We start from the raw sequence: 57671 nt of genomic DNA, 5'->3' as shown, positions 1-57671 counted from the left end.
GGTGTTACCTTTAATGGGAGCACAGAACTATGAGTAGATTAGCAGTTTTCGCTTCTGGAAGCGGATCTAACTTTCAATCTCTCATTAATGCGGTAGAAGAAAAAAAATTGGAAGCAGATATTAGTTTATTAGTATGTGATAAACCAGAGGCTCGAGCTATTGGGCGTGCACATTATCATGACATTCCATGCTTCGCATTTTCAGCAAAAATGTACGAATCAAAAGAAGTATTTGAAAAAGAGATATTAAAGAAACTAAAAGAATATGAGATTGATTATGTTATTTTAGCTGGATATATGCGTTTAATCGGGCCGACTTTATTAGAAGCGTACGGCGGGAAGATTATTAATATTCATCCATCATTACTACCGAGTTTTCCAGGTAAAGACGCTGTTGGTCAAGCGTTAGAAGCGGGTGTGAAAGTAACTGGAGTAACGATTCATTATGTAGATGCAGGTATGGATACAGGTCCAATTATTGCGCAAGAAGCAGTAGTTGTTTCTGAAGGGGATACGAGAGAAAGCTTACAAAAGAAAATTCAACAAGTTGAACATAAATTATACGTGAATACAGTGAATCAAATTGTTCAGTCTGTGAAAAAACCAACTGTTAACTAACATACAACCAGGGGTGAAGGATAAATGAAAAAGCGTGCATTAGTAAGTGTTTCAGATAAAACAGGAGTAGTAGAATTTGTTAAGGGTTTACTTGAACAAGGGATTGAAGTTATTTCAACAGGTGGTACGAAAAAATTATTAGAAGAAAACGGCTTACAAGTAATTGGTATTTCTGAAGTAACTGGTTTCCCAGAAATTATGGATGGCCGTGTAAAAACATTACATCCAAATATTCATGGTGGTCTATTAGCGGTTCGTGATAATGAAACGCATGTAGCGCAAATGAATGAATTAGGTATTCAACCAATTGACTTTGTTGTTGTTAACTTATACCCATTTAAAGAAACAATCGCTAAGCCTGATGTAACATTTGCTGATGCAATTGAAAATATTGATATCGGTGGCCCAACAATGATTCGCTCTGCTGCGAAAAATCATAAATTTGTATCGGTAATTGTAGATCCAGTAGATTATGATGTTGTATTAGCAGAACTGAAAGAGAACGGTGAAGTAACAGAGGAAACGAAACGTAAATTAGCAGCGAAAGTATTCCGTCATACAGCGGCATATGATGCGTTAATTTCTAACTACTTAACAGAACAAATGGGCGAAGAAAGCCCAGAAACAGTAACGGTGACATTTGAGAAAAAACAAGATTTACGCTATGGCGAAAATCCACATCAAAAAGCAACGTTCTATAAAGCGCCATTCGCTGCAACTTCTTCTGTTGCATACGCAGAACAATTACACGGTAAAGAATTATCTTATAACAATATCAACGATGCGGATGCAGCACTGAGCATCGTGAAAGAATTTACAGAACCGGCAGTAGTAGCGGTAAAACATATGAACCCATGTGGTGTTGGAGTAGGAACTGATATTCATGAAGCATACACACGCGCTTATGAGGCAGATCCAGTATCAATTTTTGGCGGCATTATTGCAGCGAATCGTGAAATTGATAAAGCTACAGCTGAAAAGTTACATGAAATTTTCTTAGAAATTGTTATCGCTCCTTCGTTCTCGCAAGAAGCTTTAGAAGTGTTGCAAAGTAAGAAAAACTTACGCTTACTAACTGTAAATATTGAAAAGGCAACAAGTGCAAGTAAAAAACTAACTTCTGTACAAGGTGGACTTCTTGTTCAAGAGGAAGATACGTTATCATTAGATGAAAGTGCAATTTCAATTCCAACGAAACGTGAACCGTCAGAACAAGAGTGGAAAGATTTAAAACTAGCTTGGAAAGTTGTAAAACATGTGAAATCAAATGCAATTGTTTTAGCGAATGATAACATGACAGTTGGTGTAGGTGCAGGACAAATGAACCGTGTAGGTTCTGCGAAGATTGCAATTACACAAGCTGGCGAAAAAGCACAAGGTAGCGCACTTGCATCTGATGCTTTCTTCCCAATGCCAGATACAGTAGAAGAAGCAGCAAAAGCTGGTATTACAGCAATTATCCAACCAGGCGGATCAATTCGTGATGAGGATTCTATTAAAGTGGCAGATAAGTATGGGGTTACGATGGTGTTTACTGGCGTACGTCATTTCAAACATTAATAGAGGATGTTTAAAAGGTCCGGTCGAGATAACCTTCGCATGTCGTCGTTACATTGCCAGTGCGGTACTCATGTAGGAAAGCTACACTCCGTGTCCTCCTGGCGAATGCGCCTCGACCTGCTCGGTTCTCTCGATCCTCCCTTTTAAACTTATATTGATACGGATGTTTAAAAGGTCCGGCCGAGATAACCTTCGCATGTTGTCGTTGCATTGCCAGTGCGGTACTCATGTAGGAAAGCTACACTCCGTGTCCTCCTGGCGAATACGCCTCGACCTGCTCGGTTCTCTCGATCCTCCCTTTTAAACTTTTATTGATATGAAAACAAACTAGGAGCATAGCTTCTAGTTTGTACTTATTTAATTATTGGGGGATGAAATATGAATGTTTTAGTAATTGGTCGCGGTGGGCGTGAGCATGCTTTAGCTTGGAAGTTTGCACGATCTGAAAAGGTAGAAAAAGTATATGTAGCACCAGGGAATGAAGGTATGCGAGATGTTGCAACACCAGTTGATATTGATGAGAATGATTTTGATGCATTAGTCTTATTTGCAAAAGAAAACAATGTAGGCTTAACTTTCGTTGGACCAGAAATTCCACTTATGAACGGAATCGTTGATCGCTTTAAGGAAGAGGGACTTCGTGTATTTGGGCCTAATAAAGCGGCTGCTGTTATTGAAGGTAGTAAAGCTTTTACAAAAGAATTGATGGAAAATTATGATATTCCAACTGCGGCATATGAAACTTTTACAGACTATGAAGAGGCAGTAAAGTACATTCAAAAAGTTGGTGCACCGATCGTAATTAAGGCAGATGGGTTAGCTGCTGGTAAAGGTGTAACGGTAGCAATGACGCTTGAAGAGGCATTGCAAGCTGTGAAAGAAATGCTACAAGATGTGAAGTTTGGCGCAGCAAGCAAGAAGGTCGTTATTGAAGAGTTTTTAGATGGACAAGAATTTTCATTAATGGCATTTGTAAATGGAACAACTGTATATCCAATGGTAATTGCTCAAGATCATAAACGAGCTTTTGATGGTGATAAAGGTCCGAATACAGGGGGAATGGGTGCATATTCACCTGTACCACAAATTCCGGAGTCAGCGGTTCAAGAAGCGATTGAAACAGTATTACATCCAACTGCTAAAGCGATGATTCAAGAAGGTCGTTCATTTACAGGGATTTTATATGCGGGGCTTATTTTAACAAATGATGGTCCAAAGGTAATTGAATTTAATGCACGCTTTGGCGATCCTGAAACGGAAGTTGTATTACCACGCTTAGAAAATGATTTAGTTGATGTATGTAACGCTGTATTAGATGAAAGTGAGCTAACGTTAGAATGGTCAGAGGAAGCGGTAATTGGTGTTGTACTTGCTTCTAAAGGATATCCAGAAGCGTATAAAAAAGGTGAAATTATTAACGGATTAGACGCACTGCAGGATGTAATTGTTTTTCACGCAGGGACAGTGATGAAACATGGTGACTTTGTAACAAACGGTGGTCGTGTATTATTTGTTGCTTGTAAGGCAAATAGTTTACAAGAAGCGAAGGATAAAGTGTATAAAGAAATCGGTAAAATTGAGAGTGATGGTCTATTTTACCGAAGTGATATAGGATACCGTGCAATTGGGCATGAGATGACGAGAAGTTAATGTATAAAAAATCCCGCTGATTTCTCAGCGGGATTTTTATGCATCTTTATCTTTTTTTAATTTCCCTTTTTGCTTTGCTATTTCTCGAAGTAAATACTCGATGTGTGCGTTGACGCTACGGAATTCATCGTTCGCCCATTTTTCGATGACTGCGTGTAATTCAGGATCAATACGTAATGGAAAGCTTTTCTTTTTGGCCATAATCACTTACAACCTTTAGTATAAGCTTCCTGTATTAATAACTGGTTGCGCACCTTTATCTGAAACGATGGCAACTAATAAATTGTTCACCATATTTGCTTTACGCTCGTCATCGAGTTCCAGTACGCCTTCTTCATCTAACATATGGATTGAATCTTTCGCCATTTTTACAGCACCTTCAACAATCTCTTTTCTAGCAGCTAATACTGCTTTTGCTTGTTGACGTTGGAGCATTGCATGGGCGATTTCTGTTGCGTAAGCTAAGTGTGTTAAACGAGTTTCTAATACTTCTACGCCAGCGATTTCAAGTCGTGCTTCTAACTCACGCTTTAATTCTTCAGAGATTTCTTCAGTATTTCCTCGTAACGTGATGCAAGTTTCATCTTGGAAATTATCATAAGGATATTTTGTAGCAACGTGGCGGATTGCTGTTTCACTTTGAATTTCTACGAATCGATCGTAATGCTCAACACCAAACATTGCTTTTGCGGAATCAACCACTTTATATACGATAACGGCTGCAATTTCAATTGGATTGCCCTCAACATCGTTTACTTTTAATTTCTTACTGTTAAAGTTTTCAACACGTAAAGATACAGTTTGACGAAACGCGAATGGAATTGTTAAAAATAAACCATTTTGACGGATTGTTCCTAAATAACTACCGAAAAACGTAATTACTTTTGCTTGGTTTGGTTGAACAATACCAATACCTGTAGTGAGAACTGCGGCTAAAATAATAGTTAATGCTGCTACTATGAAAATTTCTTGTACAAGGCAAAATACACCGATAGCGGCTAAAATCAAAATTCCGATAATACCGAGAAATCCATTAACATAAAATACTTGTTTTTCTTTCATATGATCGCCTCCTGATATAAAAATGATATCACTTTTATATCATTACATGCAAGGGCTTTATACCTAATTTTCCGAATTTTATCAATTGATATCTTTTATGTACGTTTTAGGGATAAAACTCCAAAAGGATAAGAATGTACGTTCTGTTTTGTGGTAAAATAAAGAAGACTTAGCCGCCCACTGCAGCAGCTAAGTCTCTTTGAGAGCATCTTGCATCGTGACAAATGATTCAAAGCGGTTTTGCCAGGATTAATTCTTCAATCGCTGACTCAATCTCTTTGTCAGAAGTATCATAACTTCCATTTGACTTTGGCTTGTCATGACTGGAAGCTGGATTAACTTCTTCTTTATTATGTCCTTTTTCAGTGAAATTCATGCTAGGCATTTTAAATGCGCTCATATTCATATATTTTCCAAACTTACAGGCTTCAACAATAGGGCAGAAACGAACGATTCCCTCCGCAATTTTCATGGCACCAATCCAGAGCAAAACTTTAGACCAAGTGCACCAAGGTTTACGTACGAGTTTAGCTGTACTACAACCGAAGAGGATGAGTCCGAGTGTGATTCGAATTAGAGCACTAATTGTGCCGATGTTTTGCTTCATTAGAAAAACACTCCTTTTTAATTAACTTCGAAATAGAAATGCTATTTCATTTGTTAGTATTCCTTATAAGTTTTTTGATATGTAATCCAACATTTGACGTTGAAAAAGATGTTGGATTGGGCGTGTGTGTAGGTAGCTTTTTTTGTTATAATGAAAGAATGCGTAAAAGGAAGTTCAAAAAGTCCGGTAAAGATAGCTGTCGCATTTCATCGTTGCATACGCCAGTCCGGTAAAGATATAGCAAGGAAGTTAAAAACTCCTGATAAAAATCAACTGTTATTTTGAACAGAAATATATATAACTAGAGAAAAGAAAGGGTGTTTTCATGTACGATATTTCCGGATGGAAACATGTATTTAAGCTTGATCCAAATAAGGAGTTAAGTGACGAACATTTAGAAATGATTTGTGAATCTGGAACGGATGCTGTTATTGTAGGCGGAAGTGATGGAGTTACAATTGATAATGTATTACACATGCTAGTTAGCATTCGTAGATATGCAGTTCCTTGTGTGTTAGAGGTTTCTGATTTGGAAGCAATTACACCGGGATTTGATTTTTATTACATCCCAAGTGTTTTAAATAGCCGAAAAGTAGAATGGGTAACAGGTGTTCATCATGAGGCATTGAAAGAATTTGGGGATATTATGGACTGGGACGAAATTTTCATGGAAGGGTATTGTGTTTTAAATCCAGAAGCGAAAGTAGCCCAGCTTACAGATGCAAAATGTGATTTAACAGAAGATGATGTTATTGCATATGCACGTTTAGCAGACAAGCTATTACATTTACCGATATTCTATTTAGAATATAGCGGGACGTATGGAGATATTGAACTTGTTAAAAATGTAAAAGCAGAATTGAAGCAAGCTAAGCTATATTATGGCGGTGGTATTTCTAATGCAGAACAAGCGAAAGAAATGGCACAGTATGCTGATACAGTAGTTGTTGGAAATGTTATTTATGATGATATAAAAGCTGCGTTAAAAACAGTTAAAGCAGTAAAAGGAGAGTAGGTGCAGGCGCATATGAGTACGACAGATAGGTTATTAAATGGTTTAAATCCGCAGCAACAAAAAGCAGTACAAACAACAAATGGAGCACTTCTATTAATGGCAGGCGCAGGTAGTGGGAAAACACGTGTGTTAACACACCGTATTGCGTATTTACTTGGTGAAAAAGGTGTGGCGCCATGGAATGTACTAGCAATTACCTTTACAAATAAAGCTGCTCGTGAAATGCGTGAGCGTATTGATAAACTTGTTGGACCAGAAGCAGAAGATATTTGGATTTCTACGTTCCACTCTATGTGCGTACGTATTTTACGACGTGATATTGACCGCATTGGGATTAATCGTAACTTTACGATTTTAGATGCAGGTGATCAGTTAACTGTAGTAAAGAAAATTATGAAGGAGCGCAATATTGACCCGAAGAAGTTTGAACCACGTTCCATTTTAGCGGGTATTAGTAATGCGAAAAATGAACTGTTATCTGCAGATAAATATGCAAAAAAAATTACAACCGCTGATCCATATGAAAAATTAACGAGCGATGTATATACAGAATATCAAAAACGCCTTCTAAAAAATAACTCATTAGACTTTGATGATTTAATTATGACGACGATTCAGCTATTTGAACGCGTTCCAGAAGTGCTAGAGTTCTATCAGCGTAAGTTCCAATATATTCACGTTGATGAGTATCAAGATACGAACAAAGCCCAGTACCTTCTTGTTAAACATTTGGCATCACGTTTTAAAAACCTTTGTGTTGTTGGTGATTCGGATCAGTCTATTTACCGCTGGCGCGGGGCTGACATTTCTAACATTTTGTCATTCGAAAAAGACTATGAGAATGCGCAAGTTATTCTGTTAGAACAAAACTATCGTTCATCACAAAATATTTTAAATGCAGCTAATGCTGTAATTGAAAAAAACTCAAACCGTAAACCGAAGAAATTATGGACAGACAATCAAATTGGGAGCAAAATCTCGTATTATCGTGCTGCAACCGAAAAGGACGAAGCGTATTTTGTTGCGAAAAAAATTCGTGATGATATTCAAATGGGGAACCGAAAATATACTGATTTTGCAGTGTTATATCGTACGAATGCCCAGTCTCGTATGATCGAGGAGATTTTCCTGAAATCTAATATCCCTTACAAAATTGTCGGCGGTACTAAGTTCTACGACCGCAAAGAGATTAAAGACATTTTGGCGTACTTACGTTTAATTGGGAATCCAGATGATGAGATTAGTTTTGCGCGTATTATTAACATGCCAAAGCGCGGGGTTGGTGCGACTTCTATTGATAAAATTATTAATTACGGTGTACAAAATGGAATTTCATTAACTGCTGTATTAGATGAGATTGAGCATGTTGGAGTAAGTGCAAAAATTACAAAGGCAGTAAAAGAATTCGCAGGTTTATTACACAACTGGGTAAATATGCAAGAGTATTTATCTGTTACAGAATTAGTAGAAGAAGTTATTGAAAAAACAGGCTATCGCGATATGCTGAAAAATGAGCGTTCTTTAGAAGCAGAAGGTCGTTTAGAAAACTTAGACGAGTTTTTATCTGTTACGCAAACATTCGAATCTCAAAGTGAAGATAAGAGCCTTGTTGCATTCTTAACAGACTTAGCTCTTGTTGCTGATATTGATCGTGTAGATGAAGATCCAACTGCTGGTGAGGAAGTTATTTTAATGACGATGCACTCAGCAAAAGGATTAGAGTTCCCAGTTGTCTTTATTGTTGGCTTAGAGGAAGGGATATTCCCACATACTCGTTCTCTTATGGAAGAAGATGAAATGCAAGAAGAGCGTCGTCTTGCTTATGTAGGTATTACTCGTGCAGAAGAAGAGTTATATTTATCGAATGCGCAAATGCGTACTTTATTTGGTAGAACAAGTATGAATGCAGCATCTCGATTTATTACAGAAATCCCGGCAGAACTAGTAGAACCATTAAATGAAACAGCACCGAAGCGTGAAACTTCGTTTGGTGCAAAAGGAAGAACGACAAGCGCAACTACAACACGTTCTCGTTCAGCTTTCGCGCGTCCGGCTGTTAAGACGACAGGTGGCGAGCAAATTGGCTGGGCAATAGGCGATAAAGCTGCTCACCAGAAGTGGGGAGTCGGTACAGTTGTAAGTGTAAAGGGTGAAGGTGATTCAAAAGAATTAGATATTGCGTTCCCAAGCCCAATTGGTATTAAACGTTTATTAGCAAAATTTGCACCTGTGACGAAACAATAGGAAAGGACTGAGGATATGTCAAAAGAGATAGCCAAAAAGCGTATAGAAGAACTGCGTGATTTGTTAAATACATTTAACTATCAATATCACGTATTAGACAATCCTTCTGTTTCTGATGCGGAATATGACCGTGATATGCAGGAGCTTATGAAATTAGAAGCAGAGAACCCTGAATTTGTAACGGAAGACTCCCCCTCTATTCGAGTTGGGGGAGCTGTACTTGATATATTTGAAAAGGTAACGCATAAATCACCGATGTTAAGTTTAGGTAACGCATTTAATGAAGGAGATTTGCGTGATTTTGACCGAAGAGTACGTCAAGGAATTGATGATACGAATGTAAGATATATATGCGAATTAAAAATTGACGGACTTGCTGTTTCACTTCATTATGAAAAAGGACGCTTTATTCAAGGTGCAACACGTGGTGATGGTGTAACGGGTGAAGATATTACCCAAAACTTGAAAACGATTAAAGCAATTCCACTTCGATTAAATGAAGAAGTAACGTTAGAAGCGCGAGGCGAGGCTTACATGCCGAAGCGTTCATTCGTTAAATTAAATGAGGAAAAAGAGCAAAATGGTGAAGATGTATTTGCGAATCCACGTAATGCGGCAGCAGGATCGATACGCCAACTTGATCCGAAAATTGCAGCGAAGCGTAACTTATCTATGTTTGTGTATGGTCTTGCTAATGTAGAAGAAAAAACAATTCCATCCCACAGTGAATCACTGGATTTCTTAGGTGAGCTTGGATTTAAGACGAATCCAAATCGTCGTACATGTGAAACAATTGAAGACGTAATAGCCTATGTAGAAGAGTGGCAAGAAAAACGCCCGCATCTTGATTATGAGATTGACGGAATCGTTATAAAAGTAGACGATGTTACTATTCAAGAAAGCTTAGGAACTACAGCAAAGAGTCCAAGATGGGCAATAGCTTATAAATTCCCGGCTGAAGAAGTTGTGACGAGATTAACAGGGATTGAATTAAGTGTCGGCCGCACAGGGGTTGTAACACCAACTGCGGAGCTCGAGCCAGTTAGAGTGGCTGGAACTATCGTTCGTCGTGCTTCTTTACATAACGAAGATTTAATTCGTGAAAAGGATATTCGAATTGGTGACTACGTTGTTGTGAAAAAGGCTGGAGATATCATTCCTGAAGTTGTGAACGTTATTTTTGATAAGCGTACTGGTGAGGAAGAAGAATATCATATGCCAACGCATTGTCCAGCATGTGAGAGTGAACTTGTTCGTTTAGAAGAAGAAGTAGCACTTCGATGTATAAATCCGACTTGTCCAGCTCAAATTCGTGAAGGGTTAATCCATTTCGTTTCAAGAAATGCAATGAATATTGATGGACTTGGAGAACGTGTAATTACACAACTCTTTGATGCGGATTATATTCGTACGTTTGCTGATTTATATTCATTGACGAAAGAGCAATTATTACAGCTAGAACGTTTCGGTGAAAAATCAGCAACAAATTTAGTACAAGCAATTGAGAATTCTAAGGAAAACTCATTAGAGCGATTATTATTCGGTCTTGGTATTCGTCATGTCGGTGCGAAAGCGGCACGTACATTTGCTGAGCATTTCGAAACGATGGATGAGCTTGTGAAAGCAAAGGAAGAAGAACTAAAAACAATTAACGAGATTGGTGAAAAAATGGCTCAATCCGTTGTAACGTATTTCGATAATGAAGACGTATTAGAGCTATTACAACAATTTAAAGAGTATGGCGTGAACATGGCATACAAAGGTATAAAAATTGCTGATTTACAAAATGTTGAATCGTACTTCGCAGGAAAAACTGTCGTCTTAACAGGGAAATTAGAAGTTATGGGCCGCAGTGAAGCGAAGAAGAAGATTGAGGCATTAGGTGGAAAAGTAACAGGAAGTGTTAGTAAAAGTACGGATTTAGTTGTTGCTGGTGAAGCTGCTGGTTCGAAATTAGCGCAAGCAGAGAAGCACAATGTTGAAGTTTGGAATGAAGAGAGGTTCTTACAAGAGCTGAATAAGTAAGAGGTGCAAACTTACGATGAAAAAAATAGCGTTAGCGGTATTAAGTCTTGGCCTACTTGTAAGTGGGTGTAGTATGGGTTCTAACAAAGATGAAAAAACAGTTGAGAAATCGGGGAAAGCGAAAGAGCAAGCTGTTATCCCGAAGTACTCGATTTCGGATGAATATTATAAGACAACGGTTCCATTTAATCCAGGTGAGGCACGTGGATTAGTTGTACAAGGTTTAAATAGTCGTCTAGATATAGAGGAGTTTGAAACGGGGCTAATGCGGATTGCCAAAGAATCATTTAGCACGAAAGATTATGTCTTTAAAGGTGGAGACGTTTTAAACGCTCAATATATACAAATGCTTGTAAAAAGAAAGCGTACAGATGCTGAACAAAAAGAGCTAGAGGACAAGTTGAAAAAAGATGCAGTTAATTTTCCGAATATAGGGTTGAATCCAGCCTTAAGTGAAGGATCAGAATCGCTAGAAGTAAAGAATAAAAAAAATCCAATGTATATCTCAAATATTTTAGAGCATGATTACTACGTACAAAAAGGTGAGAACGATGTTGAACGTGGTGGCATTGTAGTTGGATTAGCGATGAATTCTGTTCAATATTATGAGGAAGAGCATGGTTATCCGCGTGAGGCTGCAATCCCAGATGAAAAAATGTTAGCTGAAGGGAAAAGGATGGCACAAGAAATTTTGAAAGTCATGCATCAAAAAGACGCTGCCACAAAAAATGTTCCGATAACATTTGCAATTTATCGTCAAGGTCCAAAGTCTTCACTTGTGCCAGGGAATTTTGTTTCTTATGCCAAGGTAGAAAAGGGTAGTGAAACGGTTGAGGATTGGAAAGCAATCAATGAGAAATATTATTTGTTCCCGTCTGAACAAGCAAAAGCGGATAATAAACGTGAAGATCTTGCAAGGGTGTCAAACTTTAAAGCGAAGTTAAGTGAGTATTTCCAAGGCGATTATACAGCTGTTATTGGTACTGGAATGTATAGAGATGATGAATTAAAAGAAATGAAGCTCGATATTCCTGTCCAATTCAATGGAAAAGCTGAAGTAATTGGATTTACACAATATGTAGCTGGACTTGTTATGGAATACTTCCCGAATTATATGAAAGTACAAGTAACAATTAAATCTGTAGAACGTCCAGAAGCAATTATTATACGTGAAGCGAAGCAAGATGAACCGTTTGTGAAAATTTTAGATTAAAAGATGAGAGCTGTTCCATAAAGGAACAGCTTTTTTTCTTGAAAAATTTTGTTATAATTTTAAATGTTATAAATAAAGGGGTAAGGGGCAAAGTCATGGAAGAACTAAGCTTGCAAGTCATTATTTTATTAATTGCATTCGGGTTTTTAGCTGCTTTTATTGATTCGGTTGTTGGAGGAGGAGGGTTAATTTCGCTTCCTGCACTTATGTTTGTTGGTTTATCACCAGCCTCGGCAATCGCAACGAATAAATTAGCTGCAACGATGGGGACGCTTACGAGTACAATTTATTTTATTCGATCAGGCAAGGTGGATTTTCGGATTGTAGGAAAGTTAATCCCGTTAACTATTATTGGAGCGGTAGCAGGCGCTTTAGTAGTAAAGTTTATTCCACCTGATATTTTGCGTCCACTAGTGCTCGTAATGTTGGTTTTTATTGCCATTTATATTATTGCGAAAAAAGATTGGGGAAGTGCATCCACCTATAAAAAGATGACAAAAGGGAAAACATTAATGTTTTTCTTTGTTATTTTAATGATAGGATTTTATGATGGTTTTTTTGGACCGGGGACAGGATCCTTTTTAATTTTTGCATTTTTATTAATTGGTTTGGATTTTATCCAAGCGGCAGCATCTGGAAAACTTTTGAACTTCGTTAGTAATATCGTATCTTTAATTACTTTTTTATTTTTAGACGTAATTCATTTTGAATACGGTATTATTATGGGATTATCAATGATTTTAGGTGCTTATTTTGGATCGAAGTTTGCGGTTCAAAAAGGTGTTGGATATGTAAGGACTTTATTTTTATTAGTTACTATATTATTAATCGGGAAAAATGTTTTGGAATATACTCATATTTTGTAGATTCATACGTATGTATGAATCTCTTTTTTTTTATTATATTTTAAAAATTTATTAATTTTTAAAATATAAGTCTAGGAATATTTGAATAAATCTAAATTATCGTGTAGAATAATGTTGTAAAATGTAAACGTTTTTCTAAGGGGAGGCTAAAAAAATGGTAGTAGCATACAAACATGAGCCATTTACAGATTTTTCAGTAGAGGCTAACAAATTAGCGTTTGAAGAGGGTTTAAAGAAAGTAGAATCTTATCTTGGACAAGACTATCCATTAATTATCGGGGGAGAAAAAATCACTACAGAAGACAAAATTGTTTCTGTAAACCCTGCAAATAAAGAGGAACTTGTTGGTCGCGTTTCAAAAGCAAGCCGTGAGTTAGCTGAAAAAGCAATGCAAGTAGCGGATGCAACATTCCAAACTTGGAGAAAGTCAAAACCAGAAATGCGTGCAGACATTCTATTCCGTGCTGCAGCAATCGTTCGTCGTAGAAAACATGAGTTCTCTGCTATTCTTGTAAAAGAAGCAGGAAAACCTTGGAATGAAGCAGACGCTGATACAGCAGAAGCAATCGACTTTATGGAATATTATGGTCGTCAAATGTTAAAATTAAAAGACGGTATGCCAGTAGAAAGCCGTCCAATTGAATATAATCGTTTCTCTTACATTCCATTAGGAGTAGGTGTTATCATTTCTCCTTGGAACTTCCCATTCGCAATTATGGCAGGTATGACAACAGCTGCTTTAGTTTCTGGTAACACAGTATTACTAAAACCAGCTAGTACAACTCCTGTAGTAGCAGCGAAATTTATGGAAGTATTAGAAGAAGCAGGTTTACCAGCTGGCGTAGTAAACTTCGTTCCAGGTAACGGTTCTGAAGTTGGTGACTACTTAGTAGATCACCCTCGTACACGTTTCGTTAGCTTCACTGGATCACGCGATGTAGGTATCCGTATTTATGAGCGTGCAGCAAAAGTAAATCCAGGACAAATTTGGTTAAAACGTGTTATCGCTGAAATGGGCGGTAAAGATACAATGGTTGTTGATAAAGAAGCAGATCTTGAATTAGCAGCTAAATCTATCGTTGCATCAGCATTCGGATTCTCAGGACAAAAATGTTCTGCATGTTCTCGTGCAGTAATCCATGAAGATGTATACGATCACGTATTAAATCGTGCTGTTGAATTAACAAAAGAATTAACAGTAGGTAACCCAGATGCAAAAGATATCAACATGGGACCTGTTAATGACCAAGCTGCATTCGATAAAGTAATGAGCTATGTTGCAATTGGTAAAGAAGAAGGTAAAATCGTATCAGGTGGCGAAGGAGACGATTCTAAAGGCTGGTTCATCCAACCAACAATCGTTGCTGACGTTGCAGAAGATGCTCGTTTAATGAAAGAAGAAATCTTCGGACCAGTAGTAGCATTCTGTAAAGCAAAAGACTTTGATCATGCACTTGCAATTGCAAATAATACAGAATACGGTTTAACAGGAGCAGTTGTTTCTAACAACCGTGACCATATTGAAAAAGCACGCGAAGACTTCCACGTTGGTAACTTATACTTCAACCGTGGATGTACTGGTGCAATCGTAGGTTACCAACCATTCGGTGGCTTTAACATGTCTGGTACAGACTCTAAAGCAGGTGGACCTGACTACTTAGCACTACACATGCAAGCAAAAACTACTTCTGAAACTTTATAAGAAATAGTAGAAGAGATCTTCACAGTATGTGAAGATCTCTTCTTTTTGAGAAACTCTCTATAATAGAAGCTAGTTAATTTGAATCGAGAAATAGTTACCAAATATTACTACGAATTCTTTAGAATTAGCTAAACCCTATTAATATCGGGATAAACATGAAAATAGAAACAAAACAACGAGAAAAATCGACTTGTTAGTCATATTTTTTAGTATTTATTTTGAGGATTTCCTGTATAATACAATTTGAAAGAAAATCTATGGTTCGACAAGAGAACACTCCTTTCGGTTTTGCTAACTGAAAGGAGTGTTTTTTTAGGTCGCTAAAAACTCTTCTGTACTCATTATATTTGCGTATACTCCATTTAAACTCGCCAAAATTGTATTATGAATATAAACAGCTGGTATAGTAGCGTTCTTAAATGAAAGATTTTTTGTAGCACAAGCATCGTGTATTACAGTACAGTGAAGGCCAAAATCAAAAGCAGCCCTTACTGTAGCATCAATACACATATGGGTCATCATCCCGCATATTAAGACGTGCTCAATTCCTGAACGTTGTAATCGCTCTAGAAGGTCAGTTTCTCGGAAGCTATTTGGATAATGTTTAAGTATAACGGTTTCCTCTCTAAGTGGACGGACATTTTCGTGAATATGGACACCTTCTGTATTGGGTAGGAAAAAAGTAGCGTCATTTTTGATAGCTACATGTTGGATATGAAAAATAGGTTCGTTTCTAATTCTAAAATGTTGTAGTAGCTGACTAGCATATTCACTTGCTTCTACTGGATTACGTAATTCCATCTTTCCATTTGGAAAATAATCATTTTGAATATCGACGAGCAAAAGGGCTGTTTTCATATATGTATCTTCCTCCGATTTCATATTCAAATACTGTTATTCAATTAGTAGAGAAGATTCTCCTTTTTAAAAGTATGAGTGAGGATGATTTTACATAACTATAAAAATCACTATTGTATTGTGATTTTTCATTTGAAAATTTTAATAGAGAGATAATTAATGTTTTTCTGAAAAATGTATTGACTCTTATTATTCTGAGTTCTATAATAAGAATTAATTAAATGACAATTAAATCGATACACTCTTATCCAGAGAGGTGGAGGGACTGGCCCTACGATACCTCAGCAACGGGTTTTTTAATACCGTGCTAATTCCAGCAAGCTTAAAGTAGGCTTGGAAGATGAGAAGATGTGAACGAGTACATATAAGTGCTCTCCTTCTTATCTTTTACAAGTGATAAGAAGGAGAGCACTTTTTATTTTACCTCGAAAGCTCTACTTCAAGTTTTACAGCATATAGGGAGGGAAGAAAATGATTTCTTTTAACAATGTAAGTAAAGTATATGAATCAGGTGGGCAATCTGTTCATGCGGTAGAGGATGTAACGCTGTCAGTTGAAAAGGGCGAAATTTTTGGCATTATCGGATTTAGTGGTGCTGGAAAGAGTACGTTATTACGTTTAGTAAATATGTTAGAAAGACCAACTGCGGGAACGATTTCAATAGATGATAAAGATATTACATCGTTATCGACGAAAGAGTTACGGAAACTAAGACAAAGAATTGGAATGATTTTTCAAAGCTTTAATCTATTTAATTCAAGAACAGTGTTTGGGAACATTGCTTATCCATTAAGGTTAGCAAAATTGCCGAAGAATGAGATAAAAGAAAGAGTGAATGAACTACTAAAATTTGTTGGTTTAGAAGATAAAGCGAACTATTATCCAGAACAGTTATCAGGTGGGCAAAAGCAGCGTGTTGGGATTGCAAGAGCACTTGCGACATCACCGGATATTCTCATATGTGATGAGGCAACATCAGCTTTAGATCCGGAAACAACAACAGAAATTTTAAATTTATTAAAGAAAGTAAATCGAGAATACAATTTAACAATTCTTCTTATTACACACGAAATGCACGTTGTGAAAGAAATATGTCACCGTGTAGCTGTAATGGAGAAGGGAAAAGTTATTGAAGAAGGAAAACTGTTTGATGTTTTCACACAACCAAAAACAAAGACAACTCAAAACTTTATACGTTCTGTTATTAATGACCACTTACCAGAAAGTGTTCTAGCGAAAATTCAAAATGGAGGTCAGATTTACCGCCTAACTTTTACTGGTGAGGAGACAGGACAGCCGGTACTATCGTATATCGCAAAAAACTATAACGTCGATGTAAATGTACTGTATGGAAATATTATTGAGCTTCAAAACGTGCTATTTGGAAATCTACTTGTAGAACTACAAGGTGAACAGAAAGAAATTCAAAAAGCATTACAACATCTAAAACTGCAAGTGCAGCTGAAGGAGGTAGAAGCTCATGCGAGTTGATTGGAGTATATTTTGGCCTCGCATATTAGATGCGACAGGGGATACCCTCTTAATGGTAATTGTAACCCTTATATTCGCTACAATTCTTGGTATACCTCTAGGTTTACTTTTATATGTGACACGCAAAGGAAACTTTTTAGAAAACAAATGGGTCTTTTCTATTCTTAATATCGTAATTAATACAATTCGTCCGGTTCCATTCATTATCTTTTTAGTAGCTTTAAGTCCGATAACAAGAAGTGTTATTGGAACGACGATTGGAACAGCAGCAGCAGTCTTTCCAATGACGTTAGTTGCATCAATTGGTATTGCTAGAATGGTTGAAACAAATCTTGTTTCTGTTCCGAAAGGGGTAATTGAAGCAGCACAAGCAATGGGCGCTTCACCACTTAGAATTGTTTTTGAAATCCTCGTGCCAGAAGCTTTAGCACCATTAATCTTAGGTGTCACGTTTATGACAGTTGGTTTAATTGAATTTTCTGCAGTTGCTGGGCTTGTCGGTGGTGGCGGTCTTGGTGACTTAGCAATGACATATGGTTATCAACGCTTTGATACGTCAGTTATGTTCGTAACGGTCGTTTTACTTATTATTCTTGTACAGATAGCTCAAAATTTAGGAAACTACTTTGCGAAAGTCTTTTTACGCAGATCATAAAAAGGAAGAGGGGAAAAGAAAATGAAGAAAATTTTAGCATTTGCATTATCAGCGATTGTAGGAATTACAGCCTTAAGCGGCTGCTCAGGTGGAGACACAGGTGCAGGAGCGAAAGAGAAAGTAGTTCGCGTCGGTGTAACTGGAACAGATGGAGACGCTTGGGAAATTTTAAAGAAAAAAGCTGAAAAAGAAGGGATTAAAATTAAACTGGTTGAGTTCTCTGATTACACAACCCCCAACAAAGCGTTAGCTGATGGAGATATTGAACTAAACTCATTCCAGCACATTGCTTTCTTAGAGCAATTTAAAAAGGAACATAAGTTAGATATTACAGCTGTTGGTACAACACAAATTGCACCGATGGGCTTATACTCTGAAAAATATAAGAAAGCAAATGAAATCCCAGATGGTTCAGAAATTGCTATTCCAAATGATCCAACGAACCAAGCGCGTGCATTAAAACTTCTTGATGCAGCTGGATTATTAAAGCTTAAGAAAGATTTCGGTCTATTTGGAGATCCAAGCGGCATTGCTGAAAATCCGAAGAAGTTAAAGATTACACCGGTTATCGCACAGCAAACACCTCGTGTATTAAAAGATGTAGCAGCTTCAGTTATTAATAACGGTGTTGCTGGTCAAGCTGGATTAGACCCAGCGAAGGATCCAATTTTCTTAGAAGATCCAAATAATGAAAATGCAAAGGCCTATATTAATATTTTCGCAGCTCGTACGAAAGATAAAGCTGATCCAACACTGAAAAAAGTAATTGAACTATATCATTCAAAAGAAGTAACAGATGCAATTAAGAAAGAAACAAATGATGGTTCAATTTCAGTAGATCTTTCACTTGATGAGCTTGAAAAAATCGTGAAATAATTATTGAGTTTAACGACTAACAGTAGGAACCCCTCCGCTGTTAGCTCGTTCAACATATAATCTACTTAACAAACAAAACCCTAATTCTGTACCTTCCAATTTTGTATAACATAGAATCCAATGTTTGTTAAGTAGAGTGATGGACCAGGAGTTTTCCTGGTCTTTTTTATTAATGAAAGCAGCTAGCGAATAGTAAGGTAATCCAAATTATAATGGGGTAAGAAAATAAGCTGAAAACGAGTGTAATTACGAATTGCTTTTTATGAATTAAGTGTTTTTGTGATGAAAAAAAGAAAATAGAAAAGAGGGTAATGAAAACCGCGGATATTACGCCGGGATTATAGGAGCGATAAATGAAAAACAAAATAATATGTTGAACAGAGTTGAAGAAGATAGCTCCTTGTATAAAGATAATCCAGTGTATAGAAGATAACACGTTTAGTTGATATAGGAGGACGATAAGTAAGACAAAAGTTGTTAATGCGGAAATTGCAATGAAAAATTGTTGGCTAGTTATAAGGTGAATTGAAAATTGATTAGCAAGATATTGTGGCATCTGGAAAGATTCTTCAAGGTTATGAATGAAAAATAGTAAAGGAACGATCCAAAGCATAATAGTGGAATGTTTTTTCAGCAACTTACATCACTCCAATAAAGGTATAGAAAGCCTAAAAAGGCCCTCTATACAAAGATAGTTATTCAATTATAATACTTTTTAAATTACCTTCGTGATGCTCTTGTTCTTTCGGATAAGTAGCTAGCTCCTCCTGTAAAATATTTAGTACTTGCTTAGCTGATTGCTGGATTGGATTCGGGAGCTCTTCTAATATACGTATACCGAATTTTATTTTTGTACGAATTACCCTTCGTAGCAGTTCATCATGCATGCACTACACCCCCAAACCGAATGTTTAGTACATCCCCTTCAAACTTTGCTCCTTGAATAGAAAGATGTGTTAACGTTTTTGGTAATGTGATGTTCCGTTTAGCAGAACCAGCTCGAATAATAAGCTCATCACCTTTTTGATTTAATGAAAGTTCACTTTTGTTTGAGAAGGGAATGGAAAGAACAAAAATATATTCATCGCCATCCTTTTTTACATATTGTGTGCGCCCATTAAATTTCACCTCAGTAGGACAAGGATCAGTTTTGAATAAAGCATTTCCTACACGCTCTAACATAGGCAAACCAACAACTTCTTGTTCAAACATCGGAGCTTCGTAAATAGGAATTGGCTGAAAACTATCTTTAATTAACGCTTTATATTTCTTTTGTGTATCTTTCCATGCTTGAAAGTAAGGATCGGTGACAGTGTTAGGGATGACGCGGTTAATCATAATGGCATCTACGTTATAATCGTATAAGTTTAAATAAGTAAAACTACGCTGAGCTTCTTTAATGACCATTTTTTCAGGATTCACAACAACGCGAATACTCGTTACTTCTCGGTTTGATAAAATATCTCTCATTTCTCCAAGTTGTTCAAGCGTATTCGTTAATTCGTCCATAATATCATCGGTTGGAAGGGGGACACCAAGAAGTGGTTGAGCTACAGGACGAACGATTTTTAAAACTTTTCTTTTAATAGGAAAGAGTTTTTCCATCCACCAGCCGAGCATGTCTGGAAAGCTGAGCATTGCTAAAGTTTCTCCAGTCGGTGCGCAATCAATAATGATGACGTCGTAAGTGCTGTGTTTATAATAATCGAGTACTCGAAGTAAGCTAATTAAATCTTCCATACCAGGGAACATCGTTAATTCTTCTGTCGTAATATCATCAGCTGCTTTGGAAGTGAAGAGTAGTGTAATATATTTCTGCAATTTCCCCCAGCCTTTTTCCATTTCATAAATAGTATTAATTTCTTGTGCCCACAAGTTTTCGCGAATTTCTAGTGGTTCAGAAGATAGTTTTATGCCAAATGAATCTCCTAAACTATGAGCGGGATCTGTGCTCATTACTAATGTTTTTAATCCTTGTTTTGCACTTTGGATTGCTGTTGCTGCTGAAATACTAGTTTTTCCTACGCCGCCTTTACCTGTATACAAAATAATTCTCATCATTAATATCCCCTTTGTTTCGAATGTCGAATATTACGAGTGTCGAAATATTTAATTGAATAAAAACCCAACTAGGGTCTTATTCAATCGGAATGTTTTTCATTTTAGGTGTAGAAACCTTTTCTTCTGTTTTTTGCTGTGACGTAGCAATGTGATTCATGATCTTTTGGAATATTTGTAGTAAGAATGCTTTTTCTTCTTCTGACAATGCGTCTGTCACTAGGCTAAAGTAATGGGCCGCATTTTGTTTTACTTCTTGAACGAGCATTACGCCGTTTTCTGTTAAACGAATTAATACAATGCGTCGATCGCTTTCATTCCGGTAGCGTTCAATATATCCCTTTTTTACAAGGCGATTTACAACGCCCGTTGTTGTACTCATCGGTATATCAAGAAGGTCAGCAATTTTTGTCATTGTAATATCTGTATTTCGCTCCATCCAAAGTAAACAAAATACTTCTGTCTTGGAAAGTGTTAAATCAAGGCTTACCCATTCTTCAGGATAGAAAAGTTTCTTGGCGTTATCTAGCAGTAAGTCTAAAAAATGTTCATATTGCAACAATTATTTCCACTCCCGTATATTTCGAGGTTCGTAATATTTGTTTTTATTTTATGTGGAATTGAAATAAATGTCAATATTTTTAATTGTTTTTTCAGATTAGAAAGAAAATTACCTTCAAAATAGAAATTTTTTGTGATAGATTAATAAATAGAAAAAGGGATTTTACATAAAAATCCATTGTGATAAATATATTTATCTATAATGGGTGTACAGCTAACGAGGGGGAGAACGATGAGAAGACGAAATACGCAAGCGTTCACGTTTTTAGCATGGACTTCATTTGTTTGTGCGCTTTCAGGGATGCTAATTGGGATTTACACGTTAGATGAAACGCTTAGTGTAAAAGGGTATTATTTAATTGGAACATTATTTTTAACGATGTCTTGTTTTGTATTACAAAAAACAATTCGTGATAATGAAGAGGATAACGAGAGATTTCCGAAAAATAAACCGTTAGATAAAGAGTAAATCGTAAAGAAGGGCTATTGCCTTTCTTTTTTTATGTAAAAATACCGTAAGTGCCGTGTGTTGACTTGCTTGAAGTACTGGAAATTTGGTATCATCAATAGTATTGTAGATTGAACGATATATTATGGAGGTGGCCTAGCCGTGTCAAGAATTTCCGTTGAGAATGTAAAGCACGTAGCACATTTAGCACGTCTTGCAATTACTGATCAAGAAGCAGAAAAATTCCAAAAACAACTAGATGCAATTGTTACATTTGCAGAACAGTTAAATGAATTAGATACAACAGATGTAAAACCAACAACTCATGTATTAACTATGAAAAATGTTATGCGTGAAGATGTGCCAGAAAAAGGTTTACCAGTAGAAGAAGTATTAAAAAATGCACCGGATCACAAAGATAATCAAATCCGTGTTCCAGCAGTATTAGAATAGAGGAGGGAATTTCGATGTCATTATTTGATCATTCGGTATCAGAGTTACATAAGAAATTAAACAACAAAGAAATTTCCGTTACGGATTTAGTAGAAGAATCTTACAAACGTATTTCGGATGTTGAAGATAACGTAAAAGCTTTTCTTACATTAGATGAAGAAAATGCTCGCGCGAAAGCGAAAGAATTAGATGCTAAGATCGGCGCTGAAGATAATGGTTTATTATTCGGTATGCCAATCGGTGTAAAAGATAACATTGTAACTAACGGTCTTCGTACTACTTGTGCGAGCAAAATGTTAGCAAACTTCGATCCAATTTACGATGCGACAGTTGTACAAAAGCTAAAAGCTGCTGACACAGTTACAATCGGTAAATTAAATATGGACGAGTTCGCAATGGGTTCTTCAAATGAAAACTCAGGTTTCTACGCTACAAAAAATCCATGGAACTTAGATTACGTTCCAGGCGGATCTAGTGGTGGTTCTGCAGCAGCTGTAGCAGCAGGAGAAGTATTGTTCTCTCTAGGTTCTGATACGGGTGGTTCTATCCGTCAGCCAGCTGCATATTGCGGTGTTGTAGGTTTAAAACCAACTTACGGACGCGTATCTCGTTACGGATTAGTAGCATTCGCATCTTCACTTGACCAAATCGGACCGATTACACGTACAGTAGAAGACAATGCATACTTATTACAAGCTATTTCAGGTATTGACCGTATGGATGCAACTTCTGCAAATGTTGAAGTAGGAAACTACTTAGCTGGTTTAACAGGCGACGTTAAAGGTTTACGCATTGCTGTACCAAAAGAATACTTAGGCGAAGGTGTTGGCGAAGAAGCTCGTGAGTCAGTACTAGCTGCATTAAAAGTGTTAGAAGGTATGGGCGCAACTTGGGAGGAAGTATCTCTTCCGCACTCTAAATACGCTCTAGCAACGTATTACTTATTATCTTCTTCTGAAGCATCTGCTAACCTGTCACGCTTTGATGGCGTACGTTATGGTGTTCGTTCTGATAATGTAAATAATTTATTAGATCTTTACAAAAACACACGTAGCGAAGGTTTCGGTGATGAAGTAAAACGTCGTATTATGCTTGGTACATTTGCTCTTAGCTCTGGTTACTATGATGCATATTACAAAAAAGCACAACAAGTACGTACATTAATTAAAAATGACTTTGAAAATGTATTTGCTAACTATGATGTTATTATTGGACCAACAACGCCAACTCCGGCATTTAAAGTGGGCGAAAAAGTGGACGATCCAATGACAATGTATGCAAATGACATTTTAACAATTCCAGTAAACTTAGCGGGTGTTCCAGCGATTTCTGTTCCATGTGGATTCGGTGCTAACAATATGCCACTTGGTTTACAAATCATTGGTAAACACTTCGATGAAACGACAATTTACCGCGTTGCACATGCGTTTGAGCAAGCAACAGACCATCATACAAAAAAAGCAAGTCTGTAAGGAGGCGAGCATAGATGAATTTAGAAACAATTATTGGTTTAGAGGTTCACGTTGAGTTAAAAACAAATTCGAAAATTTTCTCTGCGAGTCCAACAGAATTCGGAGCGGAGCCAAATACACAAACAAGTGTAATTGACTTAGGATACCCAGGGGTACTTCCTACTTTAAATAAGGAAGCAGTTAACTTTGCAATGAAAGCTGCAATGGCATTAAACTGTGAAATCGCAACGGAAACGAAGTTCGACCGTAAAAACTATTTCTACCCAGATAATCCGAAAGCTTACCAAATCTCTCAATTTGATAAGCCAATTGGTGAAAATGGTTGGATTGAAATCGAAGTAGATGGCAAAAAGAAACGTATCGGTATTACACGTCTTCATTTAGAAGAAGATGCTGGTAAATCAACGCATACAGCTGAAGGTTCATTAGTAGATTACAACCGTCAAGGTATGCCTTTAATCGAGATCGTATCTGAGCCAGATATGCGTACTCCAGAAGAAGCATATGCGTATTTAGAGAAGTTAAAATCAATCATTCAATATACAGGTGTATCTGATTGTAAGATGGAAGAAGGTTCTCTTCGTTGTGATGCGAATATTTCACTTCGTCCAGTTGGACAAGAGAAGTTCGGTACAAAAGCAGAACTGAAAAACTTAAACTCTTTCAATTACGTGCAAAAAGGTCTTGAGCATGAGCAAGTGCGCCAAGAAAAAGAACTATTATCTGGCGGTATCATTCAACAAGAAACACGCCGTTATGATGAAGCAACGAAGAAAACAATCTTAATGCGTATAAAAGAAGGATCTGACGATTACCGTTACTTCCCAGAGCCAGACTTAGTTGAACTTTACATCGACGATGAGTGGAAAGAAGAAATTCGTGCTTCTATTCCAGAACTTCCAGATGTACGTAAAGCTCGCTATGTTGAAGAAATTGGCTTACCGGCTTATGATGCACACGTATTAACATTAACGAAAGAGATGTCTGATTTCTTTGAAGCAACAGTTGCAGACGGTGCTGATGCGAAATTAACATCAAACTGGTTAATGGGTGAAGTACTTGCATACTTAAACAAACAACAAAAAGAATTAAAAGACGTTGCATTAACGCCAGCGGGCTTAGCTAAAATGGTTCAATTAATTGAAAAAGGTACAATTTCTTCTAAAATCGCGAAGAAAGTATTTAATGAATTAATTGAAAAAGGTGGAGACCCAGAAGAAATCGTTAAAGCAAAAGGTCTTGTTCAAATTTCTGACGAAGGAACACTTCGTAAGGTTGTAACAGAAATTCTTGATAATAATGAGCAATCTATTGAAGACTTTAAAAACGGTAAAGACCGTGCAATTGGCTTCTTAGTTGGTCAAATTATGAAAGCTACAAAAGGACAAGCAAATCCACCGCTTGTTAACAAAATCTTACTTGAAGAGATTAATAAGCGCTAAAAATAAGAGAGGAATTCTTATTTTTGAACGCTAAAATAGTATAGATTCTTAAAGATTAAACAGAAAAAACACCCGTATTTGGGTGTTTTTTCTGAGTTAATCAAACGTTTGTTTAAATGGTGAAAAATAATTTAAACAAACGTTTGATTAACTGTCAAAAGTGAAAAAATGTTTGTATAGCAACTATGGTATGATAGTTGCAAAAAGGTGGGAATAATGATAAATCTAGACATAGAGAGTTTTTTCATCTCATGAAATAATAGATAATTATTATTCATTATATGTAAATTGATGTGAGAGAATGGATAGACATAAAGTGAAACTTTAATCAGTGGGAGGGTCATCCCCCACTGATTATTAGTTGAACCAATCGGGCATTTACGGGCAGTTGATCTCCCACCTAACTTCTTTGCCCCAGCCGAATTTTGAGGTGGAAGTTTTACTGCCCGTTAATGCGGGATAAATTTCTTGGTTAAATAAAGCAAAACCATCATGAGTGAATAGTTACTTTTGATGGGCTACACGAATCGGGTTCTTACTGCCTGTTTGAGCGGAATTAAAGAAGGATAGGAAGATGAGAGGAGGTAGGCATAGGGATACTGAATAAGGGTTCGGTGTATTCGTTTTTCAATGAATAAGGAATTTCCTGTGCTAATAAATGATGAAGCGAGCAAGAATTATTTATAATCCTACTTCTGGGCGCGAGCTATTTAAGAAGAGCTTACCAGAAGTATTACAAAAATTAGAACAAGCTGGATATGAAGCGTCTTGTCATGCGACAACTGGTCCTGGAGATGCGACTGTGGCAGCGAGGCAAGCTGCGGATCGTAAGTTTGATGTTGTTATCGCAGCTGGTGGTGATGGTACATTAAATGAAGTAGTGAACGGTTTAGTAGGACATGAGCATCGTCCAAAGTTTGGAATTATTCCAGTTGGAACGACAAATGATTTTGCGCGTGCGATCGGTGTACCTCGTGCTATTGAAGAGGCTGCGGATATTATTTGTGAAGGAACAACGGTACCGTTAGATCTTGGTAGAGCGAATGATACATATTTCATTAATATCGCTGGTGGCGGCCGTATTACAGAATTAACATATGAAGTACCAAGCAAGCTAAAGACAGTATTAGGTCAACTTGCTTACTATTTAAAAGGCATCGAAATGTTACCATCATTACATCCAACATATGTTGAAATCGAGTATGATGGGAAGTTGCTACAAGAAGAAATTACGATGTTTTTAATTACGAATACTCGTTCAGTTGGTGGATTCGAAAAAGTAGCACCATATGCATCTATTAACGATGGATTATTTGATTTATTAGTACTGAAAAAAGGTTCTATCGCTGATTTAATTAAAGCAGCAACACAAGCGCAGCGTGGGGAACATATTAACAATCCGAAAGTGCTATATACACAAGCGAATCGTATTAAAGTGCATTCACCTGATAAATTAATGATCAACTTAGATGGTGAATATGGCGGAGATGCACCGATGGAATTCGAAAATATATATCATTGTCTGGAACTATTTGTTCCTGAACATCAAGAGGATGCCCTGTAAAGGCATCCTTTTTTGCTTTTTCCCAGCATTCCCACCTCAAAATTCGGCTGAAGCAAAGAAGTTAGGCGTGGGTCGGGCTGCTCGTAAAAGTCCGATTGGTGAAGGTTAATAATCAACGGGGATGGACAAAACCCTACTGATTAAAGTTTCACTTTATACAGCTGAATTGTAAATTGGAAGTTAGTTTGATTTTTATGGTATTTTTACAATCCGTTTATTTTTTATCCATATTTTATTGATACACTGGAAGAGATAAGAAATGAGAGGTAGGGTGCTATGGAGAAGGTAAAAGCAATACTATTTGATAAAGATGGGACATTAATGGATTTTCATTCGATTTGGATAAAAGTAGCTGAAGAGCTTGTTGTAGAATGTATAAATTTATATCAATTACCAGAATCAATGCAGCAGACGTTATTAAAAGAGATTGGCGTAGACGGAGCATTTGTTCATCCGCGTAGTGCGCTCGCTGCTGGAACGAGTCTTGATGTGGCCAAGGGGCTTTGTAAATATATTGCATCATCTAGAGAAGAAGAGATGCATCAATGGGTGAGTGAAAAGTTGTTTGCTCTTATGTACGAGCATCGTTCACATATGAGAATGACGGCAGATTTACCGAAAGTTTTACAAGAGTTAAAGGATAGAGGATTTATTCTAGGTGTCGTCACAGCTGATGATTTTGCACCGACAGAATTATTTTTAAAGCAGTATCAATTGGAAGGTTTTTTTGATTATGTTATAGCTTCAGATACGTTTCCGGCACAGAAACCAGATAAAAAAATTGTAGAATCGTTTTGCGAGAGATTTAATTTAGATCCATCTGAAGTGGCAGTTGTAGGCGATACACCAACAGATTTATATTTAGCAAGAAATAGCGGAGATTGCTATGCAATTGGGGTACTTTCTGGTACGGGCGATCGTCAAACGTTAGAGCCACTTGCAGATTTAGTGTTACATTCTGTTGGGGAGTTTATTTCTAATTCTGGTGAGTTAATTTGGGAGCAAGGAAAGTCTAATGTATAAATTGATAAGTCTATAAGGACTCTATATGAGTCTTTGTAGACTTATTTTTTATGCCGAGATAGTAAGGGAATGGGATGAATACTAGAAAGGGGAAGTTGGCATACATCTTGCAATATAAAGAGAAAACATTGTATAGAAAAGGATGGGGTACGCATGAACACAAAAAAATTTGCTAAAGTAAATGAACAAATTCCAGGACCGAAAGCAGCGTCTTTATTAGAACGCCGCCAAAATATAGTACCAAAAGGAGTAAGTAATGGTATTCCAACATTTGTACAGTCTGCAAATGGTGCACTCGTAACAGATGTGGATGGAAACCAGTATATTGATTTCGCAGGAGCGATCGGGACAATTAATGTAGGACATTGTCATCCTACTGTTAAAGAAGCACTTCATAAGCAAGTAGATCAATATATTCATACTGGCTTTAATGTGATGATGTATGAGCCTTATATTGAATTAGCAGAAAAACTTGCTGCATTAGCACCAGGGAATTTCGATAAGCAAGTATTGTTTTTAAATAGTGGTGCGGAAGCGGTTGAAAATGCAGTGAAGATTGCTCGTAAATATACGAAGAGACCTGGAATTATTGCATTTTCTAAAGGATTTCATGGGCGTACATTAATGACAATGACGATGACAAGTAAAGTAAAACCATATAAATTTGGATTTGGCCCATTTGCTCCAGAAGTATATAAAGCGCCATTCCCATATGAATACCGTCGCCCAGAAGGGTTAACAGAAGAGCAGTATGATGACTTTATCATTGAAGAGTTTAAGAACTTCTTCATATCAGAAGTAGCACCAGAAACAATTGCAGCTGTTGTAATGGAGCCTGTTCAAGGGGAAGGTGGATTTATCGTTCCAAGTAAGAAATTTGTTCAAGAAGTACGCAGTATTTGTTCAGAGCACGGTATCTTATTTGTAGCTGATGAAATTCAAACAGGCTTTAGTCGTACCGGAAAATACTTTGCAATTGATCATTATGATGTCGTTCCAGATTTAATTACGGTATCTAAATCATTAGGTGCTGGTGTACCGATAAGCGGCGTGATTGGTCGTAAAGAAATTATGAATGAGTCTGCACCGGGAGAACTGGGCGGAACGTATGCAGGAAGTCCATTAGGATGTGCGGCTGCATTAGCTGTGCTTGATGTAATAGAAAAAGAGAAATTAAATGATAGAGCGATAGAAGTAGGGAAAGTCGTAATGAACCGATTCCAAGAGATGAAAAACAAATATAATTGCATCGGTGATGTGCGCGGCTTAGGGGCAATGTGTGCATTTGAGCTCGTTCAAGATCGTAAGACGAAAGCGCCTAATAAAACATTAGCGGCTAATTTATGTGCAGAAGCAAATAAGCGTGGATTACTTCTACTATCAGCAGGAACATATGGAAATGTTATTCGTGTGTTAATGCCATTGGTGATTACAGAGGAGCAACTTGAGGAAGGTTTAACAATAATTGAAGAATCATTGCAAGCTTGTTATGAGCAAGCAAACATCGCTCGTGTATAAAGAATTAAAGGCATAAAGCTTTTCTTTTTAGGCAGAAGAGGGCAATCGGCCATGCATATCGGTCAGCCACTTTTTCTGCCCCATGCCAAGCTAAAACAAAGTGAAGGTATGGTTGCGATGGCATTCTGTATTTTTCAAGGCACTGAATTATGTGTTGAAAAATACAAATAGATTTGTATAAATAACAAATTGAAAACATTCTAGCTTACTCTATATAAAATGCAGAAAATTCATTTTATAATAAAGGTAGTAAAGTGAATCGATGGATTTGAAGTAGGGAGTGGCTAGGATGGTTGCAGAAAAGGAACGAGTGTTGATGGACTTAAAAGATGTATTTGAATATGCATTTGATGAGATTTTTGTTACGGATGAGAATGGAACGGTTGTCCGTGTAAATAGTACATGTGAAAGACATTACCAGCTCTCTGCTAAGGAACTAGTAGGAAAGCATGTGCAAGAACTACAAAAAGAAGGGATTTTTTATCCATCTGCAACGTTAGAAGTAATTGAAAAGAAAAAGCCGGTTGAACTTGTTCAAACAACGAAATCAGGAGAATATTTACATGTTCGTACAAGGCCAGTATTTGATGAACAAGGTAATTTAAGACGAGTTATTAGTTATTCACGAGATCTTACAGAACTCTACCAATTGCGTAAGAAGGTAGAGGAGATGGATAATCAGTTAAAAACATATAAAAAAGAATTAAGAGAAACATATGAGCATGAAGGGCTTATTTTTAAAAGCATCGCTATGCAGAAAATAGTCGAAACAATTAAAAAAGTTTCCGTGGTGGATAGTACTGTTCTTGTTTTAGGTGAGACAGGAGTAGGGAAGAGTCGATTAGTACGTCATTTACATGAAGTGAGTAACCGGAAGCATGAAAGTTTCTATGAAATTAATTGTGCGGCATTGCCGACGAATTTAATTGAATCTGAGCTTTTTGGATATTCAGGTGGGTCTTTTACAGGTGCAAATCGTGAAGGAAAAAAGGGATTACTAGAATCAGCACATAAAGGGACCCTTTTCTTAGATGAAATTGGTGAAATGCCGCTTGAAATTCAAGCGAAGCTTTTGCAAGTATTGCAAGAAAAAACGTTTCGTCCTATAGGCGGAAGAGAATTAAAAAAGGTGGACGTTAGAATTGTAGCAGCAACAAATAGAGATTTAAGTACGATGGTGAAACAAGGAACATTCCGGAAAGATTTATACTATCGTCTGAATGTCATTCCAATTTCAATTCCGCCACTTCGGGAGAGAACAGAAGACATCTTGCCGCTCATCTATCATTATTTACAGCATTTTAATAAAAAGTACGGACGTGATGTGAAGTTAGCACCTAGTACGTTACAAATGTTTGTCGGATATCCATGGGAAGGAAACAATAGGGAAATAGAGAATGTAATTGAAAGAATTGTTATCACTGCAGATGATTTTGTAATGGTAGAAGATTTGCCACTATCTATGCAAGAGGCTACAGTTGAACAATCCGGACAAAGTCTTTATAGAATGCTGGAAGAGGTAGAGAGAAATATTATTCTTAAAGCGTATAAAACGTATGGATCAAGTTATAAAGTGGCTGAATTTTTGCAAATAAGTCAATCTGCTGCTACTAGGAAAATTAAGAAGTTTATAGAGGAGGAAGAAAACATTGGATAAAAAAGCGATGTTCGTAAACTTAGAGAAAAAGGCGATGTATATAAATGGTGAGTGGATTACACTGCAAGAACAAATCGAAGTAAACAATCCAGCGACAAAGGAAGTATTTGCAACTGTACCAAAGGGCGGGATTACAGAGGCAAAGCAAGCAGTTGATGCTGCACATGAGGCTTTTAAATCATGGTCAAAATTAACGGCAGCGGATCGTGCAGTAAAGTTAAAAAAGTGGTTCACACTCATTGATGAAAATAAAGAAGAAATTGCAGCAATTATGACGAGAGAACAAGGGAAGCCGTTTGCAGAAGCACTTGGTGAAGTGAATTATGCAAATAGTTTTGTTGAATGGTACGCAGAAGAAGGAAAGAGAATATACGGTGAAATGATTCCTGCTTCTCATCCGAATAAGCGTATTTTAGTTATGAAGCAACCAGTTGGAGTTATGGCAGCTATTACACCGTGGAACTTTCCAGCTGCTATGATTACGAGAAAGGTAGCTCCAGCACTTGCAGCAGGCTGTACGGCAGTTGTGAAACCAGCGAGTCAAACGCCATTAACTGCATTGAAGTTAGTTGAATTAGCACATGAAGCAGATATTCCCAAAGGTGTAATAAATATTGTAACAGGTAGTGCAAAAGCAATTGCTGATACGTGGATGGAAGATGAGCGCGTTCGAAAAGTTTCCTTTACAGGATCAACTGAAATTGGGAAAGAATTAATGGCTAGCGCTGCACAAACGATGAAAAAGGTTTCGCTTGAATTAGGTGGTCACGCTCCATTTATTGTTATGAATGATGCTGATTTAGATAAGGCGGTAGAAGCGGTAATCGGTTCGAAATTCCGTAACGCAGGACAAACGTGTATATGTACAAACCGCGTCTTTGTTCAAGAAGAAGTGTACGAAGAATTTGCAGGGAAGTTCACAAAAGCTGTAGAGCAGCTTAAAGTTGGAGACGGATTCGGCGAAGGAACAACTGTAGGTCCACTTATTGATGCGAATGCAGTTTCGAAAGTGCAAGAACATATTGAAGATGCAATTCAAAAGGGCGGAGAAGTTTTATACGGTGGCCATAAATTTGCAGAGTTAGATGGATATTTCATTCAGCCAACAGTAATTGGATTGGCAAATGACACGATGCTTTGTATGAATGAAGAAACATTTGGACCAGTTGCACCAGTTGCTAAATTTAAAACAGTTGAAGAAGTAATCGAGCGAGCAAATAATACACCATATGGTTTAGCTGCTTATATTTTCACAAAAGATATTAGCCAAGCATTCCAAATTAGCGAAGCGTTAGAGTACGGTATTATCGGTTTGAATGATGGACTTCCATCAGTTGCACAAGCACCGTTTGGTGGCTTTAAAGAAAGTGGTATCGGCCGCGAAGGAGGCCATTTCGGCATTGAGGAATATTTAGAAATTAAATATATTTCATTAGGATTATAAGTAGTATACTAGAATCTCTATAAGGTAACCGAGAAGGAGATTCTAGTATGGTATATTGGCTATTGTTACTCGTAACAATTATTTTTGAAGTAGCTGGAACGATTGCGATGAAGTTATCGAACGGTTTAACAAAGCTTGTTCCAAGTGTCCTTATTTTCGTATTCTATGGAATTTGTTTCAGTGTGTTTGCTATTGTTGTTAAAAAGATTCATTTAAGCATTGCTTATGCAATTTGGTCTGGTGTGGGAACGCTACTTATTACAATCATCAGTGTGTACTTTTTCAAAGAGCATATTAACTTATTCCAAGCGTGTTGTATTCTCTTTATTGTTCTAGGAGTAATTGGACTTAAGGTGTCATCGGCATCATGAAAGCTATCTTTTGTAGAAGATAGCTTTTTTCTATTTGTGCAGTTAGCAATTAATGCGACAAAATATGACAAGAAAGCGTAAAGAGTTTTGCTATGATAAATATAAAAATCTTGTCTCATAAGGAGGGAAGAGTATGTTAAAAAAGGTGAGTCGAATTGTTTTAATTTGTGGCATGGCTTTTAGTTTAAGTGCTTGTATGGAAACTAAAAATAGCGATGAAAGTAAACAAGAGGACGTTCAAGATAAAGTTTATAAAATAGGAGAGACAGTGGACGTGGATGGTTTGCAAGTAACTCTCGATTCAGTTCAATTAGGGTATCCAGATTACACCACAGATAAAAAGAAAGATGATATTTTAGGGATTGTTTTCACGGTGAAAAATAATAGTAAAAAAGAAATACCTTTTGCATTTTACGAATTTGAGATTACAGATAAGAAAGGTACAAAATTTAAAGAATATAAATATGATAGCTTCATTAGTAAAAAGGTAGCACCAGATGAAAAAATCCAAGACGTCATGCTATTTGATGTAACAAAAGAAAATACATATATCGCCACATACAGGCCTGAGTTTACACATGAGAATAGAACGATAAAATTTGAATTGAAGCCTAACAAATAAAAACACATTGGGTAATCCAATGTGTTTTTATATTAATGAATTTAAAACGCCCAGTTACCTTTACGGAAGATAGGCTCATGTCTGCCATTAGCTGTAATACCATCAATATCAAGCTCAGCTGATCCAATCATGAAATCTTCGTGTGTAATACTAGCGTTCGCACCATTTTCAGCAAGTTCTTCTTTCGTCATTGTTTTTCCGCCATCTAAGTTAAATGCATAAGCATTTCCGATTGCAAGGTGGCAAGATGCATTTTCGTCAAATAGCGTATTGTAGAATAAAATATTTGTGTTTGAAATTGGTGAGTCATGAGGTACTAAAGCTACTTCTCCTAAGAAGTGAGAACCTTCATCTGTTTCTACTAAATGTTTTAAAGCTTCCCCACCAGCTTCAGCTTTATAGTCCACGATACGTCCATTTTCAAATGTTAACGTAAAGTTATCGATGATGTTACCTGCAAATGCTAACGGTTTTGTACTAGACACTTGTCCGTTTACACCTGTTTTAAGTGGCATTGTAAATACTTCTTCTGTTGGAATGTTAGCCATAAATGGTACGTTCTTTTCATTTAAGCTACCAGCACCAGCCCATACATGATTTTCTGGAAGTTCGATCGTTAAGTCTGTTCCAGGACCTGTATAGTGAAGAGCTTTATAATGTTTTTCATTTAAGTAATCAACTTTTTTATGTAGCGTTTCATCATGTTCTTTCCATGCTTCCACAGGATTTTCTAAATCAGCACGAGTAGCTTTGAAAATAGCATCCCATAGCGTTGCTTCTTGTTCCGCTGGTGCTACGTCAGGGAATACTTTTGCAGCCCATTCTTTCGTAGGAACAGAAATTACACACCAGCTCACTTTATCAGCTTGTACATAATCACGGTATACTTTCATCGCTTCTCCAGCTACTTTATGAGCAGTTGCGATACGCGTTGGTTCTACACCTTTTAATAAATCAGGGTTTTCTGCATAAATAGACATAAATGCAGCGCCTTCTTTTGCTAATTCTTCACGAGCATGTGCTTTCCAAGAAGGGAATTCAGCGAATGCTTCTTCAGGAGCTAGATCGAACTTTAAGCGTGTTAACGTCTCATCATTCCAATCCACATATACGTGCTTTGCACCAGATTTATATGCTTTTTCTGTAACGAGGCGTACAAATTGTACAGCTTCAAGAGGTGCACTAATTGATAAAGTTTGTCCGGGCTGAATATTAACACCAACATTGACTGCAAGGGCAGCATATTTCTCTAACGTTTGTTCAAATGACATATGTATAATCTCCTTTAGTTTGAAAGATTTCTTACTATATATAATACAAGAAAATTCTAAAAATATATACAAATATAACGTGAAAAGAGAGCTCAAAATATATTGAGCTCCCGAATTTATTTGATGGAAGAGGCAAACTGTTCTACTGTAGTTGTATGATGTATACGAACACGCTTCATCTTTAGCAACTCATCTGGTTCACCTTTCGTAATGAACTGCCCAGGTTTCGTTGTCGTTGCAAATTGATAATATTTCTTTGTCTCTGCGACAACTGTATCATCTACATGACCGAATGGATAAGCAATTGCGATAACAGGTTTACCTGTTATTTTCTCTAGCTTTTCTTTTGATCCTTTTAACTCTTCTTCATAGGTTGTAATTTTCGGCAAGTCTGCGTGTGTTGCTGTATGAGATTGTACCGAGAAAATGCCGGAATCAACCATTTCTTTTATTTCAGATGTAGAAAGAGCTCCTTCTACATCAACGTTATCAACAATCATATATTCTGTTGCCGATGGTTTAAAAGTAGCATCTTTTAGCTTTTGTAAAGTACGAAATGCATTCATATTATTTTTCATGCCATCATCAAATGTAACGAAAATCGGCTTATTTACTTTATTTATATCGCCCCAGCGTTCAAACGTTAATAATGTATAACCATTGTCCTTTAAATATTTCATTTGTGCTTCAAAGTTAGCAGGTGATACGAATAAGTCTTTAATGCCTTGTCCGTGATAATCATCAATTGCATGATACATAAGAACAGGAACCTTTTGCTCGAAAGTAATAGTAGATTTTGTAAGTGGAATTGTTTTCCCATCTTCTTTTATCCCTGTTGCTTCAATTTGATATTCACCGCGTTTTCCTTCAAATTCTTTTATATCAAAAGGAATTGTGAATTGTTTTTCCTTTTCTTTAGAAGAAAAAGATTTAGTACTTTCTTTTCCATCAGCAGAGCGCCAAATTTTATATTGTACTTCGGTTAAAGTATCTTTTATATCTGCTATATGAATAGCTGTGTTTGTAGATTCGTGCGTAACTGGATTATAAGAAATTTTACCTTGTGTTTGTACAGTCTCTTCTTGTTTTTTTACTTCTTGTACCTTTTTCTCTTTTGCAGGTTCTGGGCTAGCATTATTTGTGTTACATCCTGCTAGAATAGCAGATGTACATAAAGCAATTGCTGCGTATTTTCTCATAAAATCACCTTCTATTGTGTATTATGTTGCATACTTACATTTAAAATCCCCACCGTTATAAGAGAGGTGGGGATATACCCTTGTTCATCATATCATTTGAATAAAATGAGGGAAATATGATTTTTAGGAGGAGCTATTAGGGCGATAGGTTAATGACTTTGAATCGATGTATTCTTTCGTTTCTTATTGGAATTGATAATAATATAACCTACTACAAAAATGAGAGGAATAATAAAGACATAGATAGGCATTCCCCATATATAATAGCTTTTCATGCTTAAAACTAGTAAATGTAAGAAGTCGAAAAGGGCGTGGGCTTTCATAATATCCTCCAATGTTTTTTTACAAATTATAACATTGCAAGCTTCTAATTTGTATATTTTGGTAATTGATTTAAGCTAATTTTAAAGTGAGAGAAAGGCTTGTTAATATGTAATTTTGCATATATTGATAGTTTTTATTAAAACATCAGGATTTTAAACTATAATAAGAAACGCTATAAATGAAAGTAATACTGATGTACGGAGTGGAGAACAGAGATGAAGTATAAAAAATTAGTATATATCCTGCTCATATCGCTATTCATAGTCGGTTGTCAAAGTGAAATGAGTAAGGAAAATAGTGTAGAGGAGTATATTCCACCGCACCTTATGAATGCGGAAGTTACAGCGGATATTATGACATTAGAGATGGATCCAGATGCTCTTAAAAAGGTAGGGAATATTGGTCAAAGAATGAGAGAGCATCTAGTGAATAATATGGAATGGTATTTAAAATACGTAGAAGAGCATGCAGAGAAAAAAAGTCTTCCATATCATCCTAATTTCGGTGTTACAAAAGAAGAGTATGAGTTTGTACTAAATGCAATTGATCAAAGTAAATTGGTTAATTCAAAGGATGGAAAGTTGAAATTTAAGAAAAAAAGTGATCATGAAGTAGAGATTTTTTCAAGTGAAAGTATAAAGCTTTTAAAATATATAGTTATTGATACTGAGAAGAATATAGTAAAAACATCTCTAGGAGAATGTGAATATTTTGGAGAAATAATAGCATCGCCAGAACAGAAGTTAACTGGTCCTTGGTACGGGAAACAATGGATGTTAAAAAAAGACGGCTTAATATATATGTTTTCTTTAGGGAAACTGGAAACAGGAAATAAATCAATTATTGATATTTCGGTAAAAGGTGAATATAAGGGAGAAATTATTAATAAGGAAGAGACATTAGAGTTTTCTTCAGTTTCTTAAACGATGATAATAAAAAAATCACCTTGCTGTCTAAGCGAAGGTGATTTTTTATTAAATAAACAATCCAGCGATTGTTGCAGATAAAATAGAAGCAAGTGTTGATGCAAATAGCATTTTCCAACCGAATTTTGATACGACGCTTCCTTGCTTTTCAGAAAGGGCACGGATTGTACCAACGATTGCACCAATTTGGCTAATACTTGCAAAGCTAATTAAGAATACAGTAACGATTCCAACTGTACGTGGATCTAATGTTGCAGCAGTACCCTTTAAATCAAGGATTGCTACGAATTCATTTAAGACAATCTTCGTACCCATAATACCACCAGCTGGGATAATATCTTGAGTTGGAATACCCATTAAGAATGCGAATGGAGCAAGGATATAACCGAAGATTTGTTGTAAAGTAACAGCATGTCCCATTGCACCTGAAGCTGCGCTAATTACATAGTTCACAACTTCCATCACACCGATGAAGGCGATCATTAATGCAGCGACGATACCAGCTACTTTTAAACCATCCAGCGCACCGTTAATCATAGCGCCGATAAGGCTATCTCCGAATAGGTTTTTATCAAATTTTTGAACCACTTCGTCTTCTTTTTTCGTATCAACTGGTGTTAATAACGAACAAACGATTAAGCTTGAGAATAAGTTTAGCGGAAGAGCCGCTAATACATATTTCGCATCTAACATCATAACGTATGATGCTGTAACAGAAGCAGAAACGGAGCTCATCGCTGAACAACAGATGATAAACATACGATTTTTATTAAAATGCTGTAAATCGTTTTTAATAACGATTAACGCTTCACTTGAACCGAAGAATACAGAGTTTACTGCGTGGAATGATTCAACGCGTGGTAAACCAGTAACTTTTGAAAGTGCACCGCCGATAACGCGAACGATGAATGGTAAAACACCTAAATAACTAAAGATAGAAAGTAGTGCTGAGAAAAATACGATAATTAATAATACATTTAAGAAAAAGACAAAATCTCTTTGAATTCCATTAAAGAGAAAATCGACACCTGTCGTACCAAGTTTAATTAGTTTGTTGAAAACTTTACTAATGAAGATGATAATTTGCTGTCCGATCTTTGTGCCAAACATAAACCAACCGATTAAAATTTGGAAACCAATCATAATAGCAATTGCACGGAAGTTGATTTTACTTTTGTTGTTTGAGAAAGCAAAACATAAACCTAACACGGCAAGGATACCGATAACGCTCATTACATATTGCATGTAGTTGCCCCTTTCAGAAGTTCGTATAAAGTTTTTACATAAAACACTCGTTATATGACTAATAAATAAAGTGGTAAAGGTTTTATGTCATACGTAAGATGTCTGACCTTTTAGAAAAGTAAAAATAAAAAAAGACTCATATGGATTCACTTTCATCTATAAGAGAAAGCTAATCAATATGAGTCTTTTTATACAAAAAACAAGCTAATATTCATTAGTTTTTCCCATAGTCCAGCAATTTAAGGTTGCCGGGTAGAAACTCTCGATCCATATTATCGACTATATATGAGGTAACATCGTCCGTATTAAATTAGTAGTAGCGTAACATTACTAGAGAACTATCGTCAATAGCTTTTTTTCTTCCGATAGAAATAGACCATATAAGTATGATAAAATGTAACGCAGTGTTATGAAAAAGAGAGGTCGGAAAATGAGTACAAAAATGACGCCACCAGTTGAAAAAAACGAGTTTATAGATGTAGTGTTTGAAGATTTAACACATGATGGTGCCGGTGTTGCGAAAGTGAAGGGATATCCTATTTTCGTAAAAAACGGATTACCAGGTGAGGAAGCGCAAATTAAAATTATTAAAGTGAAGAAAAACTTCGCGTTTGGTCGTTTAATGAAGCTTCATCAAGAAAGTCCATATCGTAAAGATGCAGAATGCCCCGTGTACAACGAGTGCGGCGGTTGTCAACTTCAGCACTTAACATATGAAGGACAATTACAAGCGAAAGAAAAACAAGTACGTGACGTTATGCAGCGCATCGGTGGATTAAGTGATGTTCCTGTTCATCCTGTACTTGGCATGAAGAACCCATGGGTATACCGTAATAAAGCACAAGTACCAATTGGAGAACGTGAAGGCGGACTTGTAGCTGGTTTCTATCGTCAAGGAACGCATGACATCATTAATATGGAATCATGCTTAATTCAAGCAGAAGAAAACGATACATTAATTCAAGAAGTAAAACGTATTTGCGAAAAACACGGTATCTCGGCTTACAATGAAGAGCGTAACAAAGGAACACTTCGCCACGTAATGGCTCGCTACGGACAAGTAACAGGGGAAATTATGCTTGTCTTTATTACACGTACAGCTGAACTGCCAAATAAAGAAGCAATCATTGAAGAAATCGCAGCGAAATTCCCAGAAGTAAAATCAATCGTTCAAAACGTAAATACGAAACGTACAAACGTTATTTTCGGAGACAAAACGACAGTACTGCACGGATCAGAATATATTTATGACTTTATCGGTGACATTAAATTTGCGATTTCAGCACGTTCATTCTATCAAGTAAACCCAGAACAAACGAAAGTGCTATACGATAAAACGTTAGAATACGCAAAATTAAATGGTAATGAAACAGTAATTGATGCATATTGCGGAATCGGATCAATCTCCTTATTCTTAGCGCAAAAAGCGAAAAAAGTGTACGGTGTTGAAATTGTTCCAGAAGCAATCGAAGACGCAAACCGAAACGCAGCACTAAACAACATGACAAACGCTGAATTTGGCGTAGGAGAAGCAGAAGTAGTTATTCCTAAATGGTACAAAGAAGGCGTAATCGCCGACACAATGGTCGTAGACCCACCGCGTAAAGGCTGTGACGAAGCATTACTAAACACAATCATCGACATGAAGCCAAAACGCGTCGTATACGTATCATGCAATCCAGCAACATTAGCACGCGACTTAAAAGTACTAGAAGAAGGCGGATATAAAACACAGGAAATACAACCTGTGGATATGTTCCCGCATACGACTCATGTGGAGTGTGTGGCTTGGCTTAAGTTGGTATAATAGAAAAGCAGTTGATATAGAAAAAATCTATACCATCTGCTTTTTGGTTTATAAAAATACCATTTAGAAACGATTTTAGTTAAAATAAATATTGCTGATTTTCACAAATTATAAATGTCAAAATGTACTGATGTTATTTGGCTTTATATTTTTAAATTGAGAGTTTGAAGTTGTATTCATAGTGAGAGGATTTGAATTTGAAATGATAGATAATTTTTGGCGTGATTTACCACGACCATTTTTCGTACTTGCACCAATGGAAGATGTGACAGATGTTGTTTTTCGTCACGTAGTAAGTGAGGCTGGTCGCCCAGATGTATTTTTCACAGAGTTTACAAACTCGGATAGCTATTGCCATCCAGAAGGTATGAAAAGTGTACGTGGCCGTTTAATTTTTACAGAAGATGAACAGCCGGTGGTGGCACATATTTGGGGAGATAATCCTGAATATTTCCGTCAAATGAGTATTGGAATGGCAGAGCTAGGATTTAAAGGCATCGATATTAATATGGGCTGCCCAGTACCGAATGTGGCATCAAGAGGGAAAGGTAGTGGCCTTATTCTCCGTCCAGACGTTGCGGCAGAACTTATTCAAGCAGCAAAAGCCGGCGGACTGCCTGTCAGCGTAAAAACACGACTTGGCTTTAAAGAGCTAAGTGAGTGGGAGGATTGGTTAACGCATATTTTCAAACAAGATATTGCAAACCTTTCTATTCATTTACGTACAAGAGAAGAAATGAGCCAAGTAGACGCGCATTGGGAGCTAATTCCGGAGATCAAAAAATTACGTGACCGCATTGCACCAAATACGCTAATAACAATCAATGGAGACATTCCTGACCGTCAAACTGGAATGGAACTTGCTGAAAAATACGGTATTGATGGCGTTATGATCGGACGAGGAATCTTTAAAAATCCATTTGCTTTCGAAAAAGAGCCGAGAGAACATAGCAGTAAAGAACACCTTGATCTTCTAAGACTGCAGCTTGACCTTCAAGATCAATATGCAGAAGTACTACCACGCTCAATCACAGGGCTTCATCGCTTTTTCAAAATTTATGTAAAAGGATTCCCTGGAGCTGCTGAACTAAGAAATCAATTGATGAACACGAAATCAACTGATGAAGTTCGTGCTTTGCTTGATAAGTTTGAGGCTAGTGTTGATAAGGATGGAGATAGTGAAACAGTGTAACTTTTGAAAGTTAGAGCTGATGGGGTGTAGCGATTTTATGAGTGTTTGTTTCATTTTAATTAAGGTGAACCGTATCATAAGTAAGTGAGGTATTCTATGTAAAACAGGGGTAAGAAAAGAATACAGGAGAAAATCGAAAATGGCAGGTTGATCTTGATTTTCACTGATATTATCATGTTTATTTTATGCCTATAATTGGAGGCCATGTGAATGTTAAGTGATCAGGCGAGATATTCTAGGCTCGCGAATATAACAAAAATAATAAATACAAAATTAGAACTACGTGAAGTATTGCAGCGTGTAACAATGGCGATATCAGAGGAGATTGTTAGGTGCAACGCTGTTGGAATTTATTTACCCCAGGAAGATGGAACATTTAGAGGGTTTGCAGGAAAACCAGAGACCATAAATGGCGTAACGCTCGATACTCAAGTAATTGATCCTGAAATAGACTTACTGGCAAAAGAAGTTATTGAAACCAAAAAAACCATCTATATCCCTGATACCTCAAAGGATCATCGGCCGGATCCGAGACCAGTTGATGCGTTCAAAATTAAGTCCTTATTAGCCCTGCCTATCTCATTTGGGCAGGAGTTATTTGGTCTGGTTTTTTTATTTGATTATGGAACTCCAATGAACTTAACAGATTCAGAAATTCAAAGTGTTGAAGCTTATGTAAATATGGCTGCGGTCGCAATTCAAAACGCAAATAATTTAACACAAAAGGAAAACCTTATTGCCGAGAAGCAGCTGTTACTAAATGTTACCCGTGATTTATCAATGTGTTCCTCGATACAGGAGAGTTTTGATAAATGTTTTTTTTACTTAGGACAGATTTTAGAGAGTAAAAACATGGCTGCCCACCTTTTAGACCCGCTAGACAAAACAACGATTAAAACAACGAAGTTAAGCAAGGACTGTGATTGGACAGAAGCAGATTGGATGGAGAAAAGCTATGAAGCCAAGATCCAAGAGGTTATTCAAACAAAAAATATAGATAGTAAGGGTCTACTGATGATTCCATTGGTTTCAATGGGAGAAGTATTAGGGGTAATCGTCGTTGGCAAAGAGGGAAAAGCTCACAATTACGATAATTCCCAAATTCAACTGGCAAAATCTATCGTTGATGCCACAGCTCCTACGTTGTCAACCTTGTTATATATGGATCAACTTGAAAGCATGGTGGAAGAGCGAACGAGAGAACTAGCTGCTGCTAATAAAAAAGTTACAAGTGTGATTGAAAGTATTACGGATGGATTCTTTACTTTGAATAACAAATGGGAATTTACGTACGTAAATAAGCATCAATATTTTCCACAAAGAAAAACAGCAAAAGATGTATTAGGCAAGAATATACGGGAGGTTTTCCCGAGTAGCGTCGACACAGTTATGTATAAGGAATTTCATCGTGCAATGTCAGAGCGAACTACAGTTCATTTCGAATTTCTTTCTACCTCTGATGAATATTGGCACGAAGTTATTGCATACCCGTATGATGATGGTATTTGTTGTATTTTTAAAAACATAACGGAAAAAAAGCAATATGAGCAGGAATTGAAAAGGTTATCCAACATAGATTTAATAGGGCAAATGGCAGCAGGTATCAGCCATGAGATTAGAAATCCAATGACAACAGTACGAGGATTTTTGCAGTTATTAAAAGAAGAGCACACCTATGAGAAACATAATAAGTACTTTAATTTAATGATTGAAGAACTTGACCGTGCCAATTCTATTATTACTGAATTTCTCTCAATCGGTAATACAAGGAAATCGGATTTGCAGATGTTAGATTTAAATTCAATTATCCACGATATTATTCCTTTAATAAAGATTGATACGTATAATCAAAATAAATATATTCAAGTCGATACAAATGACATTCCGGAATTATTTTTAAATCGTAATGAGATACGACAATTATTAATAAACCTATACCGTAATGGCTTAGAAGCGATGAGCACAGGGAAAGTTCTAACCATTAGCACCTACAAGGAAGGTCAAAATTGTGTGGTACTTGCAGTGCGGGATCAAGGAAAAGGTATCAGGCCTGAAGTATTAGAGAAACTGGGTACTCCATTTTACACGACCAAAGATAATGGAACTGGATTGGGGTTAGGCATATGTTATGCCATTGCTGCCCGTCATAATGCAAAAATAGAAATTCAAACAGGATCGGAAGGCACTACCTTTTTTGTTAAATTTAATTATGAAAATAATGAACAATAACCTCATTTAGATTAGGTACGGTGAACCGTACCACAAATAAAAAGTAAAACCTAAGTAAACATAATCAATATATTTCACCTGAATTTTGCGTAACATTCATGTTTGAGTTGCCCACTAAATTAGAGTTGCATAAAAAGAAATGGACTAACCTATATCAGGTTAGTCCATTTTCAAGTGTGTTAATTCATTGTAAATCTCCATCCGTAATTTCGCACGATTATCCCATCTTTTTGTGCTTTATTAACATCATCTTCAAAGGAAGGAGCTATCCCATTACCAACTAAAATACCTTTTACAGTATTTAATTTCAATTCTTCTTTACATAGCTTAATGTAACCTTTAATTTGTTTTAATGCATTTCTATCAATAGGCCCTTTCTTAATTTCTACTACAATAAATTCGTTATTAGAAGTATCTCTTAGTAACAAATCTAAACGTGATTCATCTGAGAAGACATGCTGTGATTTTTCAAGTGTATAGTTTGCATCAAGTATTGCAGGGTTAGAAATGATGAATTTTTCGATATCTCTTTCTAAAATTTGAAATACTTCTTCAGCGGTTAAAATTCTATTAGTAAGTCTACCTTTAGACTCGTTTTCCATAATTAAATCTAACAATAAATTGATATCAGATTGATTCAATGCTTTCCAAGTGCGAAGAGCAGAAGAAATTGCATTTAACAAGTTTTGATTAGGATTAAGATTTGCAGGCCTTGATAATTTACTTAATAATTCAGGTGTAATTTCCAAAGGAACTTGAAGGACTTTAGATTGAATAGGATTTCCAAACGCAATACATTCGCTTGGTGTCAGTTGCTTTATCTCTTTCTTTAGGTGAGGATTATCATATTTATTCATTATTAGTCGATTCTGTTTGATATCTTTTATAAGCGTGACCTCTTCGACCACATAATATGCGGTTATATAGCGCTTGTTATGTATTGTTTTATGAAAGAATAGAAAATCTCCCTTTTGTACTTTTAGGAGCTTTTCGGTATTAGATCCCGACTCTCCATATGTATATTCTGTTAGCACTGGGTCCTCATGTCCGAAGTTTCGTTCAGCATCTTTATAACCAATTAGATAATTCAATATTGATTCCCTCTCATATTAACTCTAGTATCATTATAATTTAATTGGGTTAAAATGGATAATTCAAAGTACCTAAACAACATATGTTGCTGTTTTAAAATCATCCCCAAAGGCATTAATCCACCTAAGACTACAAAACCAACCTCTAAAATGTTAAAGTAGTAACTTAACGACATTAATTTACACATGCTAAAAGCATTACTATAATCAACATTTCAGGAGGACAAACAATGGCTATAAGTAATAATGATATATTAATTCGAGTAAGATATGCTCTGGATATAAAAGATACAGATATGGTGGAGATATTTAAACTTGGTGGCGTTGAAGTAACAAAAGAAGAAGTGCGAAAGATGCTGACAAAATTAAAAAACAGTTACTATGATGAAGTTGATGATATTGATGTAGTTGAATATGATTACGAAATAAAATGCAATAATGTTATGTTAGAGTCATTTTTGAATGGTTTTATTACTTTTAAAAGAGGAAAACAAGATCCAAAACCAGGGCAATCGGATAGACAAGCGATGTCTTTAAAGAGTAATGGAAGTGTTAATAATCTCGTTCTAAAAAAATTGAAGATAGCACTATCATTAACAAGTGAAGATATGCTTGATATATTAGAAGACGTAGGAGTCATTGTAACAAAAGGAGAATTAAGCGCTCTATTAAGAAAAGAAGGCCATAAGAATTACAAAGAGTGCGGTGATAGATACGCAAGGAATTTCTTAAAGGGATTAGCTGTAAGCTATAGAGGATAAGAAATAAGCATTGTAACATTTATGATAAAGCAGTAAATGATATAATAGGTAGAGTAGGACGTTTGTATCCTACTCTTTTTTATTTGTAAAAATAATTATGAATGAATACGTTAGGTGATGAAATGATACATACATATTTAGGTGAGACAATTAATTTTCATATAACTTATAAGAAGAAAAAGTCCGTGCGTCTTTTTGTAGATTCTTATGGAAATGTTGAGGTGCAAGCTCCAAAAGGAACGCCTGTTGAATACTTAGTCCAATTGTTAGAGGAGAAATGGGATTGGATTCAGAAAACACGTAAGGAAATGCAGGAGCGAGCGCTTGGACCACAGGAAAAGGATTATGATCAAGGAGAGGGTTTTCTGTATTTAGGAAACACATATCCGATACAGGTTTCCCAAGATGCAAGTATTGAACAAGACAATGCATTGTTTGAAGAGGATAAGCTACATATTTATGTGAAAGAGCTTAAGGATGAGAAAATACAACAAGCTTTAAAACGATTTTACTATAAGCAGTGTAAGGCGTTAGTAGAGAAGAGTATTAAAGCACATCAAAATAACTTTAAAACAAAACCACGTTCTATTCGTATTACAGATAGTACGCGGACGTGGGGAACTTGTGATTCAAATTTACAATTAACGTTTAATTGGAAGCTAGCAATGGCACCTCAGAGGGTAATTGATTATGTAGTTGTTCATGAAATGTGTCATATGGTCCATTTAAATCATGATCGATCTTTTTGGCGACTTGTCGGGAAGATAATGCCTGATTATAAGGAAATGGAGAACTGGTTAGCGTTATCTAGTTGGAAGATGACGGTTTAGTTATTACTTTGGATTGTGGAATGAAATAAAGTAGAACCCTAATGAATTAGGGTTCTTTTTGCATATAGATTATCGTCCGAACTTCACAATGAAAGCTTCATCCACTTTCTCCATCTCATACCCACGATACCCCTCCAAAAGCAACGCCAGCTGTCCACCAGCATCACTCATCGGAATACTCTTAACATCCGTCCAATTGCTTTCTTTATCCTTACGCAACTCCTTCACAAAAACATACCGCATACTACCGCTATACTTCTCCTTCAGCGCAGCAATCTCCATCCCTTGTGCAAACTTATCCTTTAAACTCGGAATGTTGAAAGGTGCAACGGTGCAGCAAACGTAATCGTATTTGCTGTCTTCTTTTTCTAATTTATCCATGATGACTGTTGCTAATATTTTTTGCATGCCATTTCCTCGGCAGTTTGGGTGAACGTTTGAGATTTCTTGATAGATGACGCGGTGTAGCTGACTTTCTGGTAGACCAATATCAAGCCCTAAATGTTCATCTTCGATAGGAGGGACTAGTAGGGCACGAAATGCGATGAGCTCGTTTTCTATAAAGGCACCAATCATCATGCCGTTTCCTTCTAGAATGTATTGAAATTCTTCTAGCGAGAGTGGTTGTAAACGACCTTTATCTTCTAGCGCTTCAACTACAACGTTTTGTAATGATAAAATTTGTTCGATATGTTCTAAAGATAGTAATGTAACGTGAAATGGATCGTTGTTTTGTTTTAATTTTCCTTCGTAAAGAATGTTCATGGTGTAGTCCTCCTTTAGCGTACAACGTCTTGAAAGACGGTTAATTCTTGTAATGTATTTTCGTTTATTTCAATGCCGAGTCCCGGCTTTTCGTTTAAGCGAATAAATGGTACGTCGTAATGTAAGTTTCCGATGTCTTTCGTGAATTTTAATGGACCTGTAAGTTCAACGCTTGTAATGATTTTTTTTGAGAAGGCAACATGGAATCCTGCGGAAGAGGCAACAGATGATTCGACCATGGATCCAACTTGGCATTCAATTCCTGCCATTTCAGCTTGATGAGCGAGTTTTACAGCTGGATATATGCCGCCGCATTTCATTAGTTTTATATTCACTTTATCAGCTGCGTCTAATTTAATAATTTGGCGCATTTCACGAGAGCCTTTTAATCCTTCATCAATCATAAGCGTGAGATCTGTTTTAGAACGAATATGAGCCATTGCGTCAATATCGTCTGCGACAACAGGCTGTTCAATCCAGTCGATGTTTAAATGTCCCAATGAACGAAGTGCTGTTAATGTGTTTGCGCTATTTTTCCAGCCTTGGTTTACATCAACGCGAATCGCGATATTATTTCCTACACGTTCACGTACAGCTTCAATTCGTTTTACATCTTCTTTTACATTCGTACCGACTTTCATTTTGAAAGATTGGTAACCTTTCTGAATCATAGAGGCAGCTTCCTCAGCCATATCTTCTGGACCGGCGATACTTAAGACGTGAGTGACAGGAAACTCTTCATGGTAGCGTCCGCCAATTAATTGATATACAGGTTGATTTAATTTTTTACCCATTATATCAAAACAAGCGATATCAATCGCAGCTTTCGCAGTAGGAATACCGTAAATTGTATTGTCCATCATATCGTGTATTTTCTCGATATTCATTGGGTTTTTCCCAATTAGAGCAGGAGCTAGTGTATATTTTAAAACATGGAAAGTACTTTCCCATGATTCACCTGTAACGTGATCATCGGCAACGCCTTCGCCGTAACCGATAATACCTTCATCTGTTTCCATTTTGACGATAATAGAAGGCATATCGGAATAAGAACCATAACTAATAACAAACGGATCGCGAAGTGGTAAACGAATTGCGTAAAGATGAATAGCTATAATTTTCATTGAATAAAGACCCCTTCCTGTTTACAATAGTTTTGTGCATTTGATATAGTTGACGTTAAATAGTCGTTAATTAATAATAAGGAGTTAGAGAAAATGATGATAAAAATTGCGATTGTCGGTTCAAAGGAGTTTATGGAGAATCTGTTACCTATTGCTCATAAACTAGAAGAAATAGAAATTGATCCATATATTTACCTTTATCCGGCAGAATCTTCTGAACTATTAAGGTGTTTAAAACCTTGTGATGTTATCTTTTTCTCGGGTGCCCTACCTTATTATATGGCAAAAGAAATAAGAGAACAATTACGAATTCCAAGTACGTACTTACAGCAAGATGAGACAACTATTGCATCTTCACTACTTTCCATCATATATCATCAAAGTATTCCACCACATAAAATTTCAATTGATTTAGTAGATTGTTCGTTTATTACAAATGTGTTCCATGATATCGGTCTGAAAGAAACGCCGCAAGTGATGGATTATGAAAATATGTTATGGAGTAATGATGAAATTAAGAGCATCATTGATTTTCATTTAGCTAAATATCAATCAGGAGAGGTTGATTTAGCTTTAACTAGTATTCACGCTGTCTACGATGAACTTCAAAAAATAGGTATTCCTTCAGAGCGTATGATAGATCCGACGCAATCAATTATACATGGGTTAAAAGATGCAAAAATAAAAGCTGAGTTAGCAAAAAGCCATTCAGCTACTGTTGGTGCTTGTCTTATATCCTTTATAGAGTTACAAGAAAGCTCGCTTGAAAAATTAAATGTAATTTCAAAAGAATTACGTGGTGCATTTAAACAAGTTGATGAAATGACTTTTATTTTGTATACAACTCGTGGTGATATCGAATCGAGTATAAAAACAAATACGATAGATCGTTTATTTACGAATATAGAAGGGGCGGTATCTATTGGATTTGGTTACGGAAAAACAGTAAATGAAGCGGAACAAAATGCAAAAATCGCTCAAGGTTTTGCGGAAAATAATCCGATAGAGCGCCGCTTTTATATACTAACAAGTGATAAAGAATTATTTGGTCCGTTCCCGAAAGAACAGAGAGTACAAAGTTTAAAAAACGATAACCCTGAATTAATGAAAATAGCGAAAGAAACGAAGCTTAGTCCTGCAAACTTGTCAAAAATTATTCAATTTAGTCAGTCGCATCCATCATTGAAATTTACAGCAGCCGATCTTTCTGAGTACTTACAAGTGACTCGGCGATCGACGGAAAGGCTGTTAAAGAAATTAGTTGATTACAGGTATGCCAATATTTGCGGCGAGGAAATGCCCTATCAACAAGGGCGCCCTCGTGCAATATATGAGCTGAATTTACCATTGTATTCGTTTCAAAAATTTTAAGCTTCTAGTTGCGCTTTTTGTTTTTTCAATAGGTCTGCTTTTTCAATATCCGATAGCTTCGTAATTGTGAAGCCAGTTATACCATAAATGATTGAAATAATAGGTACGATGAAATTCAATATAGCATAAGGAGCATATTCGAATGCACCGACTCCAAGTGTTGCGAGTATAAATACACCACATGTATTCCAAGGTACGAAAACAGAAGTTAATGTTCCACCATCTTCTAGTGCTCTGGATAAATTTTTGGAATGTAGTCCTTTTTCTGTGTACGCATTTGCATACATTCTTGAAGGAACAACAATCGAAATATATTGTTCAGAGCAAGTAATATTCGTTGCAAAGCAAGATGCGATAGTAGAAGCGATAAGTCCTTTTGATGATGTCGCTAATTTTAAAATTTGATTTACAATTGAGCGAAGAATGCCAGTATGTTCTAGTACTCCTCCGAAAGTCATAGCGACAATTGTCATAGAGACTGTATTCATCATAGAGCTTAAGCCACCACGGTTAAATAGTTCGTCTACTAGCTTGTTTCCAGTGTCTATAACAAATCCACTTTGGAGTGCACCGACAGCTGATGAGACAGAACCACCTTGAATAAAGACTTGTGATAAGAATCCTAAAATAACACCTACGAGAATAGCTGGTATAGCAGGGACTTTTTTAGCGACCAATACCATAACGACTACGGGTATAATTAATAGGAAAGGTGAAATAACAAAGTTTTGTTGCAATACTTGTAACGTTTGATCGATGCTTTTTGCATCAATATTGTTAGCACCAAAGCTTCTTCCTAAGAACGCATAAACGATAAGAGTAATAATTAAACCTGGAATTGTAGTAAATAACATATGACGAATATGTGTGAATAAATCTGTATTTGTTAATCCTGCAGCTAAGTTTGTCGTGTCTGAAAGCGGTGACATTTTATCGCCGAAATAAGAACCGGAAATTATAGCACCGGCAACCATTGGAGCTGGGATTCCCATACTTAGGCCAATTCCCATTCCTGCAACACCAATTGTTCCCATTGTGGACCAAGAGCTACCGATTGCGAGTGCAACAATAGAACAAATAATTGTAATTGAAACTAAAAATAGTGATGGAGTTAAAAGATTTAAACCGTAATAAATCATTGTTGCGACGATTCCGCCGCCAATCCAAGCACCGATCGTTAAACCTACAAGAATAATGATAACGATAGCGGGTAATGCGAGGCGAATTCCTTTATACATTGCTTCTTCAATGTCGTTCCATTTGTAACCGTAACGCCAGGCAACGATAGAAGCAACGGTTGTACCGATAATAAGTGGGACGTGAGGGCTTTGTTTTAATACAACAATTGTAACCATCATAACTGCAACTGTAATGATAATAGGGATAATTGCTACTCCAAAAGGTATTTCTTTTTTCATAAAATGCCTCCTCATTATGCATGTTTGTATTTTTAGAATTGTCGCAAAATAGACGTTTATTAAGTTATAATAACTAAAAATATATGCAAGCGTCAATAAAAAACAGAAAATAAGGAATGTTCTATCTGTATGGATATCTTTATAAAATGAGTAAATATGGGTATTAATAGCATTTTAAAATAAACAATTGACTTTTTTCTTAAAATTCAATATGTTCATAAAAACATCTGTTTTTTCAGAAATATAATTAACTTTAATGGTTTGTAATTTGGGAAGGAGAATGAAAAGTTGAAAACATTAGAACTACAAGAGCGTTTAACTGAAATTTTTCAGCATTTACATGAAAATCCTGAAGTAAGCTGGAAGGAATATGAAACGACAGCTTATATTACTAACTTTCTAAAAGAAGAAGGAATTTCATATAAAATATTTGATGATTGCCCTGGCGTGATTGCTGAAATCGGAAGCGGGAATCCGGTTATCGCGATTCGTGCTGATATGGATGCGCTATGGCAAGAAGTAGACGGAGAATTTAAAGCGAATCACTCATGCGGCCACGATGCTCATATGACAATTGTGATGGGCCTTATTTTACAATTGAAAAATATGAGATGGGATAGCGGTACTGTTAGATTTATTTTTCAGCCGGCAGAGGAAAAAGGAAATGGTTCCTTGAAGATGGTAGAGAAGGGCGCCGTGGATGATGCAGATTTCTTATTTGGTGTTCATTTAAGGCCGATTGAAGAACTGCCTTTGAAACAAGCTGCACCATCTATTCGTCACGGAGCAGCAGGATTTTTAGAAGGTATGATTCATGGGGATGATGCACATGGAGCGAGACCACACCAAGGTATAAATGCAATTGACGTTATTTCGATAATCAATATCGGATTGAAAAATATATGGTTACCGCCACAGACGTCTTATTCTGTTAAGATGACGAGATGCCAAGCTGGTGGCGATAATTTAAATATTATCCCAGGGAACGGTCAATTTGGTTTAGATGTGAGGTCGGAAAGTAATATATTACTAGATGAATTAAAGAGAAAGATAGAGCACGTTATAGAGTCAGCTGAATCAATGGGTTCGAAAATTTCTTACGAATGGGTCGATCTTGTACCGGGAGCAGAAGTTTCAGAAGAAGCTGAGCAATTTATGCGTGAAGGAATTCTTGAAGTGTACGGGGAAGAGGGATGCACAGGACCGCTGTATACGACTGGAAGCGATGATTTCCACTACTACACAGTGAAGAGACCACATTTAAAAGCTGTCATGCTGGGACTAGGGGCAAACCTACAACCTGGATTACACCATCCGTATATGAAGTTTGATCATAGCTGTATAATGGATGGAGTAGAAATATTGAAACAAACTGTATTGAAAGTATTAGAAAACAGGGGCTAGAAAGCTCCTGTTTTTTTGTAGAAATTTGTCGGAATGTCGATATATTTTCATTTGCGACAATATAATTTCACGTACTGATTAATTTGATAAAAAATAAGCATTCAGTACGTGGTGTATAATAATAGTAATATTTCTTAATAGGAGCAAACGAATGAACGAACAATATTACGATGCTGTATTACATATAAAAACTGTAGGTGAGCAAAAAGGCTTTAATAAGTCTATGCATTACCACCGCTATGAGCCAACGCCATATAGTGGGTTAGAGGAATTGTTGAGCCAATACGAAATTAAAAGTAGTGATCGAATTGTAGACTTTGGATGCGGAAAAGGGCGGCTAAACTTTTACATGCACCATAAGTGTGGTGCATCAGCGGTTGGGATTGAAATGAATGAAGAGTTTTATAAAGAAGCAATGGAAAACCGTGAGCGTTATGCAAGGAAGGTAAGAAACAGTAAAGATAAAATTCAGTTTGAATGTTGTTTAGCGCAAGAATACGAGATTGATCCGCGTGATAACCAATTTTATTTCTTCAATCCATTTTCTGTACAAGTTTTTATGAATGTAGTAAATAACATTTTGCTTTCGGTAGAAGCGGCGGAGAGAGAAATTGATATTATTTTATATTATCCTTCTGAAGATTATATTTTCTTCTTGGAGAATCAGACGGCATTTGAATTGAAGAAGGAAATTAGGTTGCCAGGAGCGTATGAGAAGAATGGAAATGAGAGGTTTTTAGTGTATAGATTGGGGTGTTAATGTATGGGTGTTTGGGGAGTAGCGATATTGTCAGATGATATTGCTAAAGATATTCAGTTAATTTATAAGGATTTGTTGGGAAATGAATATTCAAATGAAGAAGCAAGTAGGATTGTAATTGAGGAATATCAGACTGAACTAGATGATGAAGAGATACTTGTTTTTTGGTTAGCATTTGCTTACATACAATGGAAGTTAGGAAGGCTTCAAGAGAATGTTAAACATGAGGCATTGCAAATAATAGAGGGCGGTGAAGATTTAGCCCGGTGGAAGGATGAACCTAAATTACAGAGAAAACGTGAAGTAGTCTTAAATAAACTTAGGGAACAGTTACATTCTCCGCAGCCACAAGCTAAAAAAGTACCGAAGAGATTTATAGCAAATACTTCTTTAAAAGCAGGTGATGCTGTTAGTTACAAATTAGTATCGGGGAATTATATTATTCTGAAAGTCATTGAGATTATTGAGGAATGGTACGGGGATCAATATCCTCTATTTGAAATGTGTGATTGGGAAGGCAAAGAAGTTCTCTCAAAGGAACAAATTGACCAATTAGACTTAAAGAAAAGGATTTATGAAGATGGAAAGCAGGAAATAATTAAGCTCGCTATTTATCCTTCAGGAAAAAGAGATAACCCAGCTAAAAGAATACAAGTAGTAGCAGAAGATGTAAAGGTAGTATTGGATATAGAACCACCTTATGATTTAATATGTTGGAAGGAATTTGACGACCATTTACATACAATGTAATAAAGAAGACGTGCTACCTATTGGTAGCGCGTCTTTTACTCACGTCTGTTTGATTAGTTACGGATTAAGTAATCAAATGCACCTAAAGCTGCATTCGCTCCTGAACCCATAGAGATGATGATTTGTTTGTACGGATTATTTGTACAGTCACCTGCAGCAAACACTCCTGGTACGTTTGTAGCGCCGTGCTTATCTGTTACGATTTCACCGCGAGCGCGTTCAACAGTTTCGCCTAACCAGTCTGTGTTTGGCACAAGACCGATTTGAACGAATACACCTTGTAATTCAACGTGATGAACTTCTTCAGTTTCACGATCGATGTAAGAAATACCGTTTACTTTGTCAGTACCAGTGATTTCTTTCGTTTGAACGTTTTTCAGAACAGTTACGTTTGGTAAGCTGTTAAGACGCTCTTGTAATACAGCATCAGCTTTTAATTCTGGCATGAATTCAAGAACAGTTACGTGCTTAACAATACCTGCTAAGTCGATAGCTGCTTCAATACCAGAGTTACCGCCGCCAATAACCGCTACATCTTTTCCAATGAATAATGGACCGTCACAGTGTGGGCAGTATGCTACACCTTTGTTTTTGAACTCAGCTTCACCTGGTACGCCAACATTACGCCAGCGAGCACCTGTTGAAACGATTACGCTCTTACTTTTCAGAATAGCACCGTTTTCAAGTTCCACTTCAATAAGTTCTTTTTTCTCTAAACGTTTTGCACGTTGTAGATTCATTACATCGATGTTGTATTCTTTTACGTGCTCTTCAAGACTTGCTACTAGCTTAGGACCTTCAGTGCGTTTTACGCTGATGAAGTTCTCAATACCCATAGTATCCATTACTTGACCACCGAAGCGCTCAGCAACGATACCAGTGCGGATGCCTTTACGTGCTGCATAAATTGCTGCACTTGCACCAGCTGGGCCGCCACCAACAACAAGAACATCGTATGGATCTTTATCAGAAAGCTCTGATGCATCTGGACCGTTACCCATTTTAGCTAAAATTTCTTCAAGTGTCATACGACCGCTTCCGAAAGATTCGCCGTTTAGGTAAACAGTTGGTACTGCCATGATGTCTTTGCTTTCTACTTCCTCTTTGAATGCAGCGCCATCAATCATAGTATGTGTAATACCAGAGTTTAGAACGCTCATCACGTTAAGAGCTTGTACAACATCAGGACAGTTATGACAACTTAGGCTGATATAAGATTCAAAATGATATTCGCCTTGAATGTTTTTGATTTGATCGATTAATTTTTGTTCAACTTTTGGAGCACGTCCACTAACTTGTAGTAAAGCTAACACTAATGAAGTAAATTCGTGTCCTAATGGAATACCAGCGAATACGACACCAGTGTCTTCGCCAGGGCGATTTACGCTAAAGCTTGGTGTTCTCTCTAGTTCAACTTTTTCTACTGTAATCTTAGATGACATAGTAGCTAATTCATCTACTAGAGATAACATATCTTTAGATACGTTATCGTCTCCTGCGCTTACTTTAAGTAAAATATCGTTCTCCATTAACTGAAGGTATTGGGATAGTTGTGTTTTTATATCTGCATCTAGTATCATTTTGATCGAACTCCTTAGATTTTGCCTACAAGGTCAAGGCTTGGTTTAAGTGTTGCAGAACCCTCTTGCCATTTAGCTGGACAAACTTCACCTGGGTTGTTACGTACGTATTGAGCTGCTTTAATTTTGTTAACAAGAATGCTTGCGTCACGGCCGATACCGTCAGCATTGATTTCCATAGATTGGATAACGCCGTCTGGATCAATGATGAATGTACCACGAGCAGCAAGACCTTCTTCTTCAATTAAAACGTTGAAGTTACTAGTGATTGTGCGAGTTGGGTCACCAATCATAATGTATTCGATTTTGCCGATAGTTTCTGAGCTATCATGCCATGCTTTGTGAGTGAAGTGAGTGTCTGTAGATACAGAGTATACTTCAACGCCTAAGTCTTTTAGAGTTGCATATTGGTTTTGTAGGTCTTCAAGTTCAGTTGGACAAACGAATGTGAAGTCTGCTGGGTAGAAACAAACCACACTCCATTTTCCTTTTAAACTTTCGTCAGTAACTTGGATAAATTCTCCATTATGGTAAGCATTAGCTTTAAACGGTTTTACTTCTGTGCCGATTAATAACATATTAAAATTCCTCCTAAAGGTTGGTTTTGAGCATCGGAAATTAGTGTGCTCATAAAATATATTTTTTAATTAACTATAATAATTCTAATTCGATATTAATTATCATATAGAAGTGGTTATTTTGTCAAGAGAATAAACCAACTTTATACCAATTTAATTAATATTTATTCTCAATTAAGGCTATTAGGGAATTAAAAGGTAAATTTCATGTCATAAATTTTCAATGAGTGTTTGAAAGAGTAGTATGTATGTTAGAGACATGGTGTAAGTGTAAATTCTTAGGAAGGAAATCTTTCTTGGAAGTTGTGGAATTGAAAAGTAACTGCTTATTTTATTGTACAAAGAATTGTGCAATAAATAAAACAAAATGTATCGGAATCTTTTTGAACAATTTTTGTCATCTCAAATATATAATTAGGAAGTATATTGTAATGATAGTTAGAAACATTGACTCAAAGTGCTAACAAGATATAATAAAACCTAGATATACATTTCAAAAAGAAGAACATATATTATATGATAAAAAAATTTTAACCCTATTATTTTTTATAGCTTTTAGAAAACGCTTACAATCGGTATGGAGGGGAAACCATGTCTAAGTTCACGAAGTATTTTTTAATGGAAGCTAAAGATGTGATTGCATATGTGAAAGAGAAATTATCTAAGTTTGAACAGGCAAAGGGGCTAAAGTGCAAAGAAATAGGTGATGGTAATTTAAATTATGTGTTTCGCGTTTGGGATGAAAAAGAGAACATTTCTGTCATTGTAAAGCAAGCTGGGGATACAGCGCGTATTTCAGATGAGTTTAAGTTATCGACGAATTGTATTCGTATAGAATCAGATGTTTTGCAGTTAGAGGAAAAGTTAGCGTCTGGACTTGTTCCAAAGGTGTATTTATTTGATAGTGTGATGAATTGCTGCGTAATGGAAGATTTATCAGATCACACAATATTGCGTACAGCACTTATAAATCATCAAATATTTCCGAGGCTTGCTGACGATTTAACTACTTTTATGGTAAACACTCTTCTATTAACATCAGATGTTGTAATGAATCATAAAGAAAAGAAGGAACTCGTGAAGAATTATATAAATCCCGAGTTATGTGAGATTACAGAGGACCTCGTATATTCAGAGCCATTCACAAATCATAATAAACGCAACGAATTGTTTCAATTAAATGAAGGATGGATTAGAGAGCATATTTATAGTGATAAAGAGCTTCGTATGGAAGTAGCAAAACTTAAGTTTTCTTTTATGACGAATGCACAGGCGCTGCTTCACGGTGATTTACATACTGGTTCTGTTTTTGTAAAAAGTGATTCTACAAAGGTTATTGATCCTGAATTTGCTTTTTATGGACCTATGGGATATGACGTTGGGAATGTAATGGCGAATTTAATGTTTGCTTGGGTGAATGCAGATGCAGTGATGCAATCTGGTATTGAGAAAGATACATATATGAATTGGATAGAATCTACCATGATAGATGTAATTGATTTATTTAAGAAGAAGTTTTTAGATGCTTGGGATATTCATGTGACAGAGATTATGGCGAAGGAAGAAGGCTTTAACCGAGTTTATTTACAATCTGTATTAGAGGATACAGCTGCAGTGACGGGTCTTGAGTTAATTCGTCGTATTGTTGGTCTAGCGAAGGTAAAGGATATTACTTGTATTGAGAATGATGCAGCGCGTGCTAGAGCGGAGCGAATTTGTCTTCAGGCAGCGAAGAAGTTTATTTTACAAGCGAATCAATATAAAGCAGGTAGCAGCTTTGTAGAAACGTTAAAAAAACAGTCAATGCATAGTGCGAAGTAAGGGGAGAAGATAATGGCAGAGCAATTAATATCAATTCAGTGGAAAGGTGATGCTTTAGTGCTATTGGATCAAACGGTATTACCGAACGAAGTAGTCTATGAATCTTTTAAAACGGCTGAAAGTGTATGGGATGCGATTCAAGTAATGAAAG

General features: G+C 36.5%; 53 protein-coding genes and 2 riboswitches (2 of these 55 cut by a window edge). Of the genes, 36 read left to right on the top strand and 17 right to left on the bottom strand.

What is annotated here, in order from left to right; translation table 11 throughout:
* The 4 genes from purM to purD all read left to right on the top strand — a co-directional run.
* Positions 1-33, top strand: partial view of a phosphoribosylformylglycinamidine cyclo-ligase gene (purM, locus tag FT637_RS21785; RefSeq protein ID WP_193648071.1) — the 3' end only. It extends 1008 nt beyond the left edge of the window; only the last 33 of its 1041 coding nucleotides appear in the window; its start codon lies beyond the left edge, outside the window; the stop codon is at positions 31-33.
* Positions 30-617 carry a phosphoribosylglycinamide formyltransferase gene (gene purN / locus FT637_RS21780; RefSeq protein ID WP_193648070.1) on the top strand — a complete coding sequence of 196 codons (588 nt, stop codon included), beginning with the start codon at positions 30-32 and terminating at the stop codon, positions 615-617. The genes purM and purN overlap by 4 nt, the downstream gene beginning before the upstream one ends.
* A gap of 24 nt (positions 618-641) precedes the next feature.
* Entirely contained in the window at positions 642-2177 is a 1536-nt protein-coding gene (gene purH, locus FT637_RS21775; protein ID WP_193648069.1) for a bifunctional phosphoribosylaminoimidazolecarboxamide formyltransferase/IMP cyclohydrolase, read from the top strand.
* Between the two features lie 378 nt (positions 2178-2555).
* A complete protein-coding gene (gene purD, locus FT637_RS21770; protein ID WP_193648068.1) occupies positions 2556-3827 on the top strand; it encodes a phosphoribosylamine--glycine ligase in 1272 nt (423 codons plus the stop codon).
* Between the two features lie 36 nt (positions 3828-3863).
* On the opposite strand, the gene FT637_RS21765 is transcribed toward purD, so the two are convergent.
* The 3 genes from FT637_RS21765 to FT637_RS21755 all read right to left on the bottom strand — a co-directional run bounded on the left by FT637_RS21765 (position 3864) and on the right by FT637_RS21755 (position 5496).
* Entirely contained in the window at positions 3864-4028 is a 165-nt protein-coding gene (locus tag FT637_RS21765) for a toxin-antitoxin system HicB family antitoxin (RefSeq protein WP_193648067.1), read from the bottom strand.
* 15 nt (positions 4029-4043) lie between these two features.
* Complete coding sequence (locus FT637_RS21760) at positions 4044-4889, bottom strand: SPFH domain-containing protein (RefSeq protein ID WP_193648066.1); 846 nt, start codon at positions 4887-4889, stop codon at positions 4044-4046.
* Positions 4890-5118: 229 nt separating this feature from the next.
* The gene (locus tag FT637_RS21755) at positions 5119-5496 is read right to left on the bottom strand and encodes a DUF2892 domain-containing protein (protein WP_193648065.1); all 378 of its coding nucleotides are present in this window, start codon (positions 5494-5496) and stop codon (positions 5119-5121) included.
* Between the two features lie 325 nt (positions 5497-5821).
* On the opposite strand from FT637_RS21755, the gene FT637_RS21750 reads away from it, so the two are divergent.
* The 6 genes from FT637_RS21750 (at position 5822) to pruA (ending at position 14561) form a co-directional block, all read left to right on the top strand.
* Positions 5822-6511 carry a heptaprenylglyceryl phosphate synthase gene (locus FT637_RS21750; protein ID WP_193648064.1) on the top strand — a complete coding sequence of 230 codons (690 nt, stop codon included), beginning with the start codon at positions 5822-5824 and terminating at the stop codon, positions 6509-6511.
* A 12-nt stretch (positions 6512-6523) separates the two neighbouring features.
* Positions 6524-8755 carry a DNA helicase PcrA gene (gene pcrA, locus FT637_RS21745; RefSeq protein ID WP_193648063.1) on the top strand — a complete coding sequence of 744 codons (2232 nt, stop codon included), beginning with the start codon at positions 6524-6526 and terminating at the stop codon, positions 8753-8755.
* 15 nt (positions 8756-8770) lie between these two features.
* The gene (gene ligA / locus FT637_RS21740; protein WP_193648062.1) at positions 8771-10780 is read left to right on the top strand and encodes an NAD-dependent DNA ligase LigA; all 2010 of its coding nucleotides are present in this window, start codon (positions 8771-8773) and stop codon (positions 10778-10780) included.
* 16 nt (positions 10781-10796) lie between these two features.
* Complete coding sequence (locus tag FT637_RS21735; RefSeq protein ID WP_193648061.1) at positions 10797-11993, top strand: CamS family sex pheromone protein; 1197 nt, start codon at positions 10797-10799, stop codon at positions 11991-11993.
* 95 nt (positions 11994-12088) lie between these two features.
* Positions 12089-12859 carry a TSUP family transporter gene (locus tag FT637_RS21730; protein WP_193648060.1) on the top strand — a complete coding sequence of 257 codons (771 nt, stop codon included), beginning with the start codon at positions 12089-12091 and terminating at the stop codon, positions 12857-12859.
* A 154-nt stretch (positions 12860-13013) separates the two neighbouring features.
* On the top strand, positions 13014-14561 hold the full coding sequence (gene pruA / locus FT637_RS21725) for an L-glutamate gamma-semialdehyde dehydrogenase (RefSeq protein ID WP_193648059.1): 1548 nt from the start codon (positions 13014-13016) through the stop codon (positions 14559-14561).
* Between the two features lie 312 nt (positions 14562-14873).
* Here pruA and FT637_RS21720 read toward each other — a convergent pair whose 3' ends face one another.
* A complete protein-coding gene (locus FT637_RS21720) occupies positions 14874-15419 on the bottom strand; it encodes a cysteine hydrolase family protein (protein WP_193648058.1) in 546 nt (181 codons plus the stop codon).
* 241 nt (positions 15420-15660) lie between these two features.
* A riboswitch (SAM riboswitch) is annotated at positions 15661-15766 on the top strand.
* A 124-nt stretch (positions 15767-15890) separates the two neighbouring features.
* Between FT637_RS21720 and FT637_RS21715 the strand changes: the two genes are divergently transcribed.
* Genes FT637_RS21715 through FT637_RS21705 form a run of 3 tightly spaced genes read left to right on the top strand, consistent with a single transcriptional unit; the run spans position 15891 to position 18441 of the window.
* Positions 15891-16910 carry a methionine ABC transporter ATP-binding protein gene (locus FT637_RS21715; RefSeq protein WP_193648057.1) on the top strand — a complete coding sequence of 340 codons (1020 nt, stop codon included), beginning with the start codon at positions 15891-15893 and terminating at the stop codon, positions 16908-16910.
* Positions 16900-17565, top strand: a complete 666-nt coding sequence (locus tag FT637_RS21710; protein WP_193648056.1) for a methionine ABC transporter permease — start codon at positions 16900-16902, stop codon at positions 17563-17565. The genes FT637_RS21715 and FT637_RS21710 overlap by 11 nt, the downstream gene beginning before the upstream one ends.
* 21 nt (positions 17566-17586) lie before the next feature.
* Entirely contained in the window at positions 17587-18441 is an 855-nt protein-coding gene (locus FT637_RS21705; protein ID WP_193648055.1) for a MetQ/NlpA family ABC transporter substrate-binding protein, read from the top strand.
* Between the two features lie 169 nt (positions 18442-18610).
* Here the strand turns inward: FT637_RS21705 and FT637_RS21700 are convergent, their stop codons facing one another.
* The 4 genes from FT637_RS21700 to FT637_RS21685 form a co-directional block, all read right to left on the bottom strand.
* Positions 18611-19075, bottom strand: coding sequence for an HXXEE domain-containing protein (locus tag FT637_RS21700; RefSeq protein WP_193648081.1), 465 nt, complete (start codon positions 19073-19075; stop codon positions 18611-18613).
* Between the two features lie 61 nt (positions 19076-19136).
* Positions 19137-19328 carry a DUF3926 domain-containing protein gene (locus FT637_RS21695; protein WP_193648054.1) on the bottom strand — a complete coding sequence of 64 codons (192 nt, stop codon included), beginning with the start codon at positions 19326-19328 and terminating at the stop codon, positions 19137-19139.
* A complete protein-coding gene (locus FT637_RS21690) occupies positions 19321-20502 on the bottom strand; it encodes an ArsA family ATPase (protein ID WP_193648053.1) in 1182 nt (393 codons plus the stop codon). The genes FT637_RS21695 and FT637_RS21690 overlap by 8 nt, the downstream gene beginning before the upstream one ends.
* Before the next feature lie 76 nt (positions 20503-20578).
* Entirely contained in the window at positions 20579-21061 is a 483-nt protein-coding gene (locus FT637_RS21685) for a MarR family winged helix-turn-helix transcriptional regulator (RefSeq protein ID WP_000942491.1), read from the bottom strand.
* Between the two features lie 231 nt (positions 21062-21292).
* On the opposite strand from FT637_RS21685, the gene FT637_RS21680 reads away from it, so the two are divergent.
* From FT637_RS21680 to FT637_RS21630, 11 genes are all read left to right on the top strand, one after another.
* Positions 21293-21529, top strand: coding sequence for a YiaA/YiaB family inner membrane protein (locus tag FT637_RS21680; protein WP_001254393.1), 237 nt, complete (start codon positions 21293-21295; stop codon positions 21527-21529).
* Positions 21530-21670: 141 nt separating this feature from the next.
* A complete protein-coding gene (gatC, locus tag FT637_RS21675; protein WP_000086999.1) occupies positions 21671-21961 on the top strand; it encodes an Asp-tRNA(Asn)/Glu-tRNA(Gln) amidotransferase subunit GatC in 291 nt (96 codons plus the stop codon).
* 14 nt (positions 21962-21975) lie between these two features.
* Complete coding sequence (gatA, locus tag FT637_RS21670; protein WP_193648052.1) at positions 21976-23433, top strand: Asp-tRNA(Asn)/Glu-tRNA(Gln) amidotransferase subunit GatA; 1458 nt, start codon at positions 21976-21978, stop codon at positions 23431-23433.
* 14 nt (positions 23434-23447) lie between these two features.
* Positions 23448-24875, top strand: coding sequence for an Asp-tRNA(Asn)/Glu-tRNA(Gln) amidotransferase subunit GatB (gatB, locus tag FT637_RS21665; protein WP_193648051.1), 1428 nt, complete (start codon positions 23448-23450; stop codon positions 24873-24875).
* A 658-nt stretch (positions 24876-25533) separates the two neighbouring features.
* A complete protein-coding gene (locus tag FT637_RS21660; RefSeq protein ID WP_105586222.1) occupies positions 25534-26439 on the top strand; it encodes a diacylglycerol kinase in 906 nt (301 codons plus the stop codon).
* A 276-nt stretch (positions 26440-26715) separates the two neighbouring features.
* Complete coding sequence (locus FT637_RS21655) at positions 26716-27462, top strand: HAD family hydrolase (RefSeq protein ID WP_193648050.1); 747 nt, start codon at positions 26716-26718, stop codon at positions 27460-27462.
* A gap of 153 nt (positions 27463-27615) precedes the next feature.
* Entirely contained in the window at positions 27616-28980 is a 1365-nt protein-coding gene (gene gabT, locus FT637_RS21650) for a 4-aminobutyrate--2-oxoglutarate transaminase (protein ID WP_193648049.1), read from the top strand.
* A gap of 289 nt (positions 28981-29269) precedes the next feature.
* On the top strand, positions 29270-30637 hold the full coding sequence (locus tag FT637_RS21645; protein WP_193648048.1) for a sigma-54 interaction domain-containing protein: 1368 nt from the start codon (positions 29270-29272) through the stop codon (positions 30635-30637).
* Positions 30630-32081: an NADP-dependent succinate-semialdehyde dehydrogenase gene (gabD, locus tag FT637_RS21640; RefSeq protein ID WP_002201952.1), complete on the top strand. Its 1452-nt coding sequence runs from the start codon at positions 30630-30632 to the stop codon at positions 32079-32081. The genes FT637_RS21645 and gabD overlap by 8 nt, the downstream gene beginning before the upstream one ends.
* A 47-nt stretch (positions 32082-32128) precedes the next feature.
* A complete protein-coding gene (locus tag FT637_RS21635) occupies positions 32129-32452 on the top strand; it encodes a DMT family transporter (RefSeq protein WP_098275636.1) in 324 nt (107 codons plus the stop codon).
* A 133-nt stretch (positions 32453-32585) separates the two neighbouring features.
* Positions 32586-33074 carry a DUF4352 domain-containing protein gene (locus FT637_RS21630; protein ID WP_193648047.1) on the top strand — a complete coding sequence of 163 codons (489 nt, stop codon included), beginning with the start codon at positions 32586-32588 and terminating at the stop codon, positions 33072-33074.
* A 41-nt stretch (positions 33075-33115) separates the two neighbouring features.
* On the opposite strand, the gene FT637_RS21625 is transcribed toward FT637_RS21630, so the two are convergent.
* Positions 33116-34345 carry an aminopeptidase gene (locus tag FT637_RS21625; RefSeq protein WP_193648046.1) on the bottom strand — a complete coding sequence of 410 codons (1230 nt, stop codon included), beginning with the start codon at positions 34343-34345 and terminating at the stop codon, positions 33116-33118.
* A gap of 116 nt (positions 34346-34461) precedes the next feature.
* Positions 34462-35544, bottom strand: a complete 1083-nt coding sequence (locus FT637_RS21620) for a polysaccharide deacetylase family protein (RefSeq protein ID WP_193648045.1) — start codon at positions 35542-35544, stop codon at positions 34462-34464.
* 539 nt (positions 35545-36083) lie between these two features.
* On the opposite strand from FT637_RS21620, the gene FT637_RS21615 reads away from it, so the two are divergent.
* On the top strand, positions 36084-36791 hold the full coding sequence (locus FT637_RS21615; protein ID WP_193648044.1) for a hypothetical protein: 708 nt from the start codon (positions 36084-36086) through the stop codon (positions 36789-36791).
* A 51-nt stretch (positions 36792-36842) separates the two neighbouring features.
* Here FT637_RS21615 and FT637_RS21610 read toward each other — a convergent pair whose 3' ends face one another.
* Positions 36843-38039: a NupC/NupG family nucleoside CNT transporter gene (locus tag FT637_RS21610; RefSeq protein WP_193648043.1), complete on the bottom strand. Its 1197-nt coding sequence runs from the start codon at positions 38037-38039 to the stop codon at positions 36843-36845.
* Positions 38040-38246: 207 nt separating this feature from the next.
* A riboswitch (purine riboswitch) is annotated at positions 38247-38348 on the bottom strand.
* A 121-nt stretch (positions 38349-38469) separates the two neighbouring features.
* On the opposite strand from FT637_RS21610, the gene rlmD reads away from it, so the two are divergent.
* The 3 genes from rlmD to FT637_RS21595 all read left to right on the top strand — a co-directional run bounded on the left by rlmD (position 38470) and on the right by FT637_RS21595 (position 43267).
* A complete protein-coding gene (rlmD, locus tag FT637_RS21605; RefSeq protein WP_193648042.1) occupies positions 38470-39846 on the top strand; it encodes a 23S rRNA (uracil(1939)-C(5))-methyltransferase RlmD in 1377 nt (458 codons plus the stop codon).
* 202 nt (positions 39847-40048) lie between these two features.
* Positions 40049-41038, top strand: coding sequence for a tRNA dihydrouridine synthase (locus FT637_RS21600; protein ID WP_193648041.1), 990 nt, complete (start codon positions 40049-40051; stop codon positions 41036-41038).
* Between the two features lie 210 nt (positions 41039-41248).
* The gene (locus FT637_RS21595) at positions 41249-43267 is read left to right on the top strand and encodes an ATP-binding protein (protein ID WP_193648040.1); all 2019 of its coding nucleotides are present in this window, start codon (positions 41249-41251) and stop codon (positions 43265-43267) included.
* A 179-nt stretch (positions 43268-43446) separates the two neighbouring features.
* Here FT637_RS21595 and FT637_RS21590 read toward each other — a convergent pair whose 3' ends face one another.
* The gene (locus FT637_RS21590; protein ID WP_193648039.1) at positions 43447-44358 is read right to left on the bottom strand and encodes an endonuclease NucS domain-containing protein; all 912 of its coding nucleotides are present in this window, start codon (positions 44356-44358) and stop codon (positions 43447-43449) included.
* A 230-nt stretch (positions 44359-44588) separates the two neighbouring features.
* Here FT637_RS21590 and FT637_RS21585 point away from each other — a divergent pair, with 230 nt between their 5' ends.
* A complete protein-coding gene (locus tag FT637_RS21585) occupies positions 44589-45119 on the top strand; it encodes a DUF1456 family protein (protein WP_002010158.1) in 531 nt (176 codons plus the stop codon).
* Positions 45120-45241: 122 nt separating this feature from the next.
* Entirely contained in the window at positions 45242-45949 is a 708-nt protein-coding gene (locus FT637_RS21580) for a M48 family metallopeptidase (RefSeq protein WP_193648080.1), read from the top strand.
* Positions 45950-46018: 69 nt separating this feature from the next.
* Here the strand turns inward: FT637_RS21580 and FT637_RS21575 are convergent, their stop codons facing one another.
* Together FT637_RS21575 and FT637_RS21570 are read right to left on the bottom strand one after the other, a co-directional pair.
* Positions 46019-46714 (bottom strand): GNAT family N-acetyltransferase, encoded by a 696-nt coding sequence (locus FT637_RS21575; RefSeq protein ID WP_193648038.1) that lies wholly within the window; start codon positions 46712-46714, stop codon positions 46019-46021.
* Between the two features lie 14 nt (positions 46715-46728).
* Complete coding sequence (locus tag FT637_RS21570) at positions 46729-47838, bottom strand: mandelate racemase/muconate lactonizing enzyme family protein (RefSeq protein WP_193648037.1); 1110 nt, start codon at positions 47836-47838, stop codon at positions 46729-46731.
* 93 nt (positions 47839-47931) lie between these two features.
* On the opposite strand from FT637_RS21570, the gene FT637_RS21565 reads away from it, so the two are divergent.
* The gene (locus FT637_RS21565; protein WP_193648036.1) at positions 47932-49209 is read left to right on the top strand and encodes a transcriptional regulator; all 1278 of its coding nucleotides are present in this window, start codon (positions 47932-47934) and stop codon (positions 49207-49209) included.
* Here FT637_RS21565 and nhaC read toward each other — a convergent pair.
* On the bottom strand, positions 49206-50627 hold the full coding sequence (gene nhaC / locus FT637_RS21560) for a Na+/H+ antiporter NhaC (protein ID WP_193648035.1): 1422 nt from the start codon (positions 50625-50627) through the stop codon (positions 49206-49208). The genes FT637_RS21565 and nhaC overlap by 4 nt on opposite strands.
* Before the next feature lie 288 nt (positions 50628-50915).
* Between nhaC and FT637_RS21555 the strand changes: the two genes are divergently transcribed.
* The 3 genes from FT637_RS21555 (at position 50916) to FT637_RS21545 (ending at position 53541) form a co-directional block, all read left to right on the top strand.
* On the top strand, positions 50916-52031 hold the full coding sequence (locus FT637_RS21555; RefSeq protein WP_193648034.1) for a M20 peptidase aminoacylase family protein: 1116 nt from the start codon (positions 50916-50918) through the stop codon (positions 52029-52031).
* A gap of 151 nt (positions 52032-52182) precedes the next feature.
* Entirely contained in the window at positions 52183-52791 is a 609-nt protein-coding gene (locus FT637_RS21550; RefSeq protein ID WP_193648033.1) for an SAM-dependent methyltransferase, read from the top strand.
* A 3-nt stretch (positions 52792-52794) separates the two neighbouring features.
* Entirely contained in the window at positions 52795-53541 is a 747-nt protein-coding gene (locus tag FT637_RS21545; RefSeq protein WP_193648032.1) for a hypothetical protein, read from the top strand.
* Between the two features lie 53 nt (positions 53542-53594).
* Here FT637_RS21545 and ahpF read toward each other — a convergent pair whose 3' ends face one another.
* Together ahpF and ahpC are read right to left on the bottom strand one after the other, a co-directional pair.
* Complete coding sequence (gene ahpF / locus FT637_RS21540; RefSeq protein ID WP_193648031.1) at positions 53595-55121, bottom strand: alkyl hydroperoxide reductase subunit F; 1527 nt, start codon at positions 55119-55121, stop codon at positions 53595-53597.
* Between the two features lie 14 nt (positions 55122-55135).
* The gene (gene ahpC / locus FT637_RS21535; protein ID WP_002115711.1) at positions 55136-55699 is read right to left on the bottom strand and encodes an alkyl hydroperoxide reductase subunit C; all 564 of its coding nucleotides are present in this window, start codon (positions 55697-55699) and stop codon (positions 55136-55138) included.
* 591 nt (positions 55700-56290) lie between these two features.
* On the opposite strand from ahpC, the gene mtnK reads away from it, so the two are divergent.
* A complete protein-coding gene (gene mtnK / locus FT637_RS21530; protein WP_193648030.1) occupies positions 56291-57520 on the top strand; it encodes an S-methyl-5-thioribose kinase in 1230 nt (409 codons plus the stop codon).
* 12 nt (positions 57521-57532) lie between these two features.
* On the top strand, positions 57533-57671 hold the start of the coding sequence (gene mtnA / locus FT637_RS21525) for an S-methyl-5-thioribose-1-phosphate isomerase (RefSeq protein WP_193648029.1). The gene runs 902 nt beyond the window's last position; the window shows 139 of its 1041 coding nt (coding positions 1-139); it begins with the start codon at positions 57533-57535; the stop codon falls past the right edge of the window.

It is taken from the genome of Bacillus cereus, assembly GCF_015071065.1.
GTDB classification, from domain to species: domain Bacteria; phylum Bacillota; class Bacilli; order Bacillales; family Bacillaceae_G; genus Bacillus_A; species Bacillus_A cereus_BA.
Note: the sequence above shows the minus strand (reverse complement) of the source record. Positions and strands in the feature narration are given on the sequence as shown.

Excerpts from the sequence above, each read along its gene's own strand:
- purN (WP_193648070.1), top strand. The coding sequence starts at position 30 with ATGAGTAGATTAGCAGTTTTCGCTTCTGGAAGCGGATCTAACTTTCAA.
- purH (WP_193648069.1), top strand. The coding sequence starts at position 642 with ATGAAAAAGCGTGCATTAGTAAGTGTTTCAGATAAAACAGGAGTAGTA.
- purD (WP_193648068.1), top strand. The coding sequence starts at position 2,556 with ATGAATGTTTTAGTAATTGGTCGCGGTGGGCGTGAGCATGCTTTAGCT.
- FT637_RS21765 (WP_193648067.1), bottom strand. The coding sequence starts at position 4,028 with ATGGCCAAAAAGAAAAGCTTTCCATTACGTATTGATCCTGAATTACAC.
- FT637_RS21760 (WP_193648066.1), bottom strand. The coding sequence starts at position 4,889 with ATGAAAGAAAAACAAGTATTTTATGTTAATGGATTTCTCGGTATTATC.
- FT637_RS21755 (WP_193648065.1), bottom strand. The coding sequence starts at position 5,496 with ATGAAGCAAAACATCGGCACAATTAGTGCTCTAATTCGAATCACACTC.
- FT637_RS21750 (WP_193648064.1), top strand. The coding sequence starts at position 5,822 with ATGTACGATATTTCCGGATGGAAACATGTATTTAAGCTTGATCCAAAT.
- pcrA (WP_193648063.1), top strand. The coding sequence starts at position 6,524 with ATGAGTACGACAGATAGGTTATTAAATGGTTTAAATCCGCAGCAACAA.
- ligA (WP_193648062.1), top strand. The coding sequence starts at position 8,771 with ATGTCAAAAGAGATAGCCAAAAAGCGTATAGAAGAACTGCGTGATTTG.
- FT637_RS21735 (WP_193648061.1), top strand. The coding sequence starts at position 10,797 with ATGAAAAAAATAGCGTTAGCGGTATTAAGTCTTGGCCTACTTGTAAGT.
- FT637_RS21730 (WP_193648060.1), top strand. The coding sequence starts at position 12,089 with ATGGAAGAACTAAGCTTGCAAGTCATTATTTTATTAATTGCATTCGGG.
- pruA (WP_193648059.1), top strand. The coding sequence starts at position 13,014 with ATGGTAGTAGCATACAAACATGAGCCATTTACAGATTTTTCAGTAGAG.
- FT637_RS21720 (WP_193648058.1), bottom strand. The coding sequence starts at position 15,419 with ATGAAAACAGCCCTTTTGCTCGTCGATATTCAAAATGATTATTTTCCA.
- FT637_RS21715 (WP_193648057.1), top strand. The coding sequence starts at position 15,891 with ATGATTTCTTTTAACAATGTAAGTAAAGTATATGAATCAGGTGGGCAA.
- FT637_RS21710 (WP_193648056.1), top strand. The coding sequence starts at position 16,900 with ATGCGAGTTGATTGGAGTATATTTTGGCCTCGCATATTAGATGCGACA.
- FT637_RS21705 (WP_193648055.1), top strand. The coding sequence starts at position 17,587 with ATGAAGAAAATTTTAGCATTTGCATTATCAGCGATTGTAGGAATTACA.
- FT637_RS21695 (WP_193648054.1), bottom strand. The coding sequence starts at position 19,328 with ATGCATGATGAACTGCTACGAAGGGTAATTCGTACAAAAATAAAATTC.
- FT637_RS21690 (WP_193648053.1), bottom strand. The coding sequence starts at position 20,502 with ATGATGAGAATTATTTTGTATACAGGTAAAGGCGGCGTAGGAAAAACT.
- FT637_RS21680 (WP_001254393.1), top strand. The coding sequence starts at position 21,293 with ATGAGAAGACGAAATACGCAAGCGTTCACGTTTTTAGCATGGACTTCA.
- gatA (WP_193648052.1), top strand. The coding sequence starts at position 21,976 with ATGTCATTATTTGATCATTCGGTATCAGAGTTACATAAGAAATTAAAC.
- gatB (WP_193648051.1), top strand. The coding sequence starts at position 23,448 with ATGAATTTAGAAACAATTATTGGTTTAGAGGTTCACGTTGAGTTAAAA.
- FT637_RS21660 (WP_105586222.1), top strand. The coding sequence starts at position 25,534 with ATGATGAAGCGAGCAAGAATTATTTATAATCCTACTTCTGGGCGCGAG.
- FT637_RS21655 (WP_193648050.1), top strand. The coding sequence starts at position 26,716 with ATGGAGAAGGTAAAAGCAATACTATTTGATAAAGATGGGACATTAATG.
- gabT (WP_193648049.1), top strand. The coding sequence starts at position 27,616 with ATGAACACAAAAAAATTTGCTAAAGTAAATGAACAAATTCCAGGACCG.
- FT637_RS21645 (WP_193648048.1), top strand. The coding sequence starts at position 29,270 with ATGGTTGCAGAAAAGGAACGAGTGTTGATGGACTTAAAAGATGTATTT.
- FT637_RS21635 (WP_098275636.1), top strand. The coding sequence starts at position 32,129 with ATGGTATATTGGCTATTGTTACTCGTAACAATTATTTTTGAAGTAGCT.
- FT637_RS21630 (WP_193648047.1), top strand. The coding sequence starts at position 32,586 with ATGTTAAAAAAGGTGAGTCGAATTGTTTTAATTTGTGGCATGGCTTTT.
- FT637_RS21625 (WP_193648046.1), bottom strand. The coding sequence starts at position 34,345 with ATGTCATTTGAACAAACGTTAGAGAAATATGCTGCCCTTGCAGTCAAT.
- FT637_RS21620 (WP_193648045.1), bottom strand. The coding sequence starts at position 35,544 with ATGAGAAAATACGCAGCAATTGCTTTATGTACATCTGCTATTCTAGCA.
- FT637_RS21615 (WP_193648044.1), top strand. The coding sequence starts at position 36,084 with ATGAAGTATAAAAAATTAGTATATATCCTGCTCATATCGCTATTCATA.
- FT637_RS21610 (WP_193648043.1), bottom strand. The coding sequence starts at position 38,039 with ATGCAATATGTAATGAGCGTTATCGGTATCCTTGCCGTGTTAGGTTTA.
- rlmD (WP_193648042.1), top strand. The coding sequence starts at position 38,470 with ATGAGTACAAAAATGACGCCACCAGTTGAAAAAAACGAGTTTATAGAT.
- FT637_RS21600 (WP_193648041.1), top strand. The coding sequence starts at position 40,049 with ATGATAGATAATTTTTGGCGTGATTTACCACGACCATTTTTCGTACTT.
- FT637_RS21595 (WP_193648040.1), top strand. The coding sequence starts at position 41,249 with ATGTTAAGTGATCAGGCGAGATATTCTAGGCTCGCGAATATAACAAAA.
- FT637_RS21585 (WP_002010158.1), top strand. The coding sequence starts at position 44,589 with ATGGCTATAAGTAATAATGATATATTAATTCGAGTAAGATATGCTCTG.
- FT637_RS21580 (WP_193648080.1), top strand. The coding sequence starts at position 45,242 with ATGATACATACATATTTAGGTGAGACAATTAATTTTCATATAACTTAT.
- FT637_RS21575 (WP_193648038.1), bottom strand. The coding sequence starts at position 46,714 with ATGAACATTCTTTACGAAGGAAAATTAAAACAAAACAACGATCCATTT.
- FT637_RS21570 (WP_193648037.1), bottom strand. The coding sequence starts at position 47,838 with ATGAAAATTATAGCTATTCATCTTTACGCAATTCGTTTACCACTTCGC.
- FT637_RS21565 (WP_193648036.1), top strand. The coding sequence starts at position 47,932 with ATGATGATAAAAATTGCGATTGTCGGTTCAAAGGAGTTTATGGAGAAT.
- nhaC (WP_193648035.1), bottom strand. The coding sequence starts at position 50,627 with ATGAAAAAAGAAATACCTTTTGGAGTAGCAATTATCCCTATTATCATT.
- FT637_RS21550 (WP_193648033.1), top strand. The coding sequence starts at position 52,183 with ATGAACGAACAATATTACGATGCTGTATTACATATAAAAACTGTAGGT.
- FT637_RS21545 (WP_193648032.1), top strand. The coding sequence starts at position 52,795 with ATGGGTGTTTGGGGAGTAGCGATATTGTCAGATGATATTGCTAAAGAT.
- ahpF (WP_193648031.1), bottom strand. The coding sequence starts at position 55,121 with ATGATACTAGATGCAGATATAAAAACACAACTATCCCAATACCTTCAG.
- ahpC (WP_002115711.1), bottom strand. The coding sequence starts at position 55,699 with ATGTTATTAATCGGCACAGAAGTAAAACCGTTTAAAGCTAATGCTTAC.
- mtnK (WP_193648030.1), top strand. The coding sequence starts at position 56,291 with ATGTCTAAGTTCACGAAGTATTTTTTAATGGAAGCTAAAGATGTGATT.